General features: G+C 42.3%; 61 protein-coding genes (2 of these 61 only partly in view). 40 read left to right on the top strand and 21 right to left on the bottom strand.

The window, feature by feature from the left end; genetic code table 11:
• The 9 genes from ACOOE0_RS06600 to ACOOE0_RS06560 all read left to right on the top strand — a co-directional run.
• On the top strand, positions 1-601 hold the 3' portion of the coding sequence (locus ACOOE0_RS06600; protein ID WP_420401677.1) for an SCO family protein. 74 nt of this gene lie to the left of the window's left edge; only the last 601 of its 675 coding nucleotides appear in the window; the start codon falls outside the window, past its left edge; its stop codon occupies positions 599-601.
• Between the two features lie 91 nt (positions 602-692).
• On the top strand, positions 693-935 hold the full coding sequence (locus ACOOE0_RS06595) for a FeoA family protein (RefSeq protein WP_420401676.1): 243 nt from the start codon (positions 693-695) through the stop codon (positions 933-935).
• Entirely contained in the window at positions 932-3,157 is a 2,226-nt protein-coding gene (gene feoB, locus ACOOE0_RS06590) for a ferrous iron transport protein B (RefSeq protein ID WP_420401675.1), read from the top strand. The genes ACOOE0_RS06595 and feoB overlap by 4 nt, the downstream gene beginning before the upstream one ends.
• A complete protein-coding gene (locus ACOOE0_RS06585; RefSeq protein ID WP_420401674.1) occupies positions 3,157-3,306 on the top strand; it encodes a hypothetical protein in 150 nt (49 codons plus the stop codon). Before feoB ends, ACOOE0_RS06585 begins: the two co-directional genes overlap by 1 nt.
• A gap of 162 nt (positions 3,307-3,468) precedes the next feature.
• Positions 3,469-3,966: an RNA polymerase sigma factor gene (locus ACOOE0_RS06580; RefSeq protein ID WP_420401673.1), complete on the top strand. Its 498-nt coding sequence runs from the start codon at positions 3,469-3,471 to the stop codon at positions 3,964-3,966.
• Between the two features lie 5 nt (positions 3,967-3,971).
• Positions 3,972-4,766: a zf-HC2 domain-containing protein gene (locus ACOOE0_RS06575; protein ID WP_420401672.1), complete on the top strand. Its 795-nt coding sequence runs from the start codon at positions 3,972-3,974 to the stop codon at positions 4,764-4,766.
• 44 nt (positions 4,767-4,810) lie between these two features.
• Positions 4,811-5,563 (top strand): DUF4097 family beta strand repeat-containing protein, encoded by a 753-nt coding sequence (locus tag ACOOE0_RS06570; protein WP_420401671.1) that lies wholly within the window; start codon positions 4,811-4,813, stop codon positions 5,561-5,563.
• 38 nt (positions 5,564-5,601) lie between these two features.
• Positions 5,602-6,315 (top strand): hypothetical protein, encoded by a 714-nt coding sequence (locus ACOOE0_RS06565; RefSeq protein ID WP_420401670.1) that lies wholly within the window; start codon positions 5,602-5,604, stop codon positions 6,313-6,315.
• A gap of 3 nt (positions 6,316-6,318) precedes the next feature.
• Entirely contained in the window at positions 6,319-6,840 is a 522-nt protein-coding gene (locus ACOOE0_RS06560) for a nuclear transport factor 2 family protein (RefSeq protein WP_420401669.1), read from the top strand.
• 4 nt (positions 6,841-6,844) lie between these two features.
• Here the strand turns inward: ACOOE0_RS06560 and ACOOE0_RS06555 are convergent, their stop codons facing one another.
• The 4 genes from ACOOE0_RS06555 to ACOOE0_RS06540 form a co-directional block, all read right to left on the bottom strand.
• Entirely contained in the window at positions 6,845-7,237 is a 393-nt protein-coding gene (locus ACOOE0_RS06555) for a DUF423 domain-containing protein (RefSeq protein WP_420401668.1), read from the bottom strand.
• An 11-nt stretch (positions 7,238-7,248) separates the two neighbouring features.
• Complete coding sequence (locus ACOOE0_RS06550; RefSeq protein ID WP_420401667.1) at positions 7,249-7,620, bottom strand: DUF2141 domain-containing protein; 372 nt, start codon at positions 7,618-7,620, stop codon at positions 7,249-7,251.
• A 69-nt stretch (positions 7,621-7,689) separates the two neighbouring features.
• A complete protein-coding gene (locus tag ACOOE0_RS06545) occupies positions 7,690-8,121 on the bottom strand; it encodes a hypothetical protein (RefSeq protein WP_420401666.1) in 432 nt (143 codons plus the stop codon).
• Positions 8,114-10,153, bottom strand: a complete 2,040-nt coding sequence (locus ACOOE0_RS06540; protein WP_420401665.1) for a S9 family peptidase — start codon at positions 10,151-10,153, stop codon at positions 8,114-8,116. Before ACOOE0_RS06540 ends, ACOOE0_RS06545 begins: the two co-directional genes overlap by 8 nt.
• A gap of 134 nt (positions 10,154-10,287) precedes the next feature.
• Between ACOOE0_RS06540 and ACOOE0_RS06535 the strand changes: the two genes are divergently transcribed.
• The 9 genes from ACOOE0_RS06535 (at position 10,288) to ACOOE0_RS06495 (ending at position 16,688) form a co-directional block, all read left to right on the top strand.
• The gene (locus tag ACOOE0_RS06535) at positions 10,288-10,635 is read left to right on the top strand and encodes a hypothetical protein (RefSeq protein ID WP_420401664.1); all 348 of its coding nucleotides are present in this window, start codon (positions 10,288-10,290) and stop codon (positions 10,633-10,635) included.
• 138 nt (positions 10,636-10,773) lie between these two features.
• Complete coding sequence (locus tag ACOOE0_RS06530; protein WP_420401663.1) at positions 10,774-11,505, top strand: DUF6090 family protein; 732 nt, start codon at positions 10,774-10,776, stop codon at positions 11,503-11,505.
• Positions 11,506-11,566: 61 nt separating this feature from the next.
• The gene (locus ACOOE0_RS06525) at positions 11,567-12,325 is read left to right on the top strand and encodes an SDR family NAD(P)-dependent oxidoreductase (protein ID WP_420401662.1); all 759 of its coding nucleotides are present in this window, start codon (positions 11,567-11,569) and stop codon (positions 12,323-12,325) included.
• Position 12,326: 1 nt separating this feature from the next.
• Positions 12,327-12,800 carry a hypothetical protein gene (locus ACOOE0_RS06520; protein ID WP_420401661.1) on the top strand — a complete coding sequence of 158 codons (474 nt, stop codon included), beginning with the start codon at positions 12,327-12,329 and terminating at the stop codon, positions 12,798-12,800.
• A gap of 61 nt (positions 12,801-12,861) precedes the next feature.
• Positions 12,862-13,554 carry a DUF4386 domain-containing protein gene (locus tag ACOOE0_RS06515; protein WP_420401660.1) on the top strand — a complete coding sequence of 231 codons (693 nt, stop codon included), beginning with the start codon at positions 12,862-12,864 and terminating at the stop codon, positions 13,552-13,554.
• Positions 13,555-13,628: 74 nt separating this feature from the next.
• Complete coding sequence (locus ACOOE0_RS06510; protein WP_420401659.1) at positions 13,629-14,546, top strand: helix-turn-helix domain-containing protein; 918 nt, start codon at positions 13,629-13,631, stop codon at positions 14,544-14,546.
• Positions 14,547-14,627: 81 nt separating this feature from the next.
• Positions 14,628-15,137, top strand: coding sequence for a nuclear transport factor 2 family protein (locus tag ACOOE0_RS06505; RefSeq protein ID WP_420401658.1), 510 nt, complete (start codon positions 14,628-14,630; stop codon positions 15,135-15,137).
• Between the two features lie 82 nt (positions 15,138-15,219).
• The gene (locus ACOOE0_RS06500; protein WP_420401657.1) at positions 15,220-15,651 is read left to right on the top strand and encodes a nuclear transport factor 2 family protein; all 432 of its coding nucleotides are present in this window, start codon (positions 15,220-15,222) and stop codon (positions 15,649-15,651) included.
• Positions 15,652-15,656: 5 nt separating this feature from the next.
• On the top strand, positions 15,657-16,688 hold the full coding sequence (locus tag ACOOE0_RS06495) for an alpha/beta hydrolase (protein ID WP_420401656.1): 1,032 nt from the start codon (positions 15,657-15,659) through the stop codon (positions 16,686-16,688).
• Positions 16,689-16,695: 7 nt separating this feature from the next.
• Here the strand turns inward: ACOOE0_RS06495 and ACOOE0_RS06490 are convergent, their stop codons facing one another.
• A complete protein-coding gene (locus ACOOE0_RS06490; RefSeq protein WP_299382546.1) occupies positions 16,696-17,517 on the bottom strand; it encodes a ZIP family metal transporter in 822 nt (273 codons plus the stop codon).
• Positions 17,517-18,173 (bottom strand): metal-dependent transcriptional regulator, encoded by a 657-nt coding sequence (locus tag ACOOE0_RS06485; protein ID WP_420401655.1) that lies wholly within the window; start codon positions 18,171-18,173, stop codon positions 17,517-17,519. The genes ACOOE0_RS06490 and ACOOE0_RS06485 overlap by 1 nt, the downstream gene beginning before the upstream one ends.
• 81 nt (positions 18,174-18,254) lie before the next feature.
• Between ACOOE0_RS06485 and ACOOE0_RS06480 the strand changes: the two genes are divergently transcribed.
• The 4 genes from ACOOE0_RS06480 (at position 18,255) to ACOOE0_RS06465 (ending at position 21,557) form a co-directional block, all read left to right on the top strand.
• Complete coding sequence (locus ACOOE0_RS06480; protein ID WP_420401654.1) at positions 18,255-20,525, top strand: TonB-dependent receptor; 2,271 nt, start codon at positions 18,255-18,257, stop codon at positions 20,523-20,525.
• 78 nt (positions 20,526-20,603) lie between these two features.
• Positions 20,604-20,894, top strand: a complete 291-nt coding sequence (locus ACOOE0_RS06475) for a nucleotidyltransferase family protein (RefSeq protein ID WP_420401653.1) — start codon at positions 20,604-20,606, stop codon at positions 20,892-20,894.
• Positions 20,887-21,222, top strand: coding sequence for a DUF86 domain-containing protein (locus ACOOE0_RS06470; RefSeq protein WP_420401652.1), 336 nt, complete (start codon positions 20,887-20,889; stop codon positions 21,220-21,222). Before ACOOE0_RS06475 ends, ACOOE0_RS06470 begins: the two co-directional genes overlap by 8 nt.
• 155 nt (positions 21,223-21,377) lie before the next feature.
• A complete protein-coding gene (locus ACOOE0_RS06465; protein WP_420401651.1) occupies positions 21,378-21,557 on the top strand; it encodes a SymE family type I addiction module toxin in 180 nt (59 codons plus the stop codon).
• A gap of 301 nt (positions 21,558-21,858) precedes the next feature.
• Here ACOOE0_RS06465 and ACOOE0_RS06460 read toward each other — a convergent pair whose 3' ends face one another.
• On the bottom strand, positions 21,859-23,145 hold the full coding sequence (locus ACOOE0_RS06460) for an alpha/beta hydrolase family protein (RefSeq protein ID WP_420401650.1): 1,287 nt from the start codon (positions 23,143-23,145) through the stop codon (positions 21,859-21,861).
• A gap of 110 nt (positions 23,146-23,255) precedes the next feature.
• Here ACOOE0_RS06460 and ACOOE0_RS06455 point away from each other — a divergent pair, with 110 nt between their 5' ends.
• Positions 23,256-24,398, top strand: a complete 1,143-nt coding sequence (locus ACOOE0_RS06455; protein ID WP_420401649.1) for a lycopene cyclase family protein — start codon at positions 23,256-23,258, stop codon at positions 24,396-24,398.
• Here the strand turns inward: ACOOE0_RS06455 and ACOOE0_RS06450 are convergent.
• Complete coding sequence (locus ACOOE0_RS06450; protein WP_420401648.1) at positions 24,395-25,378, bottom strand: polyprenyl synthetase family protein; 984 nt, start codon at positions 25,376-25,378, stop codon at positions 24,395-24,397. The genes ACOOE0_RS06455 and ACOOE0_RS06450 overlap by 4 nt on opposite strands.
• 147 nt (positions 25,379-25,525) lie before the next feature.
• Between ACOOE0_RS06450 and ACOOE0_RS06445 the strand changes: the two genes are divergently transcribed.
• The 6 genes from ACOOE0_RS06445 (at position 25,526) to ACOOE0_RS06420 (ending at position 33,389) form a co-directional block, all read left to right on the top strand.
• Positions 25,526-26,068 carry an RNA polymerase sigma factor gene (locus ACOOE0_RS06445; protein WP_420401647.1) on the top strand — a complete coding sequence of 181 codons (543 nt, stop codon included), beginning with the start codon at positions 25,526-25,528 and terminating at the stop codon, positions 26,066-26,068.
• Positions 26,069-26,078: 10 nt separating this feature from the next.
• Positions 26,079-26,501, top strand: coding sequence for a hypothetical protein (locus ACOOE0_RS06440; RefSeq protein ID WP_420401646.1), 423 nt, complete (start codon positions 26,079-26,081; stop codon positions 26,499-26,501).
• 217 nt (positions 26,502-26,718) lie between these two features.
• Positions 26,719-27,324 carry a TetR/AcrR family transcriptional regulator gene (locus ACOOE0_RS06435; RefSeq protein ID WP_420401645.1) on the top strand — a complete coding sequence of 202 codons (606 nt, stop codon included), beginning with the start codon at positions 26,719-26,721 and terminating at the stop codon, positions 27,322-27,324.
• Complete coding sequence (locus ACOOE0_RS06430; protein WP_420401644.1) at positions 27,325-28,659, top strand: TolC family protein; 1,335 nt, start codon at positions 27,325-27,327, stop codon at positions 28,657-28,659.
• A 25-nt stretch (positions 28,660-28,684) separates the two neighbouring features.
• Entirely contained in the window at positions 28,685-29,860 is a 1,176-nt protein-coding gene (locus ACOOE0_RS06425) for an efflux RND transporter periplasmic adaptor subunit (protein ID WP_420401643.1), read from the top strand.
• A gap of 19 nt (positions 29,861-29,879) precedes the next feature.
• Positions 29,880-33,389, top strand: a complete 3,510-nt coding sequence (locus ACOOE0_RS06420) for an efflux RND transporter permease subunit (protein WP_420401642.1) — start codon at positions 29,880-29,882, stop codon at positions 33,387-33,389.
• Positions 33,390-33,460: 71 nt separating this feature from the next.
• Here ACOOE0_RS06420 and ACOOE0_RS06415 read toward each other — a convergent pair whose 3' ends face one another.
• Complete coding sequence (locus ACOOE0_RS06415; RefSeq protein ID WP_420401641.1) at positions 33,461-33,811, bottom strand: toxin-antitoxin system YwqK family antitoxin; 351 nt, start codon at positions 33,809-33,811, stop codon at positions 33,461-33,463.
• A 335-nt stretch (positions 33,812-34,146) separates the two neighbouring features.
• On the opposite strand from ACOOE0_RS06415, the gene aspS reads away from it, so the two are divergent.
• From aspS to ACOOE0_RS06395, 4 genes are all read left to right on the top strand, one after another.
• Positions 34,147-35,895 (top strand): aspartate--tRNA ligase, encoded by a 1,749-nt coding sequence (gene aspS / locus ACOOE0_RS06410; RefSeq protein ID WP_420401640.1) that lies wholly within the window; start codon positions 34,147-34,149, stop codon positions 35,893-35,895.
• A gap of 61 nt (positions 35,896-35,956) precedes the next feature.
• The gene (locus ACOOE0_RS06405) at positions 35,957-37,741 is read left to right on the top strand and encodes a chloride channel protein (RefSeq protein ID WP_420401639.1); all 1,785 of its coding nucleotides are present in this window, start codon (positions 35,957-35,959) and stop codon (positions 37,739-37,741) included.
• A complete protein-coding gene (locus ACOOE0_RS06400) occupies positions 37,738-38,001 on the top strand; it encodes a hypothetical protein (protein WP_420401638.1) in 264 nt (87 codons plus the stop codon). Before ACOOE0_RS06405 ends, ACOOE0_RS06400 begins: the two co-directional genes overlap by 4 nt.
• An 80-nt stretch (positions 38,002-38,081) precedes the next feature.
• The gene (locus tag ACOOE0_RS06395) at positions 38,082-38,276 is read left to right on the top strand and encodes a cold-shock protein (protein WP_138836430.1); all 195 of its coding nucleotides are present in this window, start codon (positions 38,082-38,084) and stop codon (positions 38,274-38,276) included.
• Between the two features lie 62 nt (positions 38,277-38,338).
• Here ACOOE0_RS06395 and ACOOE0_RS06390 read toward each other — a convergent pair whose 3' ends face one another.
• Positions 38,339-38,704: a hypothetical protein gene (locus ACOOE0_RS06390; RefSeq protein WP_420401637.1), complete on the bottom strand. Its 366-nt coding sequence runs from the start codon at positions 38,702-38,704 to the stop codon at positions 38,339-38,341.
• 78 nt (positions 38,705-38,782) lie between these two features.
• Positions 38,783-39,232, bottom strand: coding sequence for a nucleoside deaminase (locus ACOOE0_RS06385; RefSeq protein ID WP_420402202.1), 450 nt, complete (start codon positions 39,230-39,232; stop codon positions 38,783-38,785).
• An 84-nt stretch (positions 39,233-39,316) separates the two neighbouring features.
• Between ACOOE0_RS06385 and dxs the strand changes: the two genes are divergently transcribed.
• Positions 39,317-41,080: a 1-deoxy-D-xylulose-5-phosphate synthase gene (gene dxs / locus ACOOE0_RS06380; RefSeq protein ID WP_420401636.1), complete on the top strand. Its 1,764-nt coding sequence runs from the start codon at positions 39,317-39,319 to the stop codon at positions 41,078-41,080.
• A gap of 6 nt (positions 41,081-41,086) precedes the next feature.
• On the top strand, positions 41,087-42,145 hold the full coding sequence (locus tag ACOOE0_RS06375; RefSeq protein ID WP_420401635.1) for a DUF3078 domain-containing protein: 1,059 nt from the start codon (positions 41,087-41,089) through the stop codon (positions 42,143-42,145).
• Here ACOOE0_RS06375 and dgt read toward each other — a convergent pair.
• Complete coding sequence (gene dgt, locus ACOOE0_RS06370) at positions 42,142-43,500, bottom strand: dGTP triphosphohydrolase (RefSeq protein ID WP_420401634.1); 1,359 nt, start codon at positions 43,498-43,500, stop codon at positions 42,142-42,144. The genes ACOOE0_RS06375 and dgt overlap by 4 nt on opposite strands.
• Positions 43,501-43,650: 150 nt before the next feature.
• Between dgt and ACOOE0_RS06365 the strand changes: the two genes are divergently transcribed.
• Genes ACOOE0_RS06365 through ACOOE0_RS06355 form a run of 3 tightly spaced genes read left to right on the top strand, consistent with a single transcriptional unit; the run spans position 43,651 to position 47,432 of the window.
• Positions 43,651-45,927 (top strand): inorganic phosphate transporter, encoded by a 2,277-nt coding sequence (locus ACOOE0_RS06365; RefSeq protein WP_420401633.1) that lies wholly within the window; start codon positions 43,651-43,653, stop codon positions 45,925-45,927.
• 18 nt (positions 45,928-45,945) lie between these two features.
• A complete protein-coding gene (locus ACOOE0_RS06360) occupies positions 45,946-46,650 on the top strand; it encodes a DUF6503 family protein (RefSeq protein WP_420401632.1) in 705 nt (234 codons plus the stop codon).
• Positions 46,651-46,694: 44 nt separating this feature from the next.
• Positions 46,695-47,432, top strand: a complete 738-nt coding sequence (locus tag ACOOE0_RS06355) for a hypothetical protein (protein WP_420401631.1) — start codon at positions 46,695-46,697, stop codon at positions 47,430-47,432.
• A 5-nt stretch (positions 47,433-47,437) separates the two neighbouring features.
• Here ACOOE0_RS06355 and nadD read toward each other — a convergent pair whose 3' ends face one another.
• From nadD to ACOOE0_RS06325, 6 genes are all read right to left on the bottom strand, one after another.
• Positions 47,438-48,025, bottom strand: coding sequence for a nicotinate (nicotinamide) nucleotide adenylyltransferase (nadD, locus tag ACOOE0_RS06350; protein ID WP_420401630.1), 588 nt, complete (start codon positions 48,023-48,025; stop codon positions 47,438-47,440).
• Positions 48,026-48,029: 4 nt separating this feature from the next.
• A complete protein-coding gene (gene gmk / locus ACOOE0_RS06345) occupies positions 48,030-48,629 on the bottom strand; it encodes a guanylate kinase (RefSeq protein WP_420401629.1) in 600 nt (199 codons plus the stop codon).
• Positions 48,626-49,483, bottom strand: coding sequence for a YicC/YloC family endoribonuclease (locus tag ACOOE0_RS06340; protein ID WP_420401628.1), 858 nt, complete (start codon positions 49,481-49,483; stop codon positions 48,626-48,628). Before ACOOE0_RS06340 ends, gmk begins: the two co-directional genes overlap by 4 nt.
• Positions 49,484-49,559: 76 nt before the next feature.
• Positions 49,560-50,318, bottom strand: a complete 759-nt coding sequence (locus ACOOE0_RS06335; RefSeq protein ID WP_420401627.1) for a 3-keto-disaccharide hydrolase — start codon at positions 50,316-50,318, stop codon at positions 49,560-49,562.
• A gap of 1 nt (position 50,319) precedes the next feature.
• Positions 50,320-51,069 carry a 3-keto-disaccharide hydrolase gene (locus tag ACOOE0_RS06330; RefSeq protein ID WP_420401626.1) on the bottom strand — a complete coding sequence of 250 codons (750 nt, stop codon included), beginning with the start codon at positions 51,067-51,069 and terminating at the stop codon, positions 50,320-50,322.
• The gene (locus tag ACOOE0_RS06325) at positions 51,066-52,118 is read right to left on the bottom strand and encodes a sugar phosphate isomerase/epimerase family protein (RefSeq protein WP_420401625.1); all 1,053 of its coding nucleotides are present in this window, start codon (positions 52,116-52,118) and stop codon (positions 51,066-51,068) included. Before ACOOE0_RS06325 ends, ACOOE0_RS06330 begins: the two co-directional genes overlap by 4 nt.
• Before the next feature lie 143 nt (positions 52,119-52,261).
• Here ACOOE0_RS06325 and ACOOE0_RS06320 point away from each other — a divergent pair, with 143 nt between their 5' ends.
• Together ACOOE0_RS06320 and ACOOE0_RS06315 are read left to right on the top strand one after the other, a co-directional pair.
• The gene (locus ACOOE0_RS06320) at positions 52,262-53,965 is read left to right on the top strand and encodes a GMC oxidoreductase (RefSeq protein ID WP_420401624.1); all 1,704 of its coding nucleotides are present in this window, start codon (positions 52,262-52,264) and stop codon (positions 53,963-53,965) included.
• Positions 53,966-53,974: 9 nt separating this feature from the next.
• Positions 53,975-54,439, top strand: a complete 465-nt coding sequence (locus ACOOE0_RS06315) for an ASCH domain-containing protein (RefSeq protein ID WP_420401623.1) — start codon at positions 53,975-53,977, stop codon at positions 54,437-54,439.
• A gap of 51 nt (positions 54,440-54,490) precedes the next feature.
• Here ACOOE0_RS06315 and ACOOE0_RS06310 read toward each other — a convergent pair whose 3' ends face one another.
• The 3 genes in view from ACOOE0_RS06310 to ACOOE0_RS06300 are tightly spaced (at most 24 nt apart) and all read right to left on the bottom strand, a layout consistent with a single transcriptional unit that may run on beyond the window.
• Complete coding sequence (locus tag ACOOE0_RS06310; protein ID WP_420401622.1) at positions 54,491-55,627, bottom strand: Gfo/Idh/MocA family protein; 1,137 nt, start codon at positions 55,625-55,627, stop codon at positions 54,491-54,493.
• A gap of 18 nt (positions 55,628-55,645) precedes the next feature.
• The gene (locus ACOOE0_RS06305) at positions 55,646-56,866 is read right to left on the bottom strand and encodes an MFS transporter (RefSeq protein ID WP_420401621.1); all 1,221 of its coding nucleotides are present in this window, start codon (positions 56,864-56,866) and stop codon (positions 55,646-55,648) included.
• A 24-nt stretch (positions 56,867-56,890) separates the two neighbouring features.
• A protein-coding gene (locus ACOOE0_RS06300; protein ID WP_420401620.1) for a nucleoside permease crosses the window boundary here: on the bottom strand, positions 56,891-57,489 show its 3' end. It continues 631 nt past the right edge of the window; the window shows 599 of its 1,230 coding nt (coding positions 632-1,230); its start codon lies off the right edge, out of view; it ends in the stop codon at positions 56,891-56,893.

Below are 57,489 nucleotides of genomic sequence, written 5' to 3'. Positions count from 1 at the left end.
TTTTTACAACGCGTTACAACCCAAGAAAACGCTGCCTGTGTACCAACCTTCCATGGTAGATCAAGCTCTGGTGGACAGCACCCTGCACTATAAAAAGAAGTATCATACCATTGCCGACTTTGAATTGATAAATCAAAACGGAAAAAAAATTACAGAGGATGATTACCAAGATAAAATATATGTAGCTGATTTTTTCTTCACCACCTGTCCCACCATCTGTCCCATAATGACCAAGAATATGGTCGAAATCCAAAATGCCATCATGGACAAGAATGATGTACTCTTGTTATCCCATTCAGTCACCCCTGCCATAGATTCGGTTGCCCAATTAAAAAAGTATGCCAAAGAAAAGGGAGTGTTGGATCACAAGTGGAATTTGGTCACCGGGGATAAAAAACAAATTTATGAGCTGGCCAGAAAATCCTATCTGGCAGTGAAGACGGACGGCGACGGCGGACCTTATGATATGATCCATACGGAAAATTTCATCTTGGTGGACAAGGAACGAAGGATTCGGGGATTTTATGACGGAACCAATCGCGAGGAGATTGACCAACTGCTTGCCGACCTTGCCATTTTGGAGGCCAGTTATGCGCAATGAGCGCCTGTTTCAATTAGTAAAAGTTTGGCAATATTATGTGCTCATTTTTGCCTATTTTTGCCCTTACTTAAATTTATTCTAAATAAGATTTGTGGCAACCGTTCTAGATCTAAAACAGGGACAATCAGGGGTAATCAAGGAATTTTCCGATTTAACCCTTCCCATTAAACTCTTGGAACTAGGGTGTCTCCCAGGAAATACTGTAGAAGTGGTTCAGGTTGCCCCACTAAAAGACCCCATTTACATCAACGTAAACGGTAGTCATATTGCCATTAGACGCTCCCTTGCCCTACAAATAGAACTTGAAATTGAAGAAGACCCCACCTCCGTATGAGTAAGAGCATCAAAGTTGCACTGATCGGTAATCCCAATACTGGAAAAACTTCTGTTTTTAATCAACTTACCGGCCTCAAACAAAAGGTGGGCAACTATCCTGGTATTACCGTTGAAAAGAAAGTGGGGGTTTGTAAACTTCCCAACGGGCAGAAAGCACAGATCTTAGATCTTCCAGGTACCTATAGCCTCAATACCACCTCCTTGGATGAAAGTGTTGTGGTGGAATTATTACTCAACAAAAATGATAAGGATTTTCCGGATGTGGCGGTAGTGGTGAGCGATGTGGAGAACTTGAAACGGAACTTGCTGCTCTTTACCCAAATCAAAGACCTTCGGATTCCGGCAATTTTGGTCGTTAATATGGCCGACCGAATGTCCAGAAAGGGTATTTCCCTTGATTTGGCGGCCATGGAGCAAAAGTTGGATACCAAAATTGCCTTGGTCAGTACGCGAAAAGGCAGAGGTATAGATCATATAAAAGAGTTGATTGAAGATTACGAGTCCCTCCCAAATACCCCAAACATAGATACATCCCGTATTGCCCCTGAATATTTTAGCCGATTACAAAAGGCCTTCCCCAATGAAGATCTTTACAAGCTTTGGATGGTCATCACCCAGGATGTAAATTTCATGCCCATAGAAAAGAAACGCATTCAGGATGCCACTTCTTTTTCCACCAAATCCAAGACCGAACTCAAAAAATTACAGCATAGGGAAACCGTTCTGCGATACCAGTTCATTAATACAGCCTTAAAAGAAACCTACAAGGTAGATTTCAATGCAGCCAAAGGATTGCGGGCTTCTTTGGACAAAATCCTGACCCATAAAGTTTATGGGTATGTGATTTTCTTCGCTATTTTATTGCTGATGTTCCAAGCTATTTTTGACTGGAGCACCTACCCTATGGACTTTATTGACGAGCAATTTGCCAATGCCGCGGAATGGTTAAAGAGCACTTTGCCTTCTGGGGTGTTCACAGATTTGTTGGCCGAAGGAATCTTGGTGGGTATTGGCGGTATCGTCATTTTTATTCCGCAAATAGCCTTTTTATTCCTGTTTATCTCTCTTTTGGAAGAATCAGGGTATATGAGTCGGGTGGTATTTTTGATGGACAAACTCATGCGGCCGTTTGGACTGAGTGGCAAGAGTGTTGTCCCGCTGATTTCTGGAACTGCCTGTGCTATTCCCGCTGTGATGGCGACACGTACTATTGAAAATTGGAAAGAACGGCTCATCACCATTTTGGTGACCCCATTTACCACTTGTTCAGCCAGACTTCCCGTTTACCTTATTCTTATAGCCCTAGTTATTCCTGAAGGGCGAATTTTGGGGTTGAGCTACCAGGCTTTGACCTTGATGCTATTGTACTTGATAGGTTTTGGTATGGCCATCTTCTCTGCCTCCATTTTGAACAAGATTTTAAAGATCCGTAGTCGTTCCCTCTTCATGGTAGAGATGCCAACCTATCGTTTGCCCCTTATTAAAAATGTGGCCTATACGGTGCTGGAAAAAACCAAGAGTTTTGTGTTTGGTGCCGGTAAGATTATCCTGGCCATCTCCATAGTCCTATGGTTTTTGGGATCCAACGGATCTTCTGAGGACTTTAAAAATGCAGAGGAAATTGTTTCCCAGAGAATAGAAACGGAAGGTCTCAGTCCGTACAGTAAAAATTACATCCAGAACAACATCGACAGCTATATTGAAGAAAGGCAAACCCGGTCTGGAGAAGTGATGCCCAAAGCATCCCAAGATTCCATACAGCTCTTGACTGCCGATTTGGAGCAGCGGGCAAAAGCCCAGGAAATAGCAAGTCATAAATTGGAGCATTCCTATATTGGCTACGCCGGAAAGGCTATTGAGCCTATTGTAAAGCCTCTAGGCTACGATTGGAAAATTGGTATCGCCGTATTAACCTCCTTTGCCGCACGTGAAGTATTTGTTGGCACCCTTGCCACTATATATAGTGTGGGCAGTGATGAGGAAGAAACCATTAAAAACAGAATGGCCGCAGAGCTGGACGAGTCGGGGAAAAAGCCCCTCTTCAATTTGGCCTCGGGCATATCCTTGATGCTTTTTTATGCATTTGCCATGCAATGTATGAGCACCTTGGCCATTGTGAAACGAGAGACGAACAGCTGGAAATGGCCCTTGCTTCAACTGGGTTTCATGAGCGTTTTTGCGTATCTTGTAGCACTGACCGCCTTTCAAATCCTTAATTAATGGATCTAGTACAACACATATTGGTCTATCTTACCCTTGCCTTTGCCATTGGCTATTTGGTCTGGAAGTTCTATTTGCCCAAGTCATTGGTTTCAGGCAAAAAAAAGGATTCCAAGGCCTGTGGACATGACGGTTGTGGTTGCGATTGATTATTATCCACCTTTTTATTTTTTATAATCCGCCCTTCATAGGCAGATGACTCTTTTTTGACTTTTTTTCACTCCCAGTGTAACCTTTCTTAATTTCCTGACTATATAGGATAACAAACCAGCTAAAGAAAAGCATTGGAAGCGCTTTCAGATGAAATTATAATGCGAAAAGTTGCCGACGGCAATCTTGATTTGCTCAAGGTACTTTTTGACCGTCACCACAAGCATGTCTACAACTATCTTTTTAAGATGTCTGGAGATGCCATGTTAAGTGAGGATCTAACGCAGGATGTTTTTTATAAGCTGATAAAGTATAGAAGTTCTTATAAAGATGGGGCTTTTGTTTCATGGCTGTTCAGCATTGCCAGAAACAACTTGAAAACCCACTTTACCAGAAACCACAAATATCATGAACCTGTGGATGTGCTGGAATACAAAGCGGTTGCGAATGATGCGGAGCGCCAGGAGGATTACGGTCAATTGCACAATGCACTTAACCAACTTAATCCCCAAGATCGAGAGTTGATTGTTTTGAACCGATACAAGGAAATACGCTATGAGGAACTGGCCGAAATTGTAGGCAGTACACCAGGTGCGTTAAAAACCAAGGTAAGTAGAATATTGAAAAAACTCCGGGTCATTTATCTGGAGTCCAATTAGAAAATATGAAGTCAGAAAAAGATAAATTTATTTCAAGCCAGCTGCCTGCCTACCTGGATGGACTGTTGTCTCCCAAGGAAAAGCAAGAAGTGGAAGACCATCTTGCGGTAAGCGAATCATGCCGAAAAGAATTGGAGGAGCTTAGGACGTTGTTCACCGCTTTTGATAAAGAACAGCTGCAGGTACCCTCAGATAGATTAAGGGTTCAATTTGATCAGGCCTTGGAACAAGAAAAGCTTTCCCAATCCAAGGTGGTCAAGCTTGAAAACAATAAGGGCAGCTGGGCGTCCAACCTGCTCAAAGTAGCAGCCAGTGTTGCTTTGCTCATCGCCGCGTTTCAAACCGGTAGAATCTTGGAAATGGAAAAATCCAATCAGGATGTAGCTGCTATTCTTGAAGAAAGTCTTCAAATAAAACAAACGGCCATGCTTTCCTTAATGGAAAACCAATCCGCCAGCAAACGGATTCAGGGAGTGAGTTATATCGAGGAATTCCCAAATCCGGATGAAGCCATTATCAGTGCATTGGCCAATAGATTATTGTTTGACGAGAATGATATTGTACGACTCAATGCCTTTGAAGCACTCACCAACCTTGCTTCTTCCGAAATGGTTAAATCGGTATTTATTGAGGCATTGGGCAAAGAAAAAAATCCAAGCATTCAGATTGGTATTATAAAGGCCTTGGTCAAAAACCAGGAAAAGAAAGCAGTGGTCCCCATGCAAAGATTGTTGGAACAAGAAGACACCCAACCCTTTGTTAAAAATGAAATCAAATTGGCTTTGCCAAAAATTATATAAAAACCCGTGCTGAGCACAGTCGAAGCATCAAAAAACGAAGAATCATGAGAAATTTATCAATTTTAGTAGTAGCATTTGTAACAAGCACCCTGGCCCAAGCACAGGCCGATTACACCAAGGCCTTGAGCGGGGTGGAATGGGTCAAAATTGAATCCAAATCAGACATTACCCTTAGAACCCAAACTGCCAACGAAATCAGAATAAAAGGTAGTGGAAGCACCAAGGTATCCGAAAAATCCAAAGGACTCCGGCTAGTTGGCGAAGGAGGTTCGGACAATACGGAGGTTGGATTTTATGTGGTACAAGACGGAAATACCTTGATTGTAAAGAATTTGAGGCGATCCGAAGGAGCTATTATCTACCTTCCCAAAACGCAAAACGTTTCCGTGAAAAGTACTTGGAGCGGGGATATTGAAATTGATGGCTTTTCCGGGGAAGTGGAGGCCAATGCCCAATTGAACGGAAGTATTGAAATTTCCAATGTCAACGGACCTGTAACCGCAAATGCACTGAACGGCGGAATCACGGTGGATTTTGATACGGTAAAACAAGACACTCCCATTTCCATTTATACCACCAACGATGATGTGGACGTGACCCTTCCTGCCAGTACTCCAGCAGATTTGAATCTAGGTACCGTTAATGGAGACATCTACACCAATTTTGAACTTGAACGGGAGGAGAAGAACGGATTAACCTCCATTTCCGACCGAAAAGTAAGGGCTGCCATCAACAATGGAGGGGTCAAGATTTCCTTGAAATCCACCAATGGGAACATTTACCTAAGAAAGCAGTAGGCAACTTCAAGTTTATTCATCTCAAAAAACAATACATCATGAAAAATTTAGCAGCAATGCTGGTGATGAGCCTTATGGGCCTATCGCTTAGCGCTCAAAAAGTGATAGAAAAAAACATCAATTATAACAACCAGGTAATTGATTTGGATGTGAAATTTGCTTCGGATATTGAGGTCAAGACCTGGGACAAGTCTACCATATATTTTAAGGCAACCTTACGCACCAAAGAAGGCAAATATTTGGATCTTTACAAACTCGACATTGACGAGGGTAATGGCTACATTGGCATCGAATCCAATGCAGAAGCAGTATTTAAGGCCTTTCATGACGAATGGGAGAAAACTCGTCCCGCTGGGGAGCACAGCTACTATCATACCAGCGATATGTACACTTTTAATTATGTTCTCTACGTGCCAAAAAATGCTGATTTTACGGTAAGCAGCATCAATGGGCATCTTAACGCGGAGGTAATTGAAGGGGATTTTACGGCGGATTTGATCAATGGCAATATAGACATCGGCCAATACAAGGGCAATATGGATTTAAAGACCATCAATGGAGAAATTGATTTGGTCATGAGAGATTCACATCTTACGGCAGAAACCATTCATGGGTTGATCTATGCTGATGAGAAATTGGACTTAAAAGTCACCGATAGACATGTGGGCCAAAAGGTGGAAGGAAGTTTCGACAATGCCACCTATAGGTTGAAACTGAACACCATTAACGGGAACATGTATCTACGGCTTTAGGGTATGAAACCATTCTATTATTTAGCGTTGGCATTTTTCATTCTTTCGGGTTGTATGCATGAAAAATCGTCCAATGTTGATGCTGACACAAGGAAAAAGGATTCCTTGGCCCTGACACAAATGATTGCTCTTCGGGAGGAAGCCATGATCTCGAAAGATGTGGCCTTGGTCATGCCCCAGTTTGCTGATGACGCCACCTGGATAAACTCCCAAGGTTACTTTTTTGAAGGAAAAAACGAACTGGAAAGGTTTCATTTGATGTTTGCCAAAAATGACTCTTTGGATTATTACTATGAAATTGGAGAGCCCAAAATCCGTTTTTTGGACGATGATAGTGCCCTGACCTATTATTCTTGGAAGATGTTTTGGATCAAAAAAGAACAACCAGCTGATACCACATACAAGGAAATTGGTTTGATGACCCTAAGTGCGCAAAAAAAGAATGACCAATGGAAATGGGTGGCAGTTACCAATCAACATACGCCATGGTTTTATGGTAAAATAGAACCCGTTCAGATTGATTGACCGCCTATAGCATGGACGAGACAAAAGAATAGAGCAAAAGAGCCCATCCAACAACCAAGAGTAAACCTCCCAAGGGGGTAATAGGGCCCAAAAAACGTAGTTTTTTTCCACTGGCGGCACTCAGGCACAGTCCGTAAATGCTAAAGGAAAAAAGTAAGGTTCCAAAAACGAAACAATTGACGATATAGCTGTCCAGTGCATTGTCAAAACCAAGGTTAAAGGCAAGGATCAAAAGCACAATGGCGTGATACATTTGATATTTGACCCCTGTCTCAAAACTGTGAAGTAGATCTGGGGTCAATTTCTTTTTCAGGGCATGGGCCCCGAAAGCTCCAAAGACAACGGCCAATAAACCATACAGGGCACCCATAAGCTGGGCCAATAATATTGTTTCCATACGGAAAGTTACTAAAAAGTAATGCTGATGGCCTTATCCCCTTTAACCTTAAAACAGCAATCGCGATACGATGGCGGCCCAAAGGTTTTCATCTTGGCTCGTGAGAAGGCCACTTTTTCCGTTGGAATTCCAAGCCAATTTTTATCCAGCTTATCGTTGCCGTTCTCATCATGAAAAATAGCAAGGGCGTACTCCCCTTCAGGAATGTTTTCCAGTTTCAGATTCACCTTTCCCTTTTTGGCCTCCACGCTGCCGGCTTTCACAACCCCTTCAAATTTCAAAAAAGTAGATTCTGAATCATAAACCGCAATATTGACCTTGCCTTCAGCTGAAGGAATATTCGAAACCTCAACAGAAATGGTGTTCTGAGCAATGATAGCCATTGGAACCATGGTTAAAAAAAGCCACAACAGTCGCTTGGAAAAGCTTTGGTTCAAATGCATATTATCCGATCAATTTGGTTTATTGGATTGCTCCACTAGCTGTTGCAAATTTTCAAAAAAGTCTTGGGTCTGCAAACTATCCTTAAAATTAATGAACATCCGAAGGCTATCATGGTGTACCACCTTTATCTTGTGCTGTGCCAAATCATCCACAAAAAAATACACCTTGGATTGGGTGATGGAATCCACGAAAACCCCTTTCTCCGCCACCATCCATGAAAATCCACTGGAACGTTCCAATTCCGGAACCTTTTCCACGATCTTAAGGCTGTCTATCTCATTTAGGGGAACTTTTTGGTAATAGATGCCGGAAAGTATCTTTAGTTGACCTTCTTCTATTTTATGCCAGTTTTTGTAATGAGCCAAAAAGGCCAAAAAGCATAGGGCAAGGGTAAGGACGATCAATACGTTCCACAGCCAATGCCTCTTCTTTTTACTCATTTTCTTTATCGGTTCTATACTTATCAAACCAAGCAACTGTATGGGCGATCTTGGTTATCAAATTACTCGGTTTGCTGGCAATACCATGACTTGCCCCTGGGATTTCCACCAGTACTGTTTCTATTTTTCGCAGTTTGAGAGCATGGTATAACTGCTTTGCCTCGCTTGGCGGAGTTCTTAAATCGTTCATCCCCACCATCACCATGGTTGGGGTCTCTATATTACCAACGAGCGATATGGGTGAAAATTTCCAATACCCCTCAAAATTTTCCCAAGGTTGTCCAGGATATCTATGTTCTGCATAGTAAAAGTAATTATCGGCCACCAAGGTCTTGCTGATCCAGTTCATAACTGGTTTGGCCACCACGGCTGCTTCAAAACGATTGTTTTTCCCAATCATCCAGGCCGACATTATTCCGCCTGCACTGCCACCCGTTACAAACAACTGATCTTCATGGGCTATGCCCATTCCAATACAATGATCCACGCCATCCATAACGTCATTGTAATCCTCCCCTGGATAGTTGTTGTAGAGTAGATTTCCAAATTCCTCCCCGTAACTGGTACTCCCCCTTGGGTTGGGATAAAACACAATATAGCCAGCGGATGCATACAATTGCATCTCTGCGGAAAAGCGGTCTCCATAGTTTAAAATGGGGCCTCCATGGTTCTCCACCATAAAAGGATATTTTTTGGAGGCATCATAGTTTGGTGGGTATACTACCCAGCCTTGAATGTCCCGTCCATCTACCGAAGATTTGTACCATACTTCTTCAACCCTGCCCAATTCACGATAATTGAGTAGACTATTGCTCAAACCAGTGATTTTGACGGGATTCTTTCCCTTTGGTTTGAGTACAGCCAACTCCGCAGGATAATTAGGTCTGGATTGGGTGTACGCAATTGTCCCATTATTCGAGACGCTATAGGACCCGCTGGGATAAGGTCGGCCCAAGGTGGTTCCTCCTACATTGTCCAATATTTTGGAGGTGTTCCCAGACAAGGAAACCAGCCCTACTTTTCCATTTCCTTTGTCATCATAGGCAACATACAATCCATCTCCTTTGGAATTCCATCGAATGTCGGAAATGGTTCGGTCCAGTCCTTCAGAAATTACCCTTTTGCCACTTCCATCCACATTCATGATGTGCACTTTTCTGATTTGATAGGCTTGTACCTTGTCTTCAAAACCCAGATACGCTATTAGTTTTCCATCTGGAGAAACCTTTGGGTTATAATCCGGCCCATTTCTATCGGTCAGTGCTTCTATATTCCCATTTTGCACATCCACAGTATAAATCTCACTGTTTCTAAATCGGTATTCCCAATCTTCTACCCTATTCGCGGAAAAATAAATTTTACTTCCATTCTTGGCCCAAGAAAGTGTTCCTCGGTGATGCCAGTTTCCAGAGGTGATTTGCCTTGGCGCACCCCCGTCTGCAGGTATAGTGAAAATGTGGTTGAACCCTGGTTTGATATAACCTCTCCCGTCGGCTTCATGATACACCCTATCCGTAATTCTTGGCTTCTCGGCCCATTTGGCACCCTTGGGTTTTTTGGGCATTTTGGCAATCACGGGTGGAGCTTCCGGTACATTCATGGAGAAAGCCAGTTGTTTCCCATCTGGGGACCAGGTCAGGGAACTTGGACTAAAGGGTAACTGCGTTAATTTGGCCACCTTTCCAGAGGCCACCCAATACATGAAAATCTCCGAGCCCTCGTCCGTGCTACTGGAAAACACAATCCTATCGCCAGTGGGCGACCATTTGGGGCTGCTCTCATTGACTTCGTTGGAGGTCAATTTTTGGTGCTGACTTCCATCAGTGCGAATCAACCAAAGATTTCCTTTGGAACCATCCTTCATGATGTCATATCCCATTCTTCGGTAAACCACCCATTCACCATTGGGTGAAATCTGTGGATCCGATGCATATTGCAAATCAAAGACGTCTAAATAGGAAAAATGTTGTTTTTGGGAGGTTGATAACTGTAAAGCCCCTAAGGTAAAAAGGAGCAAAAGAAATCGCTTCATATGTTCAAAATTTGTAGCTTTAAAGGTAGCGAAAAGAAGTGGTCAAGTTGACCCCTATCGATAGTAAATTTTTTAAATCCAGCGGCTCCCTCAACCAACCTCGTGGAGCCGTCACGTCATCATTGTTTTGTTTTATGTTTTTTCTGGGCATCCACTTATCCATCCAATCCTGGTACGAGGGTTTTTACTCTGCAGCCCTAGGGTTGAGTGTCTTAGTGGGCATATTCTATATTGTCACCTATGGCTATAGGTTTGTAAAATCCCGTATTGAAAAAATTGCCGAGAACCAAGGTGTTAGTTGTAAAGTGCTGCTGCAAAGAACCCAGACCATTTGGTATTCGCAACCCAAGCAAGTCACCAAAAAACAACGGGTCTATTTAGAGCTTCTGCTATTTTTGCATGTCTTCGGTCTCATTTTAATCGGGATTTTGTGGTTGGGATTAATGGTTGGCTTGGCCATGTTCCTTCAAATCTTTTCATAACTTCACTCCAAGTGACCATAACCCATTGCATTGCAATTAGAACTTTCCGTAATTCGTTGATTCCATTTTTCAAAAGCTCCATTTAGTGGAAATCTAAGCCTATAACTTGCTATATTTATGGGAAATAGCCAACTTCCCATGATTAAATTCTTCCGTAGGATTCGCCAAAAACTACTTTCAGAAAACAAGTTCTCCAAATATTTCATTTATGCAATTGGAGAAATTGTTCTGGTTGTTATTGGAATATTGATTGCCCTGCAAATCAACAACTGGAATCAGGAACGATTAGATGGCATAGAAGAACAGAACTATTATAAAAATATTAAGCGGCAACTTAGTGAGGACAGACGGGGAATTGAGTCCAGCATGAGTTACAACAATTCATTTTTGGAGCAATATGGATATGCTATTGGGGTCATTGAAGCAAATGATAGAAGTGCCGTTGATTCCCTATCCAAGATTACATTAAATCTGACCAAATCCTCTGATTTTCACAGGCAAAGCAACATCTATCAGTCCATGGTGAACAGTGGTCAAATAAAGTTGCTAAAGAACCAACAAATTATTGAACGACTTCAGCATTTGGAAGAAACCTATATTTATGCCAACAAACTGGAGGAGACCCATTCAGAAGCTATAATGACCTTTGCCATTCCAATTATTGTTAGCTCCTTAAAAGTGTCTAACATGACGGTCGAAAAAGTGGAAAATTTTTATACATATCAGTTCCAAAACTTATTCACAATGTTTTCGGGTTTGATGCTGGAAAAAAACGACATTTACCAAAGAGCTTTAGATAGAATTGCTATTTTAAACGAATTAATTGATGAAGAGTTGGGTATTGAAAACCAAGAGGTGAATGACAACTAGTTCATAATACAATAGCGAACAAACCAATAATCCTCAAACACATCTTCTTAAACCCTAATTGATGGATTTTACTGGCAAAAACATTTTGATCACTGGAGCCTCCCGTGGCATCGGCAAGGCCACTGCCATAGCCTTCGCGGAGAAAGGTGCAAGGGTAGGTCTCAATTTCCGAAGTAATACCGAGGAAGCTGAAAGAACCCTTTCCCAATTAAGCGGTTCAGGGCACCAATTGTTTCAACAGGATGTTTCCGAAAAAAAAGGCCCTGAAAACTTGATCAATAAGTTCATAGAACATTATGGTCAACTTGATATTTTGGTGAACAATGCCGGAATTTCCATTTTCCACGATATAGAAGAAGTGGATTTTGATCATTGGGCCAATGCTTGGGAAAGCATTTTTAATACCAACCTATTTGCGGTATCCAATCTCTGTTATTGGGGCGCCAAAGCGATGATGCAATCTGGAGGAGGGAAGATTGTAAATGTGTCGTCCAGAGGTGCGTTTCGGGGCGAGCCCACCAAACCGGCCTATGGTGCCAGTAAGGCGGCCTTGAATTCCATGAGTCAGTCCTTGGCCAAAAAATTGGCCAAACATCATATCCATGTTGGTGTAGTGGCTCCAGGATTTACCGAAACGGAAATGGCTGCCGAAACCTTGACCCCAGTAGAACGGGAAAATCTGCTGCGGGAATCCCCTTTTCAACGAATGGCACAACCCAGTGAAGTCGCCCACGCTATTTTGTTTTTAGCCTCGGAAGGGGCAGGCTATTCCTCTGGAGCCATCATTGATGTGAACGGGGCATCTTATCTGAGAAGTTGACATGAAAGCATCTACCATTGCCCAACTCAAAAAGGAACTTCAGCACCGTTCCCCGGATGAGCTTTTGAATTTATGTCTTCGCTTGGGCCGATTCAAAAAGGAGAACAAAGAACTGCTTACTTACCTGCTTTTTGAAGCCGATCATGAGGAAGGATATATTGAATCCGTCAAAGCCGAAGTAGACGAAATGTTCGAGGAAATCAATACCAATAGTTTTTACTACATCAAAAAAAGTGTCAGGAAAATTCTTCGAACCATTAAAAAATACGTTAGGTACTCTGGGAACAAAGAAACCGAGGTTGAGCTGCTATTGTACTTCTGTCAGAAACTAAAGAACTTCCGTCCATCCATTAAAAGCAACATCGCCCTGCGCAATTTATATGATAGACAATTGGGCTATATTGAAAAGAAAATAAGTGCCCTCCACGAAGATTTGCAATACGATTTCGGCCAAATCTTGGAAGACTTAAAATAGCAACGGGCAACCAAAAGATTCCCAAACACGTCTTTTCTTTAATAACCATAATCAATCAAAAATGGGAGTCAACCAAAAAACGGCCCGACTTGCTGGGCTATTGTATTTTTTAATTGCCATCACTGGTATTTTCAGTCTCATGTATGTTCCATCACAACTCATTGTTTGGGACAACCCTGCACAAACGGTTCAAAACCTTGCATCCTCCGAGTTTCTATTCCGATTGGAAATTTTATGCGAACTATTGTGTTATTTGATCTTTGTTTTTCTGCCTTTGGTGCTTTTTCAGTTGTTCAAGGAGGTCCATAAAAACATGGCAGTGCTGATGGTCGTCTTGGTCCTTATGAGTGTCCCCATTTCCATGGGTAGTGTGATATACAAATTTGATGTGTTGTCCCTTTTGGGTGAATCTGGATTTTTGGAGGTGTACAATGCAGCACAAATTGAGACTCAGGTGATGCAGGCCTTTCAATCGTATTTTAAAGGTATTCTGATATCCCAAATTTTCTGGGGTCTATGGCTGTTCCCATTTGGCTACCTGGTCTTTAAATCCGGTTTTCTTCCCAAGATTTTGGGCCTGTTTCTGATGGTGGGAAGTATAGGCTATTTTTTGGATTTCATAGGCAGGGTGCTTTGCCCCGATTACAATTCCCTTTGGATTTCGGATTATATCACCATACCTGCCAGTATTGGGGAATTGGGTACTTGTCTGTGGCTGTTGATCATGGGAATCAAAGTCAAGCCGCAAGCTTAAGTATGTTCTAAAGGCACCTCGCTTGGGAATTTTCACTTAGAAGTTTTATTTTAAGCTGAAGAATATATCAAGAAGTGATTCCCAAGTACACCACCTTGCAAGATTATTGCAAAGCCATCAAAATTCCTCCTCCAAAAAGGAATGATTTTGACATACGCAGTTTTCAGGAAAACATGCCCACGGTGGTGCACAACATGCCGGCCTTTAAACATGAGTTTTATGCCATAGCCTTAAAGCTGGAAGGTGGCGGCAAGGCCATGTCTGGGCATCACGGAAGTTTGGAGGGATCCACCGTTTTTTTTAATTCCCCCTTTCAAATTATCTCTTGGGACATAGCCCCAAACTGGGAGGGTTTTTACATCATCTTTACCAAAGAATTCATAGCAAAATCAAAACATCTGCAGCAGTTATTGGATGAATTTCCCTTTCTTAAGATTGATAAGGCCATTCCTTTTGAAGTGGATGTAGAAGAAGCCATACCCATGTTGGCGGTTTTCCAAAACATTTACAACGAACTGCAAAACGAGCAAAAGGATAGTTTTTTGGTTCTTGAGGCACAAGTATTGCTCTTGTTGAATTATGTAAAACGATATTTCAAGATTCAGGTGGATTCAGACGAAGCATCCAAGGCCATTCGTAAAACCGATATTGCCTTGCTATCCAGATTTCAGGCCCTTGTTGAGACCCAGCTCCGTGAAGATATCATTGCCAAAAAAGGGAAAACGCATTCCCCAAGCTATTATGCCGATCAATTGGGAATCCATCCCAATCACCTGAACACCATTGTCAAAAGTATTACGCAGCATACCGCAAAACAGCATATCCATGAGCACTTACTTCGGTTGGCCAAATCCCGTCTGCTGCAAACCAATATGAGCGTCAAGGAAATTGCGTATTCCCTACATTTTGATTCCCCGAACAACTTCAGCAGTTTTTTTAAAAAACAGACCTCCCAATCCCCCAATTCCTTCAGAAAAGAAGCGATTCTTTGAATTTTATACTTCTTGCTTTGATTTTATAAATCCATTCCTATGGGTCATTTGGACATTTGTACTGTTCAAAATTCATAACCCATGAAAAAATTGATATCCTTTTTTACACTCACCATTTGTTTAACCCTAAACGCCCAAGAAATGGATAAATCACTAGTACAATCCACCGTAACAAAATTATTTGTTGCGACCGACCAGCAAGATTGGTCTTTGGTTGAGGCCCAATTCGCTGACAAAGTACATCTGGATTACTCCTCCATGACAGGAAACCCATCGGCAGAGGTTTCTCCTGCCGAAATCACTTCAAGTTGGAAAACGGTCTTACCTGGCTTTGACCATACGCACCATCAAATTGGAAATTTTATCACGGAAATAATTAAGAGTAAAGCACATGTTTTTGTGTACGGAACAGCTTCCCATTTTCTGGAAAATGAAAACGGAAGTGTCTGGACCGTTGTAGGTTCTTATGATTTCGATTTGGAAAAAACTGGAAGCAATTGGAAAATCACCGCTATGACTTTCAACTACAAATTCCAGGATGGAAATAGCGGATTAATTCAAAAAGCTATCGAAAATGTCAGTAAAAAATAAACTTAAAACGACATCCCTAATCATAATCGGGCTTGTGTTGCTTTCGTGTAATGCCAAGTCAGAAACTGAAAACAAAGAAAGTATGAGCACAAAAATTGCAACCCAAAACAAAGAAAAGGTTAAAAAGTTCTTCAAAGCCTTGGAAAATGAGGACGTCAATGGTTTGGTACATCTTTTCGCAGAAAATACAAAGCACATCAACCCCTACCATTCCGACTTGTTTCCCAAAGGAGCCAATGGAAAGGAAGGCATCAAAAACTATTGGGAACCTGTTTTTCCAAATTTTGACGGAATGACCTTTAACATTCAGGAAATCCACGCTATGGAAGACCCGAACATGGTATTTGTAAAATACAAGGGAGACATTCAATTGAAAAATGACGCAGGTGTGTACAGCAACGATTATTACTCCACTTTTAAGTTTAATGACGCGGGAGAAATCACTGAATATGTAGAAATTTTTAATCCAATTGTGGCCGCTCGTGGTTTTGGATTATTGGACCAAATAAAATAGAAAACATGAAAACATACGTATTGGCCATTTTAGCCGCAGCAAGTTTATTGGGTTGTAAGCAGTCCAAAAAAGAAGTCAAAACAGAAAATTCCAAAGAAGAAATAACAACATCAAATCAAGAACAGATGAAAAAGGTAAATTTTAAAAGTGAAGGATTGAATTTGGTCGGAAACCTTTATTACCCCTCCGACTATCAAGAAGGAAATAGCTATCCTGCCGTGGTAGTCTCTGGGAGTTGGACTACGGTCAAGGAACAGATGGCTGGTCTATATGCCGAACGATTGGCGCAAAAGGGATTAATCACTTTGGCCTTTGATTTCCGAAACTTTGGTGAGAGTGAGGGGTTACCAAGAGTGTATGAAAGTCCTACCTTAAAAATCAAGGACATTGAAAATGCGGTAGCTTTCCTGAAAACATTACCTGAAGTAGATGGCAACAGCATTGGGGCCTTCGGGGTCTGTGCCGGTTCCATGTACACTTTGATGGCCTCTGCTGAAGATGCAGACATCAAGGCCGTGGCCACCGTGGCTTCTTGGTTGCATGATGGAGAAGCCGTTAAGCTTTTCTACGGCGGGGAAGAAGGGGTTCAAAAGCGAATTGAAGCCGCACAAAATGCCAAAAAACGTTTTGCCGAAACTGGGGAAATCGAATACATCCCAGCCATTTCAACCACCGACGAAAGTGCGGCAATGTTTGGAGAGTTTGACTATTATCTCAATCCAGAGCGAGGAGCCGTTCCAGAGTGGAATGCGAACCAATTTGCCGTTGCTACGTGGGAAGACTGGTTAACTTTAGATCCATTCCCTGCCGCTACAAATTTGGACAAACCCATTTTTATGGTTCATAGCGATGGAAGTGTTTTACCGGATTATACCCGAAAATTTTACGAAGCCATTCCTTCCGAGGATAAGGAATTGTTGTGGGTTGATACGGATTTGCCATCCCCCATGCACCAGTTTTCCTTCTACGACCAAGAGGAAGAAGTTACCCTAGCTGTAAATGCTGTTGGAAAATTCTTTGCTGAAAAATTGAAATAGCTAGGGGTTAACCTAGACCTACATCCAAGGTCATCATTATGATAAATCCACCGATAAAACCCAATGTGGCGATATCGGTGTATTTGTCTCTTTGCGTTTCCGGTATCACCTCTTCCACTACTACAAAAATCATGGCTCCTGCAGCAAAAGACAATGCGTAGGGCAAAATAGGCTCAAAAGTAAGAACGGCCCAAGCCCCCAAAACTGCGGCAATAGGCTCCACAATGGCAGATGCCTGTCCATAGACCCAGCTTTTCCATCGGCTCAATCCTTGTCTTCGTAAAGGCATCGCAACCGCAAATCCTTCTGGAAAATTCTGAAGTCCTATTCCCAAGGCCAATGCGACCGCACCTCCAATGGTAGCTCCATCAAAACCAGCAGCGACACCGCCAAATAGTACACCTACGGCAAGACCTTCAGGAATATTGTGTAACGTAATAGCAAGAGTCAATAAAGTAGTTCTATGCCAAGGGGTTTTTACCCCCTCAGCTTCACTTTCCTTAAAATTGATATGCAAGTGGGGCAATACCTTGTCCAGCCCAAATATAAAAGCAGCCCCCAATAAAAATCCGACCGCTGCGGGAATCACTTTTACAAATCCCTCGCCTTCACTCATTTCAATTCCAGGTGCCAATAAACTCCAAAAACTGGCCGCTACCATTACCCCTCCGGTAAAGCCCAACATACCATCCAAAACTGCACGGTTCATTCCCTTGAACAAAAAGACCAAGGCCGCCCCGGCAGCCGTCAATCCCCAGGTGAAAACGGTGGCGTAAAAGGCCGCCAATATGGGATCTATACTTTCAAAATATTGGATTACTTCTTCCATTAATCGTTCATTTTTACGTAAAGGTTAGATGCTATTTGATGGGAAATATGAAGTTCCTTGCCATCCATTTGAATGTGCAAAGATTGATCAAACTCCTCCTTTTCCAAGATTCGGATGGTGTTCCCCAAAGCGATGTTGTTCTTGTCCAAAAATTTCAAAAAAGTGGGCGAGGTATCCTTGACGCCAACACAAACTCCTTCGGTGTCTACTGGAACATCGCTCAACAGTTGCTTATCCCGAATCATGAACTTTCCGTCTTTGCTGGGAATAGGATCTCCATGGGGATCAAACTTTGGAAAATCCAACAGTTCGTCAATCTTGTCGATGAGCTTTTCGCTTTTGATATGCTCAAGTTGCTCCGCCACTTCGTGAACCTCATCCCAGGTAAAATCAAGCTTTTTAACCAAGAAAACTTCCCACAAACGGTGTTTTCTGATGATGGAAAGTGCTGTTTTGATGCCAATTTCGGTCAATGATACCCCTTGATATTTCTTGTAATGCACCAATCCTTTTTCTGCCAATTTCTTGGCCATATCGGTAACCGAAGAAGGTTTGGTTTCCATTTGTTCGGCAATGGCATTAGTGGCAATTGGGATGGATTTGTTCCCTCCCAAATGAAAGATGGTCTTGATGTAATTTTCCTCTGATCGGGTCATCAAAAAATTAATTTTTTCAAAAATACATTTTTATTTACAAAAACAAATTTTTAGTTTTGTCTAAATTTAATTTTACCCAAATTGAAAAACAAACGTAACTATCTAGCTTTCTTTATTGTAAGCATCTTGGTCTGCACAAACGGTTTGGCTCAGGGAACCCTAACGGGCACCTTAACCGAAAACGGCCAGCCCATTGCTTATGCCAATGTCCTATTGAAGGGTACCCAAATGGGTACAGCAACGGATGCTGATGGGCATTATGAGCTTGAAAACATTGAGCCTGGACAATACACGCTTATAGCGTCTTCCATAGGTTATATCACCTATAGGACTTCCATTTTGATAGGTAAGGGGGAGGTGAAGACTTTGGATATTGAGTTGGAAGCTTCGGCCGAAAGTTTGGAAGAAACCGTGGTTACAGGAACCTTAAAACCAGTTAGCCGATTGGAAAGCGCGGTACCCGTTGAGGTGTATACTCCTACATTCTTAAAAAAGAATCCAACCCCCAATATCTTTGAAGCCCTTCAAAATGTGAACGGGGTACGTCCACAAATCAACTGCAATGTTTGCAACACGGGGGATATCCATATCAACGGCCTGGAAGGCCCATATACTTTAGTGTTGATTGATGGTATGCCCATTGTCAGCGGCCTAGGTACAGTGTACGGGCTATCAGGAATTCCCAACTCCTTGATAGAACAAATTGAAATTGTCAAAGGCCCAGCCTCTACCTTATATGGTAGTGAAGCGGTTGGTGGTTTGATCAATGTTATTACCAAACATGCCCCCAATGCTCCTGAATTTTTTGCGGATGCTTATGTAACGGGTTGGGGTGAGTACAACTTGGATGTGGGTTCTAAAATTGAAGTGGGCCAAAACACCGACCTCCTCCTTGGGGTCAACTATTTTAACTTCGATGAGGTAGTGGACAACAATGGGGACAACTTCACGGACCTCACGCTACAAGACCGAATTTCCGTATTTCAAAAATGGAATTTTAAGCGCAAGGATTCCAAGTTATTTTCCCTGGCTGGAAGGTTCTTTTATGAAGACCGATGGGGCGGTGAACTGCAGTGGACTCCAGAATTCAGAGGTGGTGACGAGATTTATGGGGAAAGCATCTATACCCGAAGATGGGAGGTTTTGGGTAAATATCAACTGCCCATTGATGAAAAAGTGATGCTATCGGTATCCTATAACGATCATAATCAGAATTCGGTTTATGGTGATACCCCCTATTTAGCGGATCAGCGTATTGGTTTTGGACAATTGACCTGGGACAAAACCGCAGGAAAGCATGATCTACTATTTGGAAGTGCGATTCGCTACAACTACTACGACGACAACACCCCTGCAACGCAAACCCGGGATGAAGTCTGGATTCCAAGTGTTTTTGTGCAGGATGAGTTTAAGTTTGCCGAAAAGCACTCCATTTTAGGAGGATTGCGGTACGACTATGATCAACGACATGGCAACATTTTTACCCCAAGGGCGGCTTATAAATGGAAAATCTCGGACAACGATATTTTTAGGGTCAATGCGGGTACAGGATTTAGGGTGGTCAACCTTTTTACCGAGGATCATGCTGCCCTAACGGGATCTAGGGATGTGATTATTGCCGAAGAACTTAAACCCGAACGTTCCATCAACGTTAACCTTAACTATCTAAAGAAAATCTATAGCGACAATGGTACGTTTATTGGCATTGATGCCTCTGCGTTCTACACCCATTTCTCCAATATTATTTTGCCCGATTACGATACCAATCCCAACCAGATTATCTACGATAACTTGGACGGCAAATCCGTTTCGCAAGGGGTAAGCGCCAATGTGGATTTGGTTATGCCCAACGGCCTTAAATTTTTGGTGGGCGCCACTTGGCAAGATGTTAGCAATACCGAAAACGGGGTAACCCAAAGGCAGATTCTCACCGAGAGTTTTACGGGAACTTGGAATGTCTCCTACACTTTTAGAAATTTGGATTTGACCGTGGATTATACGGGTAACATATACGGCCCCATGCGATTGCCTTTATTGGGGGATTTGGATCCAAGATCGCCCGAATCTCCTACGTGGAGTATCCAAAATATCCAGTTTACTTACAAAGGTTTGGATAAGTTTGAGTTCTACGGGGGTGTGAAAAACCTATTGGATTGGACACCCAACCGCGGCAACCCTTTTATCATAGCCCGTGTAGATGATCCTTTTGACAGAAACGTGCAGTTTGACCCGCAAGGGAATGTAGTGGCCACTGCGGACAATCCTTTTGCCTTGACTTTTGATCCCAGCTATGTGTATGGCCCCAACCAAGGGATTAGAGGGTTCTTTGGGTTGCGGTATACGGTTTTTTAGAATTGTTGATCCATTTACAACAAATACGAATCAACTCTCGTAAAAAGGAGATGGTTCTGAATTCATTAACTTTGAAGTATGGATTCTACCCAAGAACTGAAAACTAAATTATCAGACCTTAAGTTGCAGCTAAAAAGGCGATACCCTATTGCATCCATGGCAATCTTTGGCTCCTATGCACGAAATGAACAAACCGAGGATAGTGATATTGACATCATGGTCGAACTAAATGGGAGGATTGGAATAGGGTTTATTGATTTGGCAAATGAATTGGAGAAAGCACTGGGGCTTAAAGTAGACCTCGTTTCTAAAAAAGGTATTAAGGACAGATATTTTAAGGTTATTCAATCCGATTTGATATATGTCTAAAAGAGATGATTCTTTGCTGATCGCCGATATGTTGGAATCTGCCCAAAAAGTAATCTCATATACCAAAGGTATATCTTATGAAGGATTTGAAGCTGATGACAAAACTGTTGACGCTGTCATTAGAAACTTTGAAATTATTGGCGAAGCGGCAAACAGGCTTGGAGAAAAGTTTAAAGCTGATAATCCCGAAATTGAATGGGACCAGTTAAGGGGATTTAGGAACCGAATTGTGCACGAATATTTTGGCATTGACCTTGAAATTGTTTGGCAGATCATTCAAGATGACCTGGACAAGTTGGTGATGTTACTAAAGGAGAAACTTGCTTAAAACCTTTTCATAGAATTAATGCGTAAATCCTTCCTTAATTTTCCAATTCTTTGGGCTAAAAATTCAATTTTAACATAATTAATGCCTAGTTGTTCACTATGCCGAACACGACTAAAAAAATTCCAACTTATATTCGTTTAAACGAATATAAGTAGTTGAAATCCTCTAGAAAACTTAAGATCCATACCAAATTCCGTCGCCGTACTTGGGATCATACCACCGTCCCCGAAATCCGCTTGGAAGGAAAGTGGTTGGAGGAACTTGGTTTTGAACAAGGCAAGACCGTTAAGGTCATTCAGGAGAACAAGGTTTTGGTTGTTATTCTGGAAGATTAGATTGCTCCTTTCATTGGTAAGAGAAGGTGGCATGACACTTTATGTCATGACGGAAGGGATGTTTTGACCCTTTCCGTCACACCAGTGTGACACCTTTCCCTAAAAGGGAAAGGAGCATTGCGGGTTTTGGACTTAGAGCTATTTGCCAGCGTGCGAGTGAGATTCAGAATTTGCTAATCAAAAACCTTGTTCTCGATACATCCCGAAAAATTCGGGAAACTCGAACTGACGGTTTTTGAGTTTGAGATGAAAAACTAGGTATCACAAATTGTGATACCTTAAACTCGCTACTCGAATTGTATCACTCAGGAGTTGAATGCAACAACTCCATCCCCGTAGATGATCTTGGTACAAAACCAGGCCAGTTTTCCTCATTGGAGTTTTCTTTGATATCCAAAAATTTGCTGTAATCTTCCTGTTTTAGGTGGGTTCCCAAAAAGGCGGTCACAAAATGCTGATTGATGTTATTGATTCGTCTTTGATCCCAGGAAGGTTCCGCATAGCGGTAATACTCATCAATATGCAAACCAGCTTGTAAGGCTTCAGTAGGTGGTGGGTTGGGCGCTACATTGTGTCTCGCATCCATATAGGTCAACAGATATCGGTCTGCGTTTATAGCCCCCTCATAAATGGCTTTAATCCCTTTTTCATAACCCGAAACATCATCTTGATTTCCTGCAACAAACAAGGTAGGCGTCTTTAGGCCTTTCAGGGTTTCTGCATCCCAAACGCCACGCTCCATTCCCCATGGTGCAAAAGCGACCACCGCTTTGATCCGTGGATCCATGGAATTTTGATATTCCTCGCTTGCACTGCCTCGAGCCGCCAAGGCATTGCTGCCTCCCGTCATCCCCTTAAAGAAATTAATGGCAAACTCACTGTAGGCCGCTCCAGCTACGTTTAACACGCCGTAGCCTCCCATGGAATATCCGACAATTCCCGTATTATCTCCATCAACTTGGTCTGAAAGGAAGTGTTTCCCTGCAGCCATTTCGTTCACCACAAAAAGGATATCCTTGGAGCGATTGAGCAAGGTGCTCTGAAAAGGTGCCGCGTCCTTAAAGGTCGATTCGGTATGATCAATGGCCGCAACAATGTATCCCTTGGAGGCCAAATTTTCGGTCAAATAGGTCATCAGGTAACGAGAACCCACATAGCCATGGGAAACCACGACCAAAGGAAATTTTCCATCTGCAGTTACTGGGGCAGCATCCCGAGTGGCCCGCCCATTAAAGGTAAACGGAATTATGGGTCGGTTTGGGTCTCCGTTGGTGCCCAATACCTCATCGTAAGATATCAATCCTTCGGTTTCAACGGCTGTGGGATACCACACCTCCACCGTTAAAGGGCGATCGTACAGAGGATCATTCCCCTCTTTGGAATTGAGAACATCCACTTGACCCTTGTTTACAAATTCCAAGGTTCGGACTCCAACCTTATACGATCCCCGAGCGGATAGCTCTGGTGCGTCTGGTAAGGCATCTCCATAAACAAAGGATGTTTCTTTTTGGGCAATTAATAAAGCGGGTAATAGCAGACCCAGAACGAAAAGGGTCCGTAACAATTTGCGAGATTGTACAGTTTTCATTGTGCGATGGTTTTAGTTACTAAGCTCCTTACAAGATACCCATTTTGAATTCATTGAAGCACTCTTGTCTGGAATAATGATCTACTGTGTTCCTTTCCTTATTTTTGGGCATGCCCAAGTACGATTACATCATTATTGGAGCTGGTGCATCTGGACTCTTGTTGGCCGATGCGTTAGGAAATGATTCCTTTTTTTCTGACAAGTCCATCCTGATCGTGGACAAGGATAACAAATCCAGAAATGACCGCACTTGGTGTTTTTGGGAGAAAGGTGTCGGGGATTTTAATAGCATACTATTTAAAAACTGGCCTAATATTTTTTTTGGGGGACAGGATTTGAACTTATCTTCTTCCATTGCCCCCTACCACTATAAGATGCTCCGAGGCATAGACTTTTACGAAGAATATAAGTCAAGATTGAAAAAGTATTCCAACATCCAATGGGCACGGGATGAGGTGTTACGGATTGAAGAGAATGGGGACTGGGTAGCTGTTTCAACCCAAACTGATCAATTCCTGAGCAAACAAGTTTTCAATAGCATTTTTGATTCCGAAGCAATCAAAACCCAACAGAAGTATCCCGTTATTCAACAGCATTTTTTGGGCTGGTTCGTAAAAACTCCAAAACCGGTTTTTAATCCAAATGAGGCCACCTTTATGGACTTTTCCATACCTCAGAAAGGCAATACCCGTTTTATGTACATACTTCCATTTTCAGAAACCGAAGCCTTAGTGGAATATACTTTGTTTTCAGAAAATCTATTGGAAAAGTCTGAGTACGAAGAAGCCATAAAAGATTATCTGAAAAACAAACTCGGTTGTGAGGATTTTGAAATCACCGATAGGGAACAAGGTTCCATTCCTATGACAAGCTATCCTTTTCACAAACATAATTCCAGTAGGGTTTTTAATATTGGCATTGCAGGGGGTTGGGCCAAACCCAGTACAGGTTTTACCTTTTACAATACGTACAAACAAGTTAAGCGTCTGGTAAATCGCATTAAATTGGATAAGAGCCTTACAGGTTTGCATCAAAAGAAAAGATTTTGGTTCTACGATCTGTTGCTTTTGGACATCCTCTACAAACAAAACCATTTGGGAAGCAGCATTTTCGAATCACTCTTTAAAAAAAGAAAGCCACAGTTGATATTGAAATTCCTGGAGGAAGAGACTTCCCTTTGGGAAGACCTCCAAATCATTTGGGCCTGTCCCAAACGCCCCTTTTTAAAAGCACTTTGGAATAGGTTGTTTTAAACGGTGCGTTGCATGAGCTTGTTCCCAAATGCCTTTAAAAGTTCCTTGTTCTTTTCGGGAATGTTGAGGGATTCCAAGGTGGCAAAAGCTTTTTGGGTATAGCTCTCAATTTCCTTTCTGGCCGCCTCCACCGCACCACTTTCCTCAAAAATGGTCTTCACCGTATCTACCTTGGTGTTTGAATCTTCGGGTTGAATGGAATAGAGGTGCATCAGTCCCTCTTTGTCTTCCTTTGGCGCAAATTCCAAAGCTTTCAGATAGAGAAAGGTCTTTTTATTTTCAATGATATCTCCCCCAACCTGCTTTCCAAAAGTTTTGGGATCGCCAAAGGCGTCCAAGTAATCGTCCTGCAGCTGAAATGCTATCCCCAGATTTTGTCCAAACTCATAAATGGATTGTGCATCCTCTTCTGAAGCCCCTGCCAAAATCGCTCCCATTTTCATGGCACAAGCCACCAAAACAGCCGTTTTATACTCAATCATTTTGAGATATTCCGGAATCGTGACATCATCCCTGGTTTCAAAATCCACATCGTATTGTTGGCCTTCGCATACCTCAACCGCCGTTTTGCTAAAAAGTACCGCAAGTGGTTTAAAAACTTCAGGAGAATAGTCCTCCAAATATTGATAGGCATTGATCAGCATGGCATCCCCTGACAAAATTCCCGTGTTGATATCCCATTTCTCATGAACAGTGGTCTTCCCTCTTCGTAAAGGGGCATCGTCCATGATATCGTCATGCACCAAGGAAAAATTATGGAACACCTCAATGGCCAGTGCCGCATCCAAGGCATGGGTCGGATTACCACCAAACAAGTCCGTTGTCATCAATGCCAACACAGGGCGCATCCGCTTTCCACCCAATCCCAAAATATAGGAGATGGGCTCATAGAGGTTGTGGGGTTCTTTTGGAATCAGTTTGTTTTCCAAATGGGAATTGAACATTTCTCGGTAACGTTCAATGGCGTCTGAATTCGTCATGGATCAAAAATACGGTCAATTTAAACAGTATCCCAATCCCAAATAAAAGCGCAATTCAGCAAGATTTGAAAAAAGTTTCTTTAAAAAACGCAATAGATTTGAAAATCATCGTCTCTATAGATGAAGACCGCTAATAGGCTTTTTTTAATGGCAGCCAATAAAGAAAACTATAACAGACTCACTAGCTTTTTTAATGAGGAATACCATTCCTTAAAAGGTTATGTGCAGTCTAGAATTGACGATACCACGGAACGTGACGCCGAGGATATTGTTCAAGATGTGGCCTTGCGGATTTTTTCACGGACGGATGACCTATCGCCCATAAACAACATTGGGGGATTTGTATACAACTCCATTAGAAACCGAATTATTGATCTGATGCGAACCAAAAAGGACAAGGTAAACGAAGGAGATGATTTTGAAGCCCAATGGGCCGAGTTTGCCGAACTCTTTTACGGGGATGCGGACAACAACTACCCTGAAAAGGTTCAGGAAGCACTGAAACTTGGAATTAAAACCCTAAAACCCGTTTACCAAGATATTATTATAGCGGTAGACTTTGAAGGGTATACCTATAAGGAAATTGCAGAGGACACAGGTATTTCTATCGGGACATTAATGTCTAGAAGACACCGCGCCTTGTCCTTGTTATCAAAATATTTAGAAACTATAAAAAATTCAACATTATAATTAAAAGCATATGGAACCTAAAGAAAGATATTACGAAAAGAGGGTGGAAAAGTATGTAACCAAGGGTTTTAAAATATTCTTTGCCTTCATCATTTTTTGCATTTTGGTGCTGCTTGCAGGTTATGTATTCATGCACCTTTGGAACTGGTTGATGCCCGACATCTTTGGATTGACCACTATTGGCTATTGGCAATCACTTGGACTGATACTATTGGCCAAATTTATCTTCGGATTTGGAAATCATTCCTCTAAAAAGTCCAATCACAAATCCAAAAAACGTCATAAAAGTGATCGGTTCTGTAGAACAAAAAAAGAATTTTCCAAGTGGCAGCATTACGATCAGTTCTGGGAAGAAGAAGGAGAGGAAGCCTATAATGCTTATTTGGAGCGAATTACTAAAGAAGAACAGCATGGCACCCAGGAAGAAAACTAAGGCCATAGAAAAAATTGACAGCTATCGACGCAGAGCTTTTTTCTGGCGTTCAAGTCCTAAATCAACAACTGAGTCCAATTCTGATTTACATAATCGCCAGTATACTGTTGATTAGACACCCATAAGACCATAGGATTAAACATTCGTTAAAAAAATGTAAAACCTTGGAAACTTTTTTTGTTTTTAAAGTTTCCGGGTTTATTTTTGTCGCCTAATTATGAGAGATAAGATTTTACATAAGGCAACGGATATGTTCTTGACCCTGGGTTTTAAGAGCGTTACAATGGATGACTTGGCCAATGAAATGGGGATTTCCAAAAAGACGATCTACTCTCATTTTGAAAATAAGACCAAGTTGGTAGAGGAATGTGTGATGGACCTTTTCTGGTTTATCTCCAACGGTATTGATGAGATTATATCATTACAGAAGAATCCTATTGAGGAGCTTTATGAGATCAAAAAATTCGCAATGTGCCATCTGAAGGACGAAAAATCATCTCCCCAGTACCAGTTACAGAAGTACTACCCCAAACTGCATGACACATTAAAAAAGAAGCAGTTTGAGGTGATGCAGGAATGTGTATTGGATAACATTAAGAGGGGCATAAAAATGGGAATATACAGGGATAACCTCAACGTTGAGTTTGTATCCCGAATTTATTTCTCCGGAGCTTTTAGTTTAAAAGATCCCGGTCTGTTCCCAATGAGCATGTTCTCCCATCCGCAACTGGAGGATATTTTCCTGGAATATCACTTGCGTGGCATTGTAACACCCGACGGAAGAAAAATATTAAACTCAATCATCAATTCAAATCAAGAATAAATGCGAACAACCATCATTAGCCTATTTTTAATTCTATCATGGTACAGTCAGGCGCAAGAAACCAACCCATACAGTTTTAGTATGGACGAGGCCATTGCCCATGCACTGGAACATAACTACAGCGCCATCAACGCCAGTAGGGATATTGTGGACGCCCAAAAGCAAAAATGGGAGACCATTGCGGACGGACTGCCGCAAATATCGGGTGCCATCAGCTACCAAAACCAATTGAAACAGCCCGTTAACCAAATCCCTGCCGAATTTTTTGGCGGAGAGCCGGGCACATTTCAAGAAGTGGTTTTTGGACAACCGCAATCTGCAACGGCAACCGCCACCCTTACCCAACAGATTTTTGATGGGTCTTACATCGTGGGGGTCCAGGCCACCAAAGCTTTCCTCAGTTTTAGTCAAAACAACAAGGAGAAGAACGAATTGGATGTCCGCAAAGCCGTTGTTGAGGCTTACGGCAATGTGCTTTTGGCCCAAGAGAGTGTTCTGATTTCCGAGAACAACAAAAAGACCTTGGAGAAAAACCTGTACGAGACCCAAAAAATATTTGAAAATGGTCTGGGGGATGAAGAAAGTGTAGATCAATTAAAGATTACCCTTTCTTCGGTGGAAAATCAACTTAAAAACGCCAAACGTTTGGAGAAAATTACCCTTCAAATGTTGAATTTGGTCTTAGGATTGCCCATTGAGACTCCAACGATTTTAACCGAAAACTTGGATGACCTCACCCAAAAACAAATTGATTTTGGTTTGATGGATTCCGCGTTCAACATTGAAAACAATGTGGACTATAAATTGGCCATTAATCAAGAAGAGCAACGTTATTTTGAACATAAGTTGGCCAAAAGTAGGGCTCTGCCCACTTTGAATGCCTTTGTGAATTACGGGGGTTCGTCCTTTAGTGACAGCTTTAATTTTCTCAGTAGCGGACAGGAATGGTTTGGTTCCTCTGTTTTGGGATTTGACCTGAACATTCCCATTTTCAGTTCGCTGAAACGCAGTGCAGGAACCCAACGTGCCAAGATTGCCTTGGAAAAGGCCAAAACACAATTAACGGAGGCCGAAGAACAAATCCGACTACAGTTGGAAAGCGCCAAAAGCGACTATATCCTGGCTATAGAAGAGTACGGAACCTCCAAAGAAAATTTGGAGCTTGCGGAGCGTATTGAAAACAAAAATCAAGTCAAATATTCGGAAGGATTGGCAACCAGTTTTGAGCTAAGACAGGCTCAAACCCAGTTGTATACAACCCAACAAGAATACCTTCAATCCATGGTGGATGTTATCAATAACAAAACCGAGTTGGAAACCATCTTAAATAATTAAACTCATCAAATAATCCATATCAATCATGAAAAAAATATCATATATCATACTAACTGCCGTAGTTCTTTCCTCTTGTGGAGGTGGTTCACAAAGTACAGTTGAAAGTGTGTTGGCAGATAAAAACCTTGAGGCCATCCGTGGAAAGCGAGCAGAAATTTCAGCGCAGCAAAAAGCGTTGGAGAAGCAATTACATTCCCTCGATTCTGCCATCGCCCAATTGGACGACCAAGCAAAGTTGCCACTTGTAACCACTATTTTGGCCAATGCGGAAAAGTTTGACCACTATTTGGAACTTCAGGGAGATGTAATGACCAAACAAAATGTATTGGTTTACCCCGAAATTTCCGGAACGCTGAACCGTGTTTATGTCAAAGAAGGTCAAAAAGTGTCCAAAGGACAATTGTTGGCTTCTATTGACGATGGGGGACTATCCAGTCAATTGGCACAAATGAAAACACAGGCGGCCTTGGCCAAAACCACATTTGAGCGTCAAAAAAGATTATGGGAACAGAATATTGGTTCTGAAATCCAGTATCTAGAGGCCAAAACCACTTATGAAGCTCAAGAGAGTGCTGTAAAGCAGATGCAGAGCCAGGTAGCCAAATCCACCATTAGGGCGCCATTCTCCGGAATTATTGACGATGTAATCCAGGATCAGGGTACTGTGGTAAGTCCAGGTACTGGGGTAGCTGTTTTTCGAATCGTCAACCTTTCCAACATGTATATCGAGGTGGAAGTTCCGGAAAGTCATTTGCCCAACGTAACCCCTGGAAAAAATGTTGAAGTCTACTTTCCTGTGCTTGGCGATAGCGTTACCACCAAGGTGAGACAGACTGGAAACTTCATTAATCCGAGTAACCGATCGTTTACGGCTGAAATTCCAGTTCCTAGCGAAAATGGAAAAATTAAACCCAACCTTACGGCCAAGGTCATGATCAACGATTACACCAACGAAAATGCCATTTTGATTCCCCAAAGTATCGTTTCTGAAAATGCGGAGGGAGAACAATATGTGTACTTGGTGGATGCAGATTCCGTTTCGTCTGACGCCATTGCCAAAAAAGTAATCATTGAAACTGGAAAGACGCAAGGTGATTATGTTGAGGTATTGGCAGGAATCAATAACGGGGATGGTATCATAGATGAGGGTGCCCGGAGCGTAAAAGAGGGCCAAAAGGTAAGAATCAAAAACGGCGAATAGACCAAAGACTTAAATTATTATGAGCAAGCAAAAAAAGAAAGTCGACAAAGAATTTAGGCTGTCCTCATGGGCCATTGACAACAAAACAACCATGTATGTTTTGATTGCTGTGATACTTTTTCTTGGTGCATCCGCATACTTTAGCATGCCTAGGGAAAACTTCCCTGAGATCAAGGAAACAAAAATCTACATAAGCTCCCTTTATCCAGGAAACACTGCTGAGGATATTGAGAAACTGATTACGGACCCGTTGGAGGATGAGCTTAAAACGGTCAGTAATGTCATAGAAATAACCTCTACCTCTCAGGAGGATTACTCCATGATCATAGTGGAGTTTGATGAAAATATCTCCGTTGAAGCTGCCAAACAAAAGGTAAAGGATGAGGTGGATTCACAAACCGCGGGAGAGGATTGGCCCACCTTTAACGGTGCCAAAGTGGAACCCAATGTGTTTGACCTAAGTATGTCTGAGGAGATACCTATTTTGAACATCAATATTTCTGGAGATTATCCAGTTGACAAACTCAAGGAATATGGGGAATATTTAGAGGATGAAATTGAGGGACTGGCAGAAATTAAGCAGGTAGATATCCGTGGTGCGCAAGAAAAGGAAGTGGAGGTTGCGGTTGACATCTATAAAATGATGGCTGCCCAAGTTAGCTTCAATGATGTGATCAATGCCATTGGCAATGAAAATATGACCACTTCCGCCGGTAACCTGATTACCAGTGGTCAACGCAGAACCATCAGAATCGTAGGTGAAATTGATGAACCAAAAGATTTGGATGATTTTGTGGTAAAGTCTGAAAACGATGACCCAGTTTACCTTAAGGATATTGCCGAGGTGACTTTTAAGGAAGAGGACAAAACCACCTATGCGCGTGAATTTGGACATCCTGTTGTGATGTTGGATGTTAAAAAACGGGCAGGTAAGAACATGGTGGCTGCCGCTGAACAAATTCAAGTTATTGTGGACAATGCTGTTGAAAACGTGTTTCCACAGGATTTGGAAATCAGCATAGCCAACGATCAATCTTCCAAGACTATTGGGCAGGTAGACGACCTTGTAAACAACATCATCTTCGGTATTATTCTGGTAGTAACGGTATTGATGTTTTTCCTAGGGTTTAAGAATGCCCTTTTTGTTGGGTTCGCCATCCCCATGTCCATGTTTATGTCATTGATGATTCTAAACATGTTGGGATACACGATGAATACCATGATCTTGTTTGGATTGATTATGGGATTGGGAATGCTGGTTGATAATGGAATTGTGGTAGTTGAAAACGCGTACCGATTGATTGATCAAGAAGGAATGACACCCATGCAGGCCGCTAAAAAAGGGATTGGTGAAATCGCATTTCCAATCATCATCTCTACCTTGACCACAGTGGCAGCCTTTGTTCCTCTAGGATTATGGCCAGGGGTTATGGGACAGTTTATGATCTATTTCCCCGTTACTTTATCCGTAGTTCTAGGGTCGTCGCTCTTTGTTGCCATCTTCTTTAACTCCGTATTGGTCTCACGCTATATGACCACGGAAGACAAAGAAATGCCGCTAAAACAAATAATCCAGATAACCTCCATTGTTGGAGGAATTGGGCTGTTGATTATGATTTTTGGCGGAAGCTATCGGGCTTTGGGAACCCTTATGGTTGTTACGGGCATTCTGCTCTGGATATATCGACTTTTCTTGAGGGGCTGGGCCAACGGTTTTCAAAATACCATTTTGCCTAAGTGGGAAAGATTTTATGAGCGCACGCTTAGAAGGGCATTGGCTGGCAGAAAACCTATCTATATTGCCATTGGTACTTTCGTATTGCTGCTAATTGCCTTTATGGGTTTTGGAGCCTCTGTAGGAAGTCAGCGAACCAAGGTAGAGTTCTTTCCGGACAATACTCCCAATCAAATCATTGTCTACATAGAGTATCCTGAAGGAACCGACATTAAGAAGACCAATGATATTACCGCAGAAATTGAGCAACGTGTTTATGGCATTATCAATGAAGATGCTTATTTACATGGGGACTATAACTTTTTGACAGAAAGTGCAGTTTCCCAAGTTGGCGCCGGTGCAGGAAATCCGCAGACCGATGGTGGGTCTACAGCTGAAATGCCACATAGAGGAAAGATTACTGCCACTATGCGGGAATATAAGTTCCGCGAAGGAGCGGACAGTAACGATCTGTTGAAAAAAGTTCAGGAGGCCCTAAAAGACATATATCCTGGGGTGGCCATTTCTGTTGAAAAGGATGCAGTAGGTCCGCCCGCGGGCTATCCCATCAACATTGAACTGGAAGGAAACGATTACTCTGAGCTTATTGCTACCGCCGAAAAAATGCGGAATTACATCAATTCCAAAAATATTCCAGGAATTGATGAGCTTAAGGTGGATGTAAACAAATCAAAGCCTGCCATGTTGGTTGACGTGGATAGGAAAAAGGCTGGTGAATTAGGTGTTTCCACAGGACAGGTAGGGCAACAACTCCGAAATTCCATCTTTGGTGCCAAGGCCGGGATTTACAAAGAAGATGGTGAAGATTATGATATCTATGTTCGTTTTAATGAAGAGAACCGATACAATACCAGTGCCATCTTTAACCAAAAGATCACTTTCAAGGATCAGAATTCTGGGCAAACCAAGGAAGTTCCAATTTCCGCAGTGGCCAAACAGGTTAACACCTCTGGATTTAGCGCCATTAAACATCGTGAAACAGAAAGAGTGGTTACGGTATATTCTGCCCTTGCTCCTGGTTTTACGGATGCGAATGCCGTGGTAAGCAAAATTAAGGATGAAATGGATTCGTTCACCGAGCTTCCTGCTGATATCAAGATTGACTATACAGGACAATTGGAGGAACAGAACAAACAAATGGCATTTTTAATGGGTGCCTTCTTTACAGGATTGGGGCTGATTTTCTTTATTCTGATATTCCAGTTCAATTCCGTTTCCAAACCAGGAATTATTATGCTGGCCATCTTCTTGAGTTTGATTGGGGTGTTTGGTGGAATTGTAGCTACGGGAAGTGCTTTTGTGATCATGATGACCATGATGGGAATTATTTCCTTGGCGGGTATTGTGGTAAACAATGGGGTGGTGCTTCTGGATTACACCCAACTCTTGATCGATAGGAAGAAAGTGGAATTGGAATTGGAAGAAGATGACCTTTTGGAGCCAAAAGACTTTTTGGAAGCTGTGGTCAAAGGAGGTAAAGCAAGGTTACGTCCGGTATTGTTGACTGCGATTACCACCATTCTCGGTTTGATTCCATTGGCAACAGGATTCAATATCAACTTCTTCACCTTGTTCAGTGAGTTTAACCCCAATATCTACTTTGGTGGGGACAATGTGATCTTCTGGGGGCCTTTGGCCTGGACGGTTATTTATGGACTGTTTGTGGCCACCTTCCTAACCTTGATCGTGGTGCCTATTCTCTTTAGCCTGGTCTACCGAATTAAGGTAAGGATCCATAAAAGAAGGGTACGAAAAGAAGAGCATAAAAAAGAAGTGTTGGACATTGCGGCCTAAGCTTATTGATAACAACTAAAAAAGCCCCCCGAGTAATCGGGGGGCTTTTTTTATTTAAACACTATCACAATTTACATATCAACAGAAACAATCTCGGATTGGTTCCAATTCTTCACGTGCACAATGCGGTTTTCCACAAAGTCAACTTCCTTCAAAATCTCATCTTTCCAGAAAAACCATTTTCCCGATTTTTTCCCGTTAATATACTTTCCGGAGGCTATTTTCTTACCTTCCAAGTTATACATGAACCACTGCCCATGTAGTTTTTCATTTAAAAAATAACCCGTTTGGGCTATCTCGCCATTTTCGTGAAAATATGTAGCCTTAACCATGTCCCCTACCTTTTCCATAGTGGGTTCAATATTTTGTGAGTACATACCAACCGAAAACATCACTGCCAAAAAAAATATTGCTTTCTTCATATGATATGGGATTTAAATTATTGTTTCAGTAACATTAACGACATAAAGGTACTTAATATTTTACGTTAAATATATATTTTCGTAACATTAAATTTACATTAAACATGTAGTTATTTGTTTATCAGCATTTTAACCTAAAAGATATTTTTAACTACAATCCTTTCATCGAGAAATATTGCTAAAAATCTAGACCGCATTTTTAGATCAATCCAGATTTCGCCAAACCCAAGTGATCTTCAATTGTATTGGATAAAGACCGATATAATTAGAAAATGCATTTATCTAGCAGAAAATAATGGCATTCCCCTTAAATTTGCCCCTCCATAGCAAATAAAATGTATAGAAATAATACTTGTGGTGCCCTGAGGGCCTCAGATATCAATTCGGAAGTTGTACTAAGTGGTTGGGTCCATAAAGTAAGGGACAAAGGTTTCGTGGTTTGGATAGATCTAAGAGATCGATATGGCATTACCCAATTGGTTTTGGATCAAGACCGAACTCCTGTTCAACTTTTGGATATGGCCAAGGAACTGGGTCGTGAAACCGTGATCCAGGTTAAAGGTCAGGTGATAGAGCGGGCTTCCAAGAATCCCAACATTCCCACAGGTGATATTGAAGTTTTGGTAGGCGAGCTTCAGATTCTTAATGAATCCATTCTCCCTCCATTTACAATTGAGGATGAAACGGACGGTGGCGAGGATATTCGCATGAAGTACCGCTATTTGGATATCCGAAGAAATCCAGTTAAAGACAATTTGATTTTCAGACATAAGGTTACCATGGAGGTTAGGAAATACCTTTCCGACCAAGGATTTATTGAAGTAGAGACTCCCTACCTCATCAAATCCACACCAGAGGGTGCAAGGGATTTTTTGGTGCCAAGTCGTATGAATGAGGGACAATTCTATGCTTTGCCACAATCCCCCCAGACCTTTAAGCAATTGCTCATGGTAGGGGGAATGGACAAATATTTCCAAATCGTAAAGTGCTTTAGGGATGAGGATTTGCGTGCAGACCGTCAACCCGAATTTACGCAGATTGATTGCGAAATGGCATTCGTGGAGCAGGAAGATATCCTAAATGCATTTGAAGGGTTGACCAAACATCTATTGAAAGAAATCCATGGGATTGATACCGGGGATTTTCCCAGAATCACCTTTGATGAAGCCATGCAGAAATACGGGAACGACAAACCCGATATTCGGTTTGGAATGGAATTCGGAGAGCTAAATTCAGTGGCTCAACACAAAGAGTTCAATGTCTTCAACACAGCGGAGTTGGTTGTAGGTATCGCTGTTCCTGGTGGAGCGGCTTACACCCGAAAAGAAATAGACAAGCTAATTGACTGGGTCAAGCGTCCTCAAGTAGGGGCCAAGGGCATGGTCTATGTAAAGTGTAATGAGGATGGCTCCTATAAATCATCGGTGGACAAATTCTATGATCAGGAAGATTTGGCCCAATGGGCCGAGGTGACTGGAGCAAAAGCTGGTGATCTTATTTGCGTACTTTCAGGGAACACCAATGAAACCAGGGCGCAGCTCAGTGCACTTCGAATGGAATTGGCAGAACGTTTAGGTCTAAGGAAACCGGATGAATTTGCCCCGCTGTGGGTCATTGACTTTCCGTTGTTGGAATTGGATGAAGAAACGGGAACCTATCACGCCATGCACCATCCCTTTACCTCTCCTAAACCAGGTCAGTTGGAATTACTGGACTCCAAACCTGGCGATGTAAAAGCCAATGCCTATGATTTGGTGCTCAATGGAAATGAGATAGGAGGAGGTTCCATCCGTATTCATGACAAGGAAATACAAGCCACCATGTTCAAACATTTGGGCTTTACCCCTGAAGAGGCCAAGGAACAGTTTGGATTTTTAATGGATGCATTCCAATATGGTGCTCCTCCGCATGGAGGTATTGCATTTGGACTGGATAGGTTGGTGTCTATTTTGGGGGGTCAAGAAACCATCCGTGATTTTATTGCATTCCCCAAAAACAACAGCGGAAGGGATGTTATGATCGATGCCCCGGCCAACATTGACGAGGAACAATTGAAAGAGCTCCATTTAAAGCTAGATCTTTAAAGTAGTTACAAATCCCGCCGCTGAGCGGGATTTTTAATACTTTTAAGTACAGTTGCATTCAATGCCCAACAAAAAGAAAAATCTCCTCACCCGATTTCTCAAATGGCGGTATAAAAATATCTCCAACAAAACCTTTGTGCACATTATGAGCGTGGTGGTTGGATTTATGGCCGGATTGGCAGCAGTCTCCCTAAAAAATATCACCTACTTTATACAGGCACTCTTGGAAGGGGGTATTGTCATTTCCGAGAACCAACTATACTTTATCCTGCCCGTTTTTGGGCTTACCTTGGTGTATCTGTATGTTAAGTTTGTGCATAAAAAGCCCATACAGCATGCCGTTTCTTCCATTATTTTTTCCCTCTCCAAAAAGGGTGGCTTGCTAAAGGTCAAAAATATATATACCCCGCTAATAGCGGCACCGTTGACGGTTGGTTTTGGTGGTTCCGTAGGGTTGTTGGGGCCAGCTGTAAAATCAGGGGCTGCCTTAAGTTCCAATCTAAGCCGGCTGTTCCATATTGATGCCAAGACTCGTTCCCTTTTGGTGGCCTGTGCTTCTGCGGGAGCCATTTCTTCCATTTTTCAATCGCCCATTGCGGCCATTATTTTTGCGGTGGAGGTGTTTACCCTGGACCTTACCATGTTATCCATGTTGCCCTTGCTATTGGCCTCTATTTCCGGAGTGCTTACCTCCTATTTCTTTTTGGGCAACGAAGTACTTTTTAGTTTCTCTTTATCTGAGGGGTTTGAACTTAAAGACACTTTCTTTTACATATTATTAGGCGTCGGAACCGCTTTTGCTTCCATCTACTTTACCAAAATGTACTTCTCCATTTTAGAGTTTTTCAAACGCTTTAAAAGCCCAAAATACAAGCTTTTGGTTGGAGGTTTGGCCATAGGAATCATGCTCTATGCCATTCCGCCCTTATATGGTGAAGGGTTTGGCTTCATAAATAATTTGTTGGACGGAGATCATATTGAAGCATTGGGCAAAACCCCTTTTGATGCCTACACCCACAATATTTGGGTGGTGATAGCTCTGTTGTTTGGTATTACCATTTTCAAGGCCATAGCCATGACTACCACTTTTGCCGCTGGGGGTGCTGGTGGAATTTTCATCCCGACTATGGTTATGGGAAGTGCTTTGGGAAATGTGGTGGCCAAGGTGATCAACAATTTAGGGCTGGGTTTCGATGTCTCAGAAAGTAATTTCACATTGATTGGAATGGCTGGCTTGATTGCGGGGGTTATCCATGCCCCATTGACCGCCATATTCTTGATTGCAGAAATAACAGGCGGATATCAACTTTTTGTGCCCTTGATGATTACCGCTTCTATTTCTTATCTCATCACCAAAAACGCATTGGATTACACCATTTACACCAAAGAATTGGCAAAAATTGGAGCCCTGCTCACCCACAACAAAGATCAAATGGTCTTGGGATTGATGGAAATGGATGACGTCATAGAGACAAACTTTAAGTCGGTACATCCAGAAATGTCCTTGGGGCAAATGTTGCATGAATCCGTTTCCAAATCCAAACGGAACATATTTCCTGTGTTGAACGAGGATCAAAAGTTAATGGGCATTATCGTTTTGGATGACATCCGCGAATTTATGTTTGATAAAAAGCTTTATGACACGGTCTATGTCAAAAATCTGATGCATGCCCCCCCGGAACATATTTTTTACAATTCGGACAACATGAAACAGGTGATGCGAAAATTTCAGGACAGCGGAGCTTGGAACCTTCCTGTGATCAAGGAGGGTAAATATGTCGGTTTTATTTCAAAATCCAAGCTTTTGACCGCCTATCGAAGAAAATTGATCAATTACACCCGATGAAATTCAAGCTAAAATATATCACCATTTTTGCGGTAATCGCTTCCTTTGGTTCCATCATCTATGGCTTCACCATCAAAGAAGAAAATACCCGAATAGCCAATAAATTTATTGGGGGCGGAACCGCTGGACTATTCTTGGTAGCAATGCCCCTTTTCTTACTAAAAGCAAGTAAGGGTAAGCAGATGAAAGATTATATGTTGACCAAGGAGAACATTAAAAAGATGCAATCAAACGAGGAAAAAAAGACTGAAAATCAATAATTTTCTTAAGATTTAAAGTTGAAATCATCCAAAGCAAATTAAAATAACCTACATTAGTACTTTAACAATTATTTATTTTAATGACTGGCACAGTAAAATTTTTTAATGGATCCAAAGGTTATGGCTTCATTACGAACGACGACACAGGAAAAGACATTTTCGTTCATGTTACCGCATTGAACGGAGTGGAATTGAACGAAGGCGACAAAGTAGAATACCAAGAAGAAGAAGGAAGAAAAGGAGTGGTTGCTGCACAAGTGCAGGTAATCGGATAACAATATTTTATTTTGATTTGACAAACCCTGATCTTAAGATCAGGGTTTTTTAGTGGCAAAATCTATTGTTTTTCATCTTCCTTTTCATCCAATGGGCAAGAGCACAACGCAGCATAGAGGGCTGAATTATTTTTCTTGTCTATCTTCGAACAGACTGATGGTTTTCTACACCCTTCCCTAGCTCCCTTTTTTTTGACCGGGCTTTCACCTGATTTGCATCGGGCAATACCGTCCATGATTCCTTTGGCATAATCTATTTGCCCCTTACTTCGCCATTCATCAGCATGTTGTTCTCCCACGCGCATTGCTTCTGCACTGTGACAGTACATCTTTGCGGTGTTCAGTCCTTGCTCAAAAGTCCACTTTTCCTGAGCGCTTGAAAAGAAGACCATTGTTAAACCCAAAACTAAAGTCAAGTAAAATTTCATATTCGATATTTATAAGTTAGAATATCAAATATATGTAATCTTTTTCTTACACTTTTATCGGGTAAAAGGTAAAAAAAGTTAATTCAAATTCCGCCTTTGAATAAAAAAACGTTTTAGCAATTCGGAGGACTCATTCTCCAAAATTCCCCCAATGACCTCGGTTTTGGGATGCAAATGACCTCCCATCACTTTATAGCCGCGTTCCAAATCGGGTGCGGCATATACCACTCTGGACACCTGACTCCAATACAAGGCCCCTGCACACATTTGGCAGGGTTCCAGTGTCACATATAAAGTGCAGCCGTGTAGATACTTCCCTCCCAAAAAATTGGAAGCAGCGGTGATGGCCTGCATTTCGGCATGTGCAGTGACATCCTTTAAACGTTCTGTTAAGTTGTGGGCACGTCCAATAATCCTGTTGTTGACCGCGACTACAGCTCCTACGGGAACTTCCCCATTTTCAAAGGCAATTTGGGCTTCTTGTAGTGCCTTCTTCATAAAATAATTATCGTCGAACGGATTCTCCACCATTTGCTTGCAGTCTTTTATAAGATGGCTAAGCTACGGATAAATTCATTTTAGGGAATATGGGTATTTTTGTTTTTTGTTTCCTTGAAAAAACTTTTAACACATATCAATTCCCCTCAAGACCTCAAAAAGCTGTCCGTATCAGAGTTGCCTCTGCTTGCGCAAGAACTTCGGGAATTCATCATCGACATTATTGCCACAAAAGAGGGGCATCTGGGTGCCAGCCTTGGGGTTGTGGAACTCACCATTGCATTACATTATGTTTTTGACACCCCCAATGATAAGCTCATTTGGGATGTGGGGCATCAAGCCTACGGTCATAAAATACTGACTGGAAGAAAGGAAATCTTTGATACCAACAGGCAGAAGGATGGGATTAGCGGTTTTCCCAAACGTGCAGAAAGTGAATATGACGATTTTGGTACTGGGCACAGTTCTACCGCCATTTCTGCCATCTTGGGAATGGCCATGGCCTCTAAGCTTAAGAATGATCAATCCAAACAACATATTGCGGTGGTCGGGGATGCTTCCATTGCCAGCGGTATGGCTTTTGAAGGGCTGAACCATCTGGGTGTATCCAATACCAATACACTCATTGTATTGAATGACAATGCCATAGGAATTGACCCAAGTGTTGGTGCCTTAAAAAAATACTTGACCAACGTGAAGAAAGGGACAGCCAAAGATGAAAATATCTTTGAATGTCTCAATTTGAATTATTCCGGCCCAATGGATGGCCATGATGTGCACACATTGATAGCAGAGTTGGAGCGATTAAAAAATGTTCCTGGGCCAAAACTATTGCACGTAATCACCACAAAGGGAAAAGGCCTTAAAAAGGCTGAAGAAAATCAGGTCGTATACCATGCTCCCGGAAAATTTGACAAACATACTGGAGAGCGTATCCATAAAACTGGGGAAGAACAACCCCCCAAGTACCAAGATGTTTTTGGGCATACGCTTGTGGAACTGGCAAAGAAAAATGAAAAGATTGTTGGAATTACACCAGCCATGCCCACAGGAAGTTCATTGAAATTTATGATGGACGAAATTCCGGATAGGGCTTTTGACGTAGGTATTGCTGAACAACATGCCGTGACCTTGGCAGCTGGAATGGCCACCCATGGATTGATTCCATTCTGTAATATCTACTCCACTTTTTTACAACGAGCCTATGATCAGGTCATTCATGATGTTGCCCTACAAAACCTTCCAGTGGTGTTCTGTTTGGATCGCGCTGGATTGGTGGGTCAGGATGGCCCTACCCACCATGGTGTTTTTGATTTGGCCTATTTAAGGTGTATCCCCAATCTCACTATTTTTTCCCCCATGAACGAGATGGAACTCCGAAACATGATGTTCACCGTCCAGCAAGAATCCACAGGTCCCATTGCCATACGATATCCTCGGGGAAGTGGTGTCAATCTGGAGTGGAAAAACCAGTTTGAACCCATTGCGCTGGGCAAGGCCCGCTGTTTGCAAGAGGGTTCCAAAATTGCTATCCTTTCCATTGGACATATAGGAAATCGAGTTTCGGAATTGTTGGAAAAAGTGGAAAATCCAGATGAAGTTGGCCATTACGATATGCGTTTCGTCAAGCCTTTGGATCACAAATTGCTGAAGCAAGTGTTTCAGACGTATGACCATATCATAACCTTGGAGGACGGATGTAAAATGGGCGGCTTTGGTTCTGCCATTCTCGAATTTGCCAATCAAGAAAATTTTACAAATCCCGTTAAGATTTTCGGGATACCTGATAACTTTGTTGAACATGGAACAATTTCAGAAACACATACCATGGCTGGTATAGATTTTGATGCAATTTTTTCTTATATAAAATCAACCTAAACTAAAATGCGATCAACCCTTTTACTGTTTTTATTTTTTACAGTATCCTTTTCCATCAGTGCACAAGTAAGTCCTTTAAATGTATTCGAAAGAGACTCCGTTGAACCTGGTTTTCAGGTGGTAAAAATCAAGGATGTCAAATTGAAGTACCTCACCAGGGCGGCAAAACTCACCGACCCTAGAACACCTTTGAACCGCGTAAAGCCATTGCTCAAAAAATTTAAGAAATTTGTCCCCCAGTCCTTTTGGGCCAAGACCAATGTCCTGGGCATCAATCTTAATGAAGTGGCCTTTGTAAACTGGAATGCAGGGGGCGACAATTCCGTTTCGGCTTTGGCCAACGCAAGGTTTACCCGAAATTATAAGTTTAGATACCTTACTTGGAACAATGATCTTCGGCTGCGCTATGGGCTCAATGCCCAAGAAGGACGACAGCTTCGAAAAACGGATGATCAGATTAGGATCGCTTCAACCTTTGGTTTTAGAAAGGACACCATCACCAATTGGTACTATTCCGTAAAGGCAAGCTTTAACACACAGTTTTCCAACGGTTACAAATATCCCAATAGAACCAATCCCATTTCCCGTTTTATGGCACCTGGCTACTTGTTCCTGGGTGCGGGAACCTCCTATATTCCCGATGGGAAGAAATTCAATTTGTACATTTCCCCAATTACCCAAAAGGCAACTTTTGTTCTGGACGAAGAACTTTCCAACCAAGGTGTTTTTGGAGTTGAGGCAGGGGAGCACACTTTTATGGAATTTGGATTTTTGGTGACCAATTCCTGGGAAACGGAGGTGCTCAAGAATGTATTGATGAATCATCGTGTCAGCCTTTACAGCGATTATATTGAAAGTTTTGGCAATGTGGATGTGGATTGGGAACTCAACTTTAATCTCACGGTCAATAAATACATCAAAGCCAATATTGGAACACATGTAATTTTTGATGACGACATCAAGTTTGATGAGGTGGCGGACGCCGATGGAAACATTATCGACCCTGGAATTCCTAGAATCCAGTTCAAACAATTGTTGGGGGTTGGGCTCAACTATGCCTTCTAAAACTCTTTCCCCATAAGTTTGTTGTGCAGGTGCACCGCCGCACTGTCCGATAAACTGGCCACATAACAACTGGTGTCCAATAGGATTTTGTAGACCGATGCATCCGTGTTGGTGTAATTTTCCGGAAGACTCTTGATCAACAGTTTATCGTAATTGGTCCCTTTGCCATTTTTGATATTGAGCAGGGCCGTTGTGTAGATCTCCAGAATGTCGGAAATAATCCGATACCCAGCCAATTCCTTATCTATAACTTCTTGGGATTGATAAACTTTTTCTACACTCAATTTAATGATGTCATCAATTTGGGCTTGATACTTTCCCTTATCCAGTAAGGCAGACGCAAACCCACCACTCATGATCTCATCGGAGTGCTTGTCAAAGACTTCTACTGCATCACTGATCAGGGTGTTGATGGCCAAGGCACGCAAATAACTCAATCGGTCGCTTGAACTTGCTATGGCATTGTATTTCTTGGTATTGATATTGTCCTTCACCAAATTAATGAGATATTCCAAGGCATATTCCTCCGGAATTAGACCGAGATTTATTCCGTCCTCAAAGTCGATGATGGTATAACAAATATCATCCGCAGCCTCTACCAAATAGGTCAAAGGATGTCTGTAGAACCCAATATCAGGGTGACTGGGGTTTTTAACCAACCCGATTTCTTCTACCACCTCCAAAAAGATATCCTTCTCCGATTGAAAGAACCCGAACTTCTTGTCGGCGATATGCTTTGAAGGCTTTTTGGGCAATGATCCCTTGGGGTATTTCATAAATGCTCCCAAGGTCCCATAACTCAAGCGAAGTCCACCAGGAATACCTTCTTTGGATTCTGTAAGCAACTTAAATCCGTTGGCGTTGCCTTCAAAGTCAACCAAATCTTGATATTGATTCTCCGTTAAATAGCTTTTGAACGCCTTTCCGTTCCCTTGCGCAAAGAAATTGCCAATGGATTTTTCACCACTATGTCCAAAAGGTGGATTTCCAATATCATGGGCCAATGCCGCAGCAGCAACGATAGCTCCAAAATCATTGAATTGATATCCATGGATTTCGGTCAAATAAGGGTTTTTGGCCAAGATTCGTTGCCCAGCAACCCGGCCCAAACTCCGTCCCACCACCGAGACCTCCAAACTATGGGTCAGCCTTGTATGTACAAAAGCCTTTTTAGAACCTACACTTATGGGCATGGGAACAACTTGGGTCTTATCTTGGAGACTTCGGAACGCCGAGGAGAAAATGATTCGGTCATAATCCACCTCAAAGCCCAATCGGGTTTCATTTTGTTCTTTTCGCAGTCTTTTATGGGTATCTCCTTGCCGTTTTAGAGACAATAATTGTTCCCAATCCATAGGTGATTTAGTTTTGGACGAAGATATGTCAAAAGACATAGCCCAACTCGGAAAACCCCATATATTTGCATGATTTGTTACGTGATTTGGTAACACTTTGGTAACTTCATTTCGAATTTATAATGGCATTTTTGCCATATTTCTTTTTTGATGGGGGAGAACATCTATATTTTCATGGTTATTGCTTTGGGAATCTTGGCAATTACCGATTTGGTAGTGGGTGTCAGCAACGATGCCGTTAACTTCTTAAACTCCGCAATCGGATCCAAGGCCATATCCTTTAAGACCATTATGATCATTGCAAGTGTTGGTATCGCCTTTGGCGCCATGTCGTCAAGCGGAATGATGGAGGTGGCCAGAAAGGGAATCTTTAATCCGGGGGAATTTGTTTTTGAGGAAATCATGTTCATTTTCATGGCGGTCATGATCACGGATATTCTGCTGCTGGATTTTTTCAACACCTTGGGTATGCCTACCTCGACCACGGTATCCATAGTTTTTGAACTCTTGGGTGCCTCAGTTGCCATTTCCTTGGTGAAAATCATCAATGTGGATGGGACTTTCTCGGATTTGGGAGCTTATATCAACACGGATAAGGCAGCACAGATTATTTTCGGGATACTATTATCGGTCTTTATAGCCTTTACCATAGGAGCCATTATTCAATTTATATCACGGCTCTTGATTTCCTTTGACTTTAAGTCCAAACCGAAATGGGTAGAGTCCATTTATGGCGGATTGGCTATCTCCGCCATTATTTACTTCATCTTGGTGAAGGGATTGAAAAGCGCTGCCCTGTTCAACGATTCCGTTTCGGATTTTGTAGCCCAGCAGCCCTTTTTGTTCATCTTGGCCAATATCATTATTTGGAGTTTCATCTCGTACATCTTGGCGATTTTTCTAAGATGGAATATCTACAAAATCGTAATTGCTTTTGGAACTTTTGCATTGGCCATGGCCTTTGCAGGGAATGATCTTGTCAATTTTATTGGTGTTCCGATTGCTGCATTACAGTCATTTCAAGATTGGCAAATATCTGGGATTGCCCCCAATGAGTTTAACATGAGTGGCCTGTCGGCTGCGGTTCAGACGCCAACTTTGCTATTGCTATTGTCTGGAGGCATCATGGTAATCACCCTTTGGTTTTCTTCCAAAGCCAAAAGTGTTGTCAAAACCAGTGTGGACCTTTCCCGACAGGATGAGGGCGAAGAGCGCTTCCAACCCAATTATCTTTCAAGGCAATTGGTAAAGTTTAGTATTACTGCCTTTTCCAATTTAGGCAAGGTTGTACCTCCCACCATACAAAAAAGGGTGGATAAACAATTTGTGCTTCCCAACACTTATGTGCCCAAAACCAAGGTGCAAGATCAACCTGCATTTGATCTCATCAGGGCTTCCGTGAATCTTATGGTGGCCAGTGTTTTGATTTCCATTGCCACATCCATGAAACTTCCCCTGTCAACAACCTACGTAACTTTTATGGTGGCCATGGGAACCTCTTTGGCGGATCGAGCATGGGGTGCGGAAAGTGCTGTATACAGGGTTGCGGGCGTTTTGAATGTGATCGGAGGTTGGTTCTTCACCGCCCTTAGCGCATTTGTGGCAGCAGCGATAATCGCTTACATCCTACACTTGGGCAAATTTGTAGCTCTCATTGTTTTGCTACTTTTTGCTGCCGTAATCCTTCTGCGCAACTATTTGTCCCATAACAGGAAAAACAAGGTAATCAAAGCAGAAGATAGTCTTCGTAGGGCCGAAAGCAGTTCCATTCAAGGGGTCATTGAGGAAAGTGCCAGTAACATTGCCAACGTGATTAAAAGAACCAATAAAATCTATACCAATTCCATAAATGGGTTGGCCAAACAAGATTTGGAACTTTTAAAGAAAAACAAGAAACAGGGCGCCAAACTTTCGTCAGAAATAGAAGATCTCAGAAATCATCTTTTCTTCTTTATCAAGAATCTGGATGAGGCCAATGTAGGGGCAAGTAATTTTTACATCAATACCTTGACCCACTTAACGGACATGTCCCAATCCCTGGAGTACATTGGTAAAGTGAGTCATAAACATGTGAACAACAACCACAAAAAGTTAAAGTACAACCAGATAAAAGAGTTGAAGGAACTTGACATCAAAATAGATGCGCTCTTTACGAAAGGTCAACAAATTTTTGACAACAAGTCCTTTGAGGATATCCAAAGCGTTTTGGAAACCCGTAAGGAACTCTTCAAATTGGTGTCTGATAAAATTGAACGTCAGATATCAAGAACGCGGACCGAGGAATCAAGTCCCAAGAACACTACACTTTACTTTTCCCTATTGACCGAGAGCAAGGATTTAATAGAAGTCATCTATGAACTTTTGGAGCTCTACTTTGTGGAGCACGACAGTTCCGTGGAGCCTGCCCGTATCCCCGGTTCCGAGTAAATTAATTAACTTGGCGGTATGCGTTATTTTACTTTTATACTGGCTTTGCTCATCTGCAATGTCCTTCAAGCCCAAACAGCTCTAACAGCTGAGGAATTACTGGAAAGAGCTATTAATTTCCATGACCCAAACGGGGAATGGTCCACTTTTAATAGTGAGTTTGTGGTGCGCATGGAAACGCCTAAATCGGAGGATCGCACCAGTGTAATTTCACTAAATGTTCCCAGACAGCAATTTGGGTTGATGGTGGAGCAAAATGGAAACCAATTTGGTTTTAAGTTTGACAAGCAGCAATGCACCACCAGTTTAAATGGGAGTTCCGAAATATCCGAGGAGCAACGGAAAGAATTTCGTTTGACCTGCGATCGTGGTAAAATCATGCGGGATTATTATACCTACCTCTATGGGTTGCCTATGAAAATCAAAGATCCTGGTGCCGTACTGGACGACAAGGTCCAAACCAAAACGTTCAAAGGGAAGGAATATCTGGTCTTAAAAGTAGGTTATGAAGAAGGTATTGGGAACGATGTCTGGTATTTCTATTTTGACCCTAAAACCTATGCCATGGAGGTCTATCAATTTTACCATGATGAATCCAAGGGTGACGGAGAGTATATTTTACTGCAAGGTTTGGAGGAGGTCAATGGTATAAAAATGCCCAAGACCAGAGCGTGGTACTACAATAAGGATGACAAATATCTAGGGACTGATATCCTCAATTAAATGACTTATATTAGAATCATTTAATTTCAAAAAGAGCAAATCCTATGGACAGGAAACAGTTTTTTCTAATCACCTTATTCATTTTGGTTTTACTTCTCTGGGTTGATCCTTTATATGCCGGCCCTGGAGGTGCTATTGCAAAGGCTTTTTTTAAAACCTGGTGGGGCAAGGCCATCTTGATTGCGCTCACGGTGATTTTTCTTCCACTCGTTATCTATGTCCGTTTAAGGGAATATATTGAGATAAGAAGAACCAAAAAACAATTAGCAGAAATAGCCAACACCAATAAAGATTTTAGCTGGCTGAGTCTTGACAAAACAGTACGAAACATATTTAGCAGGGTATACATTGCGTGGAACAATGAGAACATGAAAGAGGCCTCTGAATATGTAAGTAGCTGGTATTGGCAAAACCAACAATTAGTTGTTTTGGATGAGTGGAAAAGAGAGAATTTGCGTAACATTTGCAAAGTTGACAAGGTTAAAAAAGTCAGTCCGCTGTATTTAGAAATTTCTGATGAACAAACGCTGGAAGGATCCAGAATTGCATTCAGAATCGATGCGGTGATCAAAGATTATCTTATTAACAGAGACACCTTTAAAGTTGTAAAAGGCAAGAACACTTTTGACGAGGAGGAAAAAATTTGGATTTTGGAATATACTGATGGAAGATGGTTGCTTGATGATATTCAGGATGCTGACCTTAGTTTAGCTTTTGCAAAGACCAAGAACATAATTCCTGAAACCCTAAAAGTCCAAAAAATTCCCGCAAGAAGTAACTGAATCTTTTATTGTCGATAAAAATTCATCTCATCCATATACTTCCAAACCGATTCAGGAAGCAGGGCTCTAATATTTTTCCCTTCCTTATGTGATTTGCGAATAAAGGTGGAGGAGATTTCCATAATAGGGGCATTCACCCTATGAATTTTTGGATGATCCTTAAATTGGTGTTCCAAAGTACCTTCGGAAATTCTGGGATACACATAAATGGAATGATTTTCCAATATGGTCTCGAAGTTTTTCCATTTATGGAAACTCTTAAGATTGTCCTCGCCCATAATCAGGGAAAACTGATGCTCGTTTCCAAATTGTTCCTCCAGATGAACCAATGTATTGACTGTATAGTTGGGTTGGGGGAGGTTGAATTCAATTGTGCTGGGTTTCAACTTCGGATAATCCTGGACAGCTTCATAGACCATCTGATACCTGTGGTGGTCATCCAAAAGCGTTTGCTTGGCCTTAAACGGACTTTGTGGGGTAATCACAAACCAAACCTCATCCAAAGAGGAAAACTCCACCATATGATTGGCAATGGCCAAATGGCCTATATGAATGGGGTTGAACGTACCAAAGTAAAGTCCTACCTGTTTCATCCTGTTATTTTTCCTTGAAATCTGGAATTTCGGCTCCAACAAATTCCGCTACCAGTTTGTGGGATTCTTGAAGGGCCAAGTCAAGGTCGTAGTTCTTGATTACTTTGTCAAACTGTGGGGCAGTGGCCAATTCCACCGAAGCTTTGGCCACACGCATATTTATTTTGTCGTCACTTTCAGTGCTTCGCTTTTTAAGGCGAATCTTAAGTTCATCAACACTCGGTGGTTTCACAAAAACCGCCAAGGTTTCTTCGGGAAACTTCTTTTTGATTCGGAGCCCTCCAACCACATCAATGTCAAAAATCACATTTTTTCCTTCGGCCCATAATCGCTCCACCTCACTGTTCAAAGTGCCATAAAAATTATCTCGGTACACTTCTTCCCATTCCAGGAAGTCGCCATTTTTTATGTGCTTTTTAAACTCTGAAATAGAGATGAAATAGTAGTTCTCCCCATCTTTCTCATCGCCACGTTGTGGCCTGGATGTAGCTGAAACGGAAAAGGCCAAATTGAGCTCAGGTTGTTCCAAAAGATGTCTAACAATGGTGGTTTTTCCACTGCCCGAAGGGGCTGAAAAGATAATGAGCTTCCCTCCTTTTTTCATAGCACATTCAACATTTGTTCCTTGATCTTTTCCAATTCATCCTTCATTTGCACCACCAGTTGTTGCATGGGCGCATAATTGGCCTTGGAACCAATGGTATTGATTTCGCGGCCAATTTCCTGGGCAATAAATCCCAGTTTTTTGCCATTGGAGTCATTGGACTTCAAGGTGGTCTCAAAATATTTTAAATGGTTGTCCAGCCGTACCTTTTCTTCCGTAATATCATACTTCTCCAAGTAGTAAATCAATTCTTGCTCAAAGCGATTGGCATCCACCTCAACTGTCAAATCGGAAACGGCCTTTTCCAAACGTTCCCTTACCGTGTTCAATCGTTCCGGATCCATTTCCCTTACTTTTTGCAATAACTGATTCAAGCCGTCCAATCGGGACAAAAAATCTTTTTCCAACACTTTGCCCTCCTCGCTTCTAAACTTGGATATTTCGGACAGGGCTTGTTTCATTGCCTTGACAATTTCCTCATACTCTGCCGGGTCAATATCGTTTTTTTCTGTTTTTAGGGTATCGGGCATTCTTAGGGCAAGTTCCAACAATTTGAGGTCGTCCCCTTCGGTAATATTGGACAATTGCTGCATGTATTTCTTAACCACGCCTTGGTTCACCTCTGCCGTGGTCTCCTCCCCGGTGATTTCAACATAAAGTCCCAGGTCTACCTTACCACGTACCAGCACATCTGCAATCATCTTTCTCAATTCCAGTTCTTTCTCCCTATACGATTGTGGAATCCTGGCATTGATGTCCAGGTTTTTACTGTTGAGGGATTTGATCTCGATGGTCACTTTTTTGGAAGGAAGTTGCACCACGTGCTTTCCAAAACCAGTCATGGATTGAATCATATGGGATGGTTAAATTTTGGCAAAGGTAACCAAAATAGGATTTGGCCTCTTCTACGAAAACAATGGCTTAAATATCCTAGTCCAGTTCCCGAACCCAGATATTTCTATAGCTTACCCTACTATTGTCCCTATGGTCCTGTAGCATCAAGGGTCTCTTTCCATGGGATTTGTATTGCGGCCAACCAATATATTCAGAAGGGCCTTCAATCTCAAAATGATCTTGGATCAAAACGCCGTTATGCAACACGGTAATGGTGGCAGGAGCGACTATGTTTCCGCCCCTACTGAATTTTGGGGCGTGATAGATAATATCATAGGTGTTCCATTCCCCAGACGGCACAGAGGCCATGGCCAAGGGAACCGATTGCTTATAGATGGATCCTACCTGCCCATTCACATAGGTGCCATTATCGTTGTTGTCCAACACCTGTACTTCGTAAAGTCCCTGGAGGAAAACACCGCTATTGGCTCGGTTTTGACCAGACATTTGAACTTCCTTTGGAGATTTCCATTCAATATGTAGCTGTATGCTTCCAAAATTTTGTTTGGTCTGAATGTTTCCTGTTTTGTCTTTGACGGTCATGCTACCGTCCTTGTTCAAATGCCATGTTACCGCTGTACTGTCAGCGGTACTGACCCAATGGTCAAAATCCTTCCCATTGAACAGCACTATGGCATCACTAGGCGGTGCTCCATCCGATCCAGGAGTAACCCTTGGGGGTACCGGTTCATACGTTTCTGTAGCTTCGGGTTGTGTGGGTCCATTTACTTGTCCAAACACGGAGTTTGCCGTCAAAAGAACTGACAAGGCAAATACATAAGATTTTAAGGGCATACTAAAGCTCTTTGATTTTAATGTTTCTGTAAGACACCATATCCTGGTGATCCTGCAATCCAATTTTTCCCGTTTTATAGGCTCCAAATCCTTCCCAGTCGGCAAACTTGGAATCTGCAACCATGGCATCCCATTCATCGCCATGCACAGGGAACTCCACAATTTTTTCTCCATTGAGCATCACATGTCCATTATTTGTCTCATGGTTGATCATTAACTCAACATGATTCCATTCCCCGGCAGGCTTAACCGTTTTTTTGGAAGGTGCAATCATATCATAAAGTGATCCAGCCTGGTGGGTTGTCCCATTTTTGGCATCGGGATGTCTTTCATCATCCAAAACCTGGATTTCCGGCCCTGTTAAATACGGTTGTCCATATTCACTACTTTCATATATCCCCCAAAAAATACCACTGTTGCCCCCTTCAGAAATCTTCCACTCCAAAGACAACACAAAATTGGTGAATTCCTTGTCTGTGACAATATTGTAGTATTCTCCTTCCTCTCTTTCCTCTGGTGGGTAAAACACCATGTTCCCATCTTCCAATTTCCAAGGCTCGTCAATTTCTCCCGAATTATATAAGTGCCATCCGTTAAAGGAGGAACCATCAAACAAGGTAACCCATCCGTCATCTTCCTTGTCCATTTGTGTTTCGGTTCCCTGTGGTGTTTCTTCCTTAGGTTCGTCTTTGGCTTTCTCCTTACATGCAAAGAGCACGGCCACCAGGGCCAACAAGGTCAATTTTTTCATAATCCCAATATTCTTTTAAGTTTTTCTTTATCTGTTGCTGCACCTGCGAAATCATCAAAGGTTTTGGTGGTGGCCTCTATAATATGATCCTGAATGAATATTGCCCCCTCGCGTGCCCCTTGTTCCGGACTTTTAATAACGCATTCCCATTCCATTACCGCCCAAACGTCACATCCGTATTGGGTCAATTTGGAAAAAATGGTTTTGAAGTCGATTTGACCATCTCCCAACGAACGGTATCTACCGGCACGATCACCCCAGTCGTTGTAACCTCCAAAGGCACCTTTCTTTCCGGTTGGATTGAACTCTGAATCCTTGACGTGGAAAGATTTGATGAATTCGTGGTAATGGTCGATGTAGGTGATGTAATCCAACTGTTGCAACACAAAGTGACTTGGATCATACAAAATATTCACCCTTTTATGGTTTCCAGTGGCTTCCAAAAAGCGTTCAAAGGTGTCTCCATCATGCAAATCCTCTCCTGGGTGAATCTCATAGCAAACATCTACACCTTCTTCATCAAAGTGGTTCAAAATGGGCATCCATCTTTTAGCCAGTTCCTCAAAACCCATTTCCACCAAACCTGGAGGTCGCTGCGGCCAAGGATGCCAGGTATGCCAAAGTAACGCTCCCGAGAATGTGGCGTGGGCCTTAATTCCCAACCTTCTGCTTGCCGTTGCCGCCTTTTTTACTGTCTCCACAGCCCATTCGGTTCTTGCCTTTGGGTTATTTTTTACGGCATCTGGCGCAAAATTATCGAACATGATATCATAGGCCGGATGTACCGCCACCAACTGTCCTTGCAAATGGGTGGAAAGTTCAGTGATTTCCAAACCGTAGGAGTTGATTTTACCCTTAAGTTCATCACAGTAGTCTTGGCTTTCCGCAGCTTTGTCCAAATCAATCAGAAAGGGTACCCAAGTGGGAATTTGAATCCCTTTGTATCCCAAATCCGAAGCCCATTTACATAATCCGTCCAAGGAATTGAAGGGGGCTTGGTCATCCACAAATTGGGCTAGAAATACTGCAGGTCCTTTAATTGTTTTCATTTAAAATGCTTTGCTAAGAATTGTTTGTTCGTTAATTTTTTATGATTTATCTCCTATTTTTAAGAAAAAACCAAGGATGTTTTTATCTTCCGTAGCAGAAGTTATAAATATAGGGATTAGCCAACAATAAAAACAGCACAATTGTGAACGAAAATGTGGTTTATGACGCCATAGTGGTAGGAACCGGAATTACTGGAGGTTGGGCAGCCAAAGAGCTTTGCGAAAATGGCCTAAAGACCCTTGTGCTGGAACGAGGTCCAATGGTCAAGCATATTGAGGATTACAAGACCATGAACTGGGATGCCTGGGACATGCCCTATAAAGGTGAACTTTCCTTGGAAGACAAGAAAAAATATCCCAAGCAACTTCGTGTGGGTTGGGCTCCTCGGGATGACGTCAAGCATTTTTTTGTGAACGATTTGGAGCACCCCTATCAGGAAACCAAGCGATTTGACTGGATCAGGGGTTACCATGTAGGTGGCAGATCTATAACTTGGGGCAAACAAAGTTATCGTTGGAGCGATATCGATTTTGAGGCCAACAAGAAAGATGGACAAGGGGTGGACTGGCCTGTTCGGTACAAGGATATTTCCCCTTGGTATGACAAGGTGGAAACCTATATTGGAGTGAGTGGGCAAAATTTAGGGCTCAAACAGTTGCCTGATGGTAAATTTCAACCCCCTATGGAACTGAATTGCGTGGAAAAGGAGCTTCAGGAATCCATGAAAACCAGTTTTGAAGATGATAGGCTATTGACCATTGGAAGAGTTGCCCATATTACAGATAAGACTGCCCAATTTGAAGGCCGTACAGTTTGCCAATATAGAAATCGTTGTTGGCGGGGCTGTCCTTTTGGAGGGTACTTTAGCAGTAATTCATCCACCCTGCCAGCTGCTGAACGCACCGGCAATATGACCTTGCGCCCCAACTCCATTGTGCATGAAGTTATTTATGACGAGAACAAAAAATTGGCCACTGGAGTGAGAGTGATTGATGCGGAAACCCATGAGAAATTCGAGTTTAAAGGGAAAATAGTCTTCCTCTGTGCTTCCGCCATGGCCTCCGTTGGAATTTTGTTGCAATCCAAATCCAAAACATTCCCCAATGGAATGGGTAACAATTATGATCAAGTGGGCCGAAATATTATGGACCACCATTACCAATTGGGAGCTTCCGCAAAGGTAGATGGTCATTTGGACAAGTACTATAAAGGGAGAAGGCCCAACGGTTTTTATATTCCCCGATTTGTTAATCTGGATACCAAAACCAAGCGCGAAGGTTTCTTGCGCGGCTTTGGCTATCAAGGTGGGGCTGGAAGAAATAATTGGTCTGAAACGGTAGCCGAAATGGGTTATGGAGCCTCCTTAAAACAAGCTATTTTAAAGCCGGGAGGATGGCAAATAGGCATGACTGGTTTTGGAGAAATGCTTCCGTATTCAGACAACCGTGTGACCTTGAGTAAGGACAAAAAGGATCAATGGGGATTACCCCAACTGGATTTTGACGTGGAGTTCAAGGAGAACGAACTTAAAATGCGGGAAACCATCAAAGAAGAAGCAGTTGCCATGCTCAAAGTGGCTGGTTTTCGAGATGTTAAGGCATACGAAAATGAAACAGGTCCAGGTCTTGGCATCCATGAGATGGGTGGAGCACCCATGGGCCACAACCCAAAAACATCGGTGTTGAACAGACACAATCAAGTGCACGATGTCCCCAATGTTTATGTGACAGATGGGGCTTTCATGACCTCTGCAAGCTGTGTAAATCCATCATTGACCTATATGGCCTTTACGGCTAGGGCTGCAAATCATGCAGCGGAACAGTTTAAACAAAATAAATTTTCTTAAATACCTACTATGGAAAATGCTTCTGCTAGAAACTTATGGGGCGATTTTCTGGACGCCCATCTAGAATTCGCCGATGAAGATGCACCAAGAGTGATACACTTTTGCGACAACGAAAAGGATTCCAATACCTGTGCCGAATTGGTTTGCAAAGACATCAAACGTGCCACCTCACATTCCTTGTTGGGGCTTCAATATCGGAAGGAAATCCTGCCAAAAATTGGTGACTTTGCCGTGGTTACGGACTGGGCCGGAAAAGCGAAATGCGTGATAAGAACCACCTCTGTGAAATTGGTTCCTTACTTTGCCATCCATGCAGAGCATGCACGTTTGGAAGGGGAGGGTGACAAAAGCTTGGAACATTGGAAAAAAACCCATTGGGATTATTATACAAGGGAACTCTCGGAATTCAACCGTACGCCTCGAGAAAGTATGATCGTGGTCTTTGAGCGTTTTGAAAAGGTCTTTCAAAGATAATGGCCGCAAAAAGCGGCCATTAAGTATCCTTTTATAGGTTAGGATTGCCCCCTAATCCAATTCCACCCAAACATTCCCTTGTTTGTGGGAAGCAACGGTGCTTTCAATAAAGTTCATTCCTCGAACCCCATCTCTCATGGTAGGGAACTCACCATCATTGTAGTTCTCTCCGCGAATGGCCCTGGCAGCTCCCAAGTAAATATTGGCCATGGAATCGAAAATACCTTCTGGATGCCCTGCGGGTATCTTGGAAGCATTTAAGGAAAGCTCAGAATTGTAGGCATGTCCAGGTTTGTACACCTGTAGCGGTTCTGTATCGCTCATCTTATACAGGAAATTGGGCTTTTCCTGCTCCCATCTAAAGGCTCCTTTTTCTCCATAAATGGCGATGGCCAATCCATTTTCCTCTCCTGTTGCCACTTGGCTCGCCCTCACCACTCCTTTTACATGTTTGTCCATTCGGATCAACACAGTACCATCCACGTCCATTAGGTTGTCATCGTATAGATAATTGAAATCGCACAGAACGGACTTGATCTTTAATCCAGTTGTGTATTCAATCAGATTGGATGCATGAACTCCGATATCCCCAATACAGGAACTGATTCCAGCCTTGGCTGGGTCTAACCTCCATACGGTTTTCCGCTTTTCTGAATCGTGAATAACAGTATTGATCCAACCTTGATAGTAGCGTGCATCCACTTTATGGATTTTTCCCAAAGCACCTGCCTTGATCATTTCACGCATCTGGCGTACCATGGGATAACCTGTGTATGTATGCGTCAGGGCAAAAACTTTTCCAGATTTTTCATGGACTTCTTGAAGGGTCTTGGCCTCCTCATAATCCATGGTCATCGGTTTTTCACAAATGACGTGAAATCCATTTTCCAACAATTTTTTGGCCATGGGGTAGTGCAAGAAATTGGGAGTTAGAATGGAGCAGACTTGAATGCGCTCGTCTTCCGGAAGCTTTAGCTCCTCCTCTACCAAAGTGTCAAAATCCTTATAAATACGATTGGTTGGTACATCAATCTCTTTTGCAAAAGCCAAATTTTGCTCAAAGTCCGGATTGAAAACCGCCCCTACAATTTCATAATTGTCATTGATGAATGAGGCTACTCTATGCAGCACTCCAATGAGGGAATCTCCTCCACCTCCAATAATTCCTAATCTAATTTTTTTTGGCATTGATATTATATTTATGATTTAGTGTTCTTGTTTCAATCGCTGTTCTTCTAGCTTCTTCCGCATTAGAAACAACATTCCGAAGAGCCCTATCAGTATTACGGGAAGCCACATAATGTTTCCAAGGGTTGCCTGGCCTGCTACCAAATCTGCGGCTTCTGCAGAGACTCCAGATTCCAAGGCTTGTGTTCTTTGTTGATCCAACATCTGCCCAATTTTCGGGAGGGATATTCCTGTAATCAGCATTCCGAACCCTCCTATAATTGACATCCCCAAGGCACCTGTTTTATGATTATACTCGCTTACGAATCCAATCATGGTTGGCCAGAAGTACATCACTCCCACTGAAAACAATATGGCAGCCACATACACCATAGCGCCGGTTGCACTGGAAAGTAAAAACAGGGCGATGGAAGCAATTATGGCCGATCCGAAAAGCACGCCAATAGGATTGAACTTGTGAACAATAGGGCCTGCAAAATATCTACCCACAGCCATCAATCCAGTTACAATGGCCAAAATGATAAGCGGAGGTGCTCCTGCCTGTCCCAGTAGTCTTTCAATAAACTGTCCAGTACCTAGTTCCGTCGTTGCAGTTAAGCCCATGCAAATCAACATGAAAATAAACAGAGGGGTAAACATGGACTTTACATTCTGACCAATATTGGCCTCAATATTTTCGGCTTTCGGGAATTTTTGACCCAGAATGAGGTATCCGTAAATCAAGGTAGGTACGATCATGATGGCAATTTGAATCTGCCATGACAGCCCCATATTTCCCATAAGCTCGCCCAACAAAGCTCCGATAACAATTCCCCCTGGGAACCAAACGTGGAACTTGTTCAACATGGTAGTTCGGTTGGTGGTATACATATCGGCAATAAGCGGGTTACAAGCTGCCTCCACTGCACCGTTGGCCAAGCCAATAAAGAAGGTTGACACAAGAAGCGGAATAAAGCTCTTCGACGTTATCGTCAATATCAATCCTAGCAGGTGGCATATAAAGGCCACCCAGAGAATAGGTTTTGGTCCTATTTTAGGGTAAATAAGACCCCCGATGATCATGGATACAGGAAACCCATAAAAAGCCATGGAGTTCATCCACCCCAATTGGGTGTCATTAAAGCCGAATTCGACATTAAGTTCACCCATAATTCCTGCCCTAAGGGCAAAGGTCATGGCTGTAACTATCAGTGATACACATGAGGCCAAGAAAAGCCTATTCTTATTGATGTTTTCCATTTTGAGTTATAAAATATTGGTTAATTAAGGTTCATAAGATACCTCTTCTTTCTTAAAGAAAAGGGCGAATAAAATAGTTACAACAAAAGCAAATGCAGCTGGTATAATCCAAACATTTTCCCAATCATGAAGGTTTTCGGACACTAGATACATTTGGGCAACTTTACCAGCCACCCAGAAACCTATGAGCATTCCCACGCCATAGGTAGCCAATGTTATAAGCCCCTGGGCTGCACTTTTGTATTTTTCCCCCGCTTTCGAGTCTGTATATATTTGACCAGAGACAAAGAAAAAATCATAGCATACTCCATGTAGTGCAATCCCTAAAATTAGCATGAAGGTCAATTCTCCAGCGTTACCGTACGCAAACAATAGATACCGTGCTGTCCAAGCCAACATCCCTACCAGGATTGTCTTCTTAAAGCCAAATTTTTTGAAAAAATAGGGCAACAACAACATAAAAAGCACCTCTGATGCTTGCCCAATCGTCATTTTTCCCGTGGGATTGTCCATTCCAATTTCTGCTAAGAAGGGGTTGGCATTCTGATAGTAGAACGCCAATGGAATACAAATCAAAACGGATGAAATGAAAAACATCAAGAAGTTTCTATCCTTTAATAATT

Source organism: Flagellimonas sp. (assembly GCF_965215805.1).
Taxonomy (GTDB): Bacteria; Bacteroidota; Bacteroidia; order Flavobacteriales; family Flavobacteriaceae; genus Flagellimonas.
This window is presented reverse-complemented; position numbering and strand designations above follow the sequence as displayed.

Coding starts and splice junctions, on each gene's coding strand:
- feoB (WP_420401675.1), top strand. CDS start 932: ATGAGTAAGAGCATCAAAGTTGCACTGATCGGTAATCCCAATACTGGA.
- ACOOE0_RS06585 (WP_420401674.1), top strand. CDS start 3,157: ATGGATCTAGTACAACACATATTGGTCTATCTTACCCTTGCCTTTGCC.
- ACOOE0_RS06580 (WP_420401673.1), top strand. CDS start 3,469: ATGCGAAAAGTTGCCGACGGCAATCTTGATTTGCTCAAGGTACTTTTT.
- ACOOE0_RS06575 (WP_420401672.1), top strand. CDS start 3,972: ATGAAGTCAGAAAAAGATAAATTTATTTCAAGCCAGCTGCCTGCCTAC.
- ACOOE0_RS06570 (WP_420401671.1), top strand. CDS start 4,811: ATGAGAAATTTATCAATTTTAGTAGTAGCATTTGTAACAAGCACCCTG.
- ACOOE0_RS06565 (WP_420401670.1), top strand. CDS start 5,602: ATGAAAAATTTAGCAGCAATGCTGGTGATGAGCCTTATGGGCCTATCG.
- ACOOE0_RS06560 (WP_420401669.1), top strand. CDS start 6,319: ATGAAACCATTCTATTATTTAGCGTTGGCATTTTTCATTCTTTCGGGT.
- ACOOE0_RS06555 (WP_420401668.1), bottom strand. CDS start 7,237: ATGGAAACAATATTATTGGCCCAGCTTATGGGTGCCCTGTATGGTTTA.
- ACOOE0_RS06550 (WP_420401667.1), bottom strand. CDS start 7,620: ATGGCTATCATTGCTCAGAACACCATTTCTGTTGAGGTTTCGAATATT.
- ACOOE0_RS06545 (WP_420401666.1), bottom strand. CDS start 8,121: ATGAGTAAAAAGAAGAGGCATTGGCTGTGGAACGTATTGATCGTCCTT.
- ACOOE0_RS06540 (WP_420401665.1), bottom strand. CDS start 10,153: ATGAAGCGATTTCTTTTGCTCCTTTTTACCTTAGGGGCTTTACAGTTA.
- ACOOE0_RS06535 (WP_420401664.1), top strand. CDS start 10,288: ATGTTTTTTCTGGGCATCCACTTATCCATCCAATCCTGGTACGAGGGT.
- ACOOE0_RS06530 (WP_420401663.1), top strand. CDS start 10,774: ATGATTAAATTCTTCCGTAGGATTCGCCAAAAACTACTTTCAGAAAAC.
- ACOOE0_RS06525 (WP_420401662.1), top strand. CDS start 11,567: ATGGATTTTACTGGCAAAAACATTTTGATCACTGGAGCCTCCCGTGGC.
- ACOOE0_RS06520 (WP_420401661.1), top strand. CDS start 12,327: ATGAAAGCATCTACCATTGCCCAACTCAAAAAGGAACTTCAGCACCGT.
- ACOOE0_RS06515 (WP_420401660.1), top strand. CDS start 12,862: ATGGGAGTCAACCAAAAAACGGCCCGACTTGCTGGGCTATTGTATTTT.
- ACOOE0_RS06505 (WP_420401658.1), top strand. CDS start 14,628: ATGAAAAAATTGATATCCTTTTTTACACTCACCATTTGTTTAACCCTA.
- ACOOE0_RS06500 (WP_420401657.1), top strand. CDS start 15,220: ATGAGCACAAAAATTGCAACCCAAAACAAAGAAAAGGTTAAAAAGTTC.
- ACOOE0_RS06495 (WP_420401656.1), top strand. CDS start 15,657: ATGAAAACATACGTATTGGCCATTTTAGCCGCAGCAAGTTTATTGGGT.
- ACOOE0_RS06490 (WP_299382546.1), bottom strand. CDS start 17,517: ATGGAAGAAGTAATCCAATATTTTGAAAGTATAGATCCCATATTGGCG.
- ACOOE0_RS06485 (WP_420401655.1), bottom strand. CDS start 18,173: ATGACCCGATCAGAGGAAAATTACATCAAGACCATCTTTCATTTGGGA.
- ACOOE0_RS06475 (WP_420401653.1), top strand. CDS start 20,604: ATGGATTCTACCCAAGAACTGAAAACTAAATTATCAGACCTTAAGTTG.
- ACOOE0_RS06470 (WP_420401652.1), top strand. CDS start 20,887: ATGTCTAAAAGAGATGATTCTTTGCTGATCGCCGATATGTTGGAATCT.
- ACOOE0_RS06460 (WP_420401650.1), bottom strand. CDS start 23,145: ATGAAAACTGTACAATCTCGCAAATTGTTACGGACCCTTTTCGTTCTG.
- ACOOE0_RS06455 (WP_420401649.1), top strand. CDS start 23,256: ATGCCCAAGTACGATTACATCATTATTGGAGCTGGTGCATCTGGACTC.
- ACOOE0_RS06450 (WP_420401648.1), bottom strand. CDS start 25,378: ATGACGAATTCAGACGCCATTGAACGTTACCGAGAAATGTTCAATTCC.
- ACOOE0_RS06445 (WP_420401647.1), top strand. CDS start 25,526: ATGGCAGCCAATAAAGAAAACTATAACAGACTCACTAGCTTTTTTAAT.
- ACOOE0_RS06440 (WP_420401646.1), top strand. CDS start 26,079: ATGGAACCTAAAGAAAGATATTACGAAAAGAGGGTGGAAAAGTATGTA.
- ACOOE0_RS06435 (WP_420401645.1), top strand. CDS start 26,719: ATGAGAGATAAGATTTTACATAAGGCAACGGATATGTTCTTGACCCTG.
- ACOOE0_RS06430 (WP_420401644.1), top strand. CDS start 27,325: ATGCGAACAACCATCATTAGCCTATTTTTAATTCTATCATGGTACAGT.
- ACOOE0_RS06425 (WP_420401643.1), top strand. CDS start 28,685: ATGAAAAAAATATCATATATCATACTAACTGCCGTAGTTCTTTCCTCT.
- ACOOE0_RS06420 (WP_420401642.1), top strand. CDS start 29,880: ATGAGCAAGCAAAAAAAGAAAGTCGACAAAGAATTTAGGCTGTCCTCA.
- ACOOE0_RS06415 (WP_420401641.1), bottom strand. CDS start 33,811: ATGAAGAAAGCAATATTTTTTTTGGCAGTGATGTTTTCGGTTGGTATG.
- aspS (WP_420401640.1), top strand. CDS start 34,147: ATGTATAGAAATAATACTTGTGGTGCCCTGAGGGCCTCAGATATCAAT.
- ACOOE0_RS06405 (WP_420401639.1), top strand. CDS start 35,957: ATGCCCAACAAAAAGAAAAATCTCCTCACCCGATTTCTCAAATGGCGG.
- ACOOE0_RS06400 (WP_420401638.1), top strand. CDS start 37,738: ATGAAATTCAAGCTAAAATATATCACCATTTTTGCGGTAATCGCTTCC.
- ACOOE0_RS06395 (WP_138836430.1), top strand. CDS start 38,082: ATGACTGGCACAGTAAAATTTTTTAATGGATCCAAAGGTTATGGCTTC.
- ACOOE0_RS06390 (WP_420401637.1), bottom strand. CDS start 38,704: ATGAAATTTTACTTGACTTTAGTTTTGGGTTTAACAATGGTCTTCTTT.
- ACOOE0_RS06375 (WP_420401635.1), top strand. CDS start 41,087: ATGCGATCAACCCTTTTACTGTTTTTATTTTTTACAGTATCCTTTTCC.
- dgt (WP_420401634.1), bottom strand. CDS start 43,500: ATGGATTGGGAACAATTATTGTCTCTAAAACGGCAAGGAGATACCCAT.
- ACOOE0_RS06365 (WP_420401633.1), top strand. CDS start 43,651: ATGGGGGAGAACATCTATATTTTCATGGTTATTGCTTTGGGAATCTTG.
- ACOOE0_RS06360 (WP_420401632.1), top strand. CDS start 45,946: ATGCGTTATTTTACTTTTATACTGGCTTTGCTCATCTGCAATGTCCTT.
- ACOOE0_RS06355 (WP_420401631.1), top strand. CDS start 46,695: ATGGACAGGAAACAGTTTTTTCTAATCACCTTATTCATTTTGGTTTTA.
- nadD (WP_420401630.1), bottom strand. CDS start 48,025: ATGAAACAGGTAGGACTTTACTTTGGTACGTTCAACCCCATTCATATA.
- gmk (WP_420401629.1), bottom strand. CDS start 48,629: ATGAAAAAAGGAGGGAAGCTCATTATCTTTTCAGCCCCTTCGGGCAGT.
- ACOOE0_RS06340 (WP_420401628.1), bottom strand. CDS start 49,483: ATGATTCAATCCATGACTGGTTTTGGAAAGCACGTGGTGCAACTTCCT.
- ACOOE0_RS06335 (WP_420401627.1), bottom strand. CDS start 50,318: ATGCCCTTAAAATCTTATGTATTTGCCTTGTCAGTTCTTTTGACGGCA.
- ACOOE0_RS06330 (WP_420401626.1), bottom strand. CDS start 51,069: ATGAAAAAATTGACCTTGTTGGCCCTGGTGGCCGTGCTCTTTGCATGT.
- ACOOE0_RS06325 (WP_420401625.1), bottom strand. CDS start 52,118: ATGAAAACAATTAAAGGACCTGCAGTATTTCTAGCCCAATTTGTGGAT.
- ACOOE0_RS06315 (WP_420401623.1), top strand. CDS start 53,975: ATGGAAAATGCTTCTGCTAGAAACTTATGGGGCGATTTTCTGGACGCC.
- ACOOE0_RS06310 (WP_420401622.1), bottom strand. CDS start 55,627: ATGCCAAAAAAAATTAGATTAGGAATTATTGGAGGTGGAGGAGATTCC.
- ACOOE0_RS06305 (WP_420401621.1), bottom strand. CDS start 56,866: ATGGAAAACATCAATAAGAATAGGCTTTTCTTGGCCTCATGTGTATCA.